This is a genomic window from Kitasatospora sp. NPDC034035 (assembly GCF_055575755.1).
In genome coordinates, this window is record NZ_JBVISA010000013.1 from 1 (window position 1) to 57671 (window position 57671).

The following is a 57671-nucleotide window of genomic DNA, read 5'->3' on the forward strand; positions in this document are numbered from 1 at the left end:
CCGATGGTACTGCAGGGGGGACCCTGTGGGAGAGTAGGACGCCGCCGAACAATCTTTCAGAAGAACCCCCATCCGGATCCCGGATGGGGGTTCTTTGCATTTCCGGGCCCATCCACGAGAGTCACGAGGGGCACAAGAGCCACGAGGGTCCGGAGGGATGGGCCAAAAAATCTTGGCCGGCGGTGTCGAGAACCCGTGGCGGGCTCCGTCCCCGGGGTGAACGCGACCACAATGGGTCGCAACAGCACCGAGGGAGAAGCACGATGGCCAAGTACCTGCTGCTCAAGCACTACCGAGGCGCCCCGGCTGCGGTGAACTGCACGCCGATGGACCAGTGGACGCAGGAGGAGATCTCCGCGCACATCCGGTACATGCAGGACTTCGCGGCCCGGCTGGAGAAGACCGGCGAGTTCGTCGACGGCCAGGCGGTCGCGGCCGAGGGGACGTGGGTCCGGTACGACGGCGAGGGCCGCCCGCCGGTCACCGACGGCCCGTTCGCGGAGACCAAGGACCTCATCGCCGGCTGGATGGTGATCGACGTCGACAGCTACGAGCGCGCCGTCGAGCTGGCCGGGGAGCTGTCGGCCGCGCCCGGGGCGGGCGGGAAGCCGATCCACGAGTGGCTGGAGCTGCGTCCGTTCCTGGCCGCGCCGCCGACCATCACGGAGTGACCTCCCGATGAACGAGGCCCTGCTTCGGAGCCTCACGCCGAGCGTGCTCGGGATCCTCGTCCGCCGCGGAGCAGACTTCGCGGCGGCCGAGGACGCCGTGCAGGAGGCGCTGGTGGAGGCGGTCCGCGTCTGGCCGGTCGACCAGCCGCGGGATCCGAAGGGCTGGCTGGTCACGGTGGCCTGGCGTAAGTTCCTCGACGCGGCCCGGTCGGACACCGCTCGCCGTCGGCGTGAGGACCTGGTCGACCAGGAGCCGGAGCCGGGGCCCGCGGCGGAGGCGGACGACACGCTCCGGCTCTACTTCCTGTGTGCCCACCCGTCGTTGACGCCGTCGTCCGCGGTCGCGCTCACCCTGCGGGCCGTGGGCGGTCTGACCACCCGCCAGATCGCCGAGGCCTATCTGGTGCCGGAGGCGACCATGGCCCAGCCGATCAGCCGGGCCAAGCGCACCGTCTCCGGTGTGCGGCTCGACCGGCCCGGTGACCTCTCCACCGTGCTGCGCGTCCTCTACCTGGTGTTCAACGAGGGCTACGCCGGGGACGTCGACCTCGCCGCCGAGGCCATCCGGCTCACCCGGCAGCTCGCGGCCGCGATCGACCACCCCGAGGTGGCGGGGCTGCTGGCCCTCATGCTGCTGCACCACGCCCGGCGGGCCGGCCGGATCGCGGCCGACGGCGCTCTGGTGCCGCTGGCCGAGCAGGACCGCGGCAGGTGGGACACCGGGTTGATCGCGGAGGGCGTCGAGATCCTGCAGGCGGCCCTCGCCCGCGACCGGCTGGGCGAGTTCCAGGCCCAGGCCGCCGTCGCGGCGCTGCACGCCGACGCGCAGACCGCCGAGGAGACGGACTGGGTGCAGATCGTCGAGTGGTACGACGAGCTCGTGCGGCTGACCGACAGCCCGGTCGTCCGGCTCAACCGCGCGGTGGCGGTCGGTGAGGCGGACGGTCCGCGCGCCGGGCTGGCGGCGCTCGCCGAGCTGGACGACTCGCTGCCCCGCCACGCCGCGGTGGCGGCGTACCTCCACGAGCGTGACGGTGACCCGGGGACGGCGGCGCGGCTGTACGTCGAGGCGGCGCACAAGGCGTCCAACCTCGCCGAGCGCGACCATCTGACGCGTCAGGCGGCCCGGCTCAACGCCGGGTTGGATGCCCGTCAGTGACGCTGAGAGTGCCGGCCGGGGCGAGCGGGTCAGAGGCGGCCGGCCGCCTTCAGCGCCAGGTAGGTGTCGGCCAGGGCCGGGGCGATCCGCGCGGGCGGGGCGTCGAGGACGGTGACGCCGTGGCGGGTGAGGCGCTCGGCGGTGGCGCGGCGGTCGGCGCGGGTCTGCTCGGCGGCCGCGGCGCCGTAGACCGCCTCGACGGTGCCGCGGCCAGCGGCGAGGAAGTCCAGCTGCGGGTCGGCGACGGAGGCGAGGACGACCTCGTGGCGCTTGGTGAGCAGCGGCAGCAGCGGGCGCAGGCCGTCCTCGACCGGGGCCGCGTCGAGGCCGGTGAGCAGGACGATCAGCGAGCGGTGCGGCGCCATCTTGAGGGCGGTGGAGACCAGCGAGCGCATGTCGGTCTCGTGCAGCGCGGGTTCCAGGCCGGCCATCGCGTTGGTGAAGGCGGGCAGCACCTCGTGGGCCGAGCTGCCGGCCACGGCGACGCGCTTGTGGGCGTCGTGGGCGAGCAGGTCGACGCGGTCCCCGGCGCGGGTGGCGAGGGCGGTCAGCAGCAGGGCCGCGTCGAGGGCGGCGTCCAGGCGGGGGGCGTCGCCGACGCGGCCGGCCGAGGTGCGGCCGGTGTCGAGGACGACGAGGATGTGCCGGTCGCGTTCGGGGCGCCAGGTGCGGACGGCGACGGTGTTGCGGCGGGCGCTGGCGCGCCAGTCGATGGAGCGGACGTCGTCGCCGGGCAGGTACTCGCGCAGGGCGTCGAACTCGGTGCCCTGGCCGCGGGTCAACACCGAGGTGCGGCCGTCGAGTTCGCGCAGGCGGGCGAGCCGGGAGGGCAGGTGCTTGCGGCTGGCGAACGGGGGGAGCGCCCGGACCGTCCAGGGGACCAGGTGCGAGCCCTGGCGGGCGGCCAGGCCGAGCGGGCCGAGCGAGCGGACCGTCACCCGGTGGGCGTGGTGGTCGCCGCGGCGGGTCGGGGTGAGCACGGTGACGGTCCGGCGCCGTTCGCCGCCCGGGATGGTCAGGGTGTGCCGGGAGGCGGCCTCGGCGGTGCCGGGGCGCCAGGCGGACGGGGCCCAGGCGTCCCGGACCAGGGCCCGGAGGAGGTGTCCGGACGGGTTGGTGACGGTCAGCTCGACCGAGGCGGGCTCGCCCAGCCGGACGGTGGTGTCGCCGCCCCGCTCGAACCGCAGGCCGCGGACGGGGGCGGCGAGCACCAGGTCGGCCACGACGGCGAGCAGGACCGCGCCGGTGACCAGCCAGATCCCGGCCGCCGACGGCAGCAGCAGGCCCACGACGAGCGCGCCGAGCGCGGCGAGCAGGGCGGTTCGCCCGGTGAGGGCCATGCGGTGCGCTCCTTCGGAGACCCGTCGTCCGCAGACCCGCGACGCCAACGGGCGACGGACAGCGGGCGACGGGAAGCGGGCGGCGGATCGGCTGGATCGGGCGGATCGGGTGGATCAGCGGGGTGCGGGCGTCTGGGCGAGGACGGCCTGGATGACGGAGTCGGCGGTGACGCCCTCCATCTCGGCCTCGGCGCGCAGCGCGACCCGGTGCCGCAGGGTGGGCAGGGCGAGCGCCTTGACGTCGTCCGGGGTGACGTAGTCGCGGCCCGCCAGCCAGGCCCAGGCCCGCGAGGCGGCGAGCAGGGCGGTGGCGCCGCGCGGGGAGACGCCGATGGACAGCGACGGGGACTGCCGGGTGGCCCGGCAGAGGTCGACGATGTAGGCGAGGACGTCGGGGGAGACGGTCAGCTTGGCGATCTGCGCGCGGGCGGCGGCGAGGTGCTCGGGCCCGGCGACCGGGCGGACGCCGGCCGCGGCGAGGTCGCGGGGGTCGAAGCCGGCGGCGTGTCGGGAGAGGACCTGGAACTCCTGGTCACGGTCGGGCAGCGGCAGGACCAGCTTGAGCAGGAAGCGGTCCAGCTGGGCCTCGGGCAGCGGGTAGGTGCCCTCGTACTCGACCGGGTTCTGGGTCGCGGCGACCATGAACGGCACCGGCAGCGCGCGCGGCTCGCCGTCCACCGTGACCTGGCGCTCCTCCATGGCCTCCAGCAGGGCGGCCTGGGTCTTCGGAGGGGTGCGGTTGATCTCGTCGGCGAGCAGCAGGTTGGTGAAGACCGGGCCGGGCTGGAAGGAGAACTCGGCGGTGCGGGCGTCGTAGACGAGCGAGCCGGTGACGTCGCCGGGCATCAGGTCGGGGGTGAACTGGATGCGCTTGGTCTCCAGGCTGAGCGCGGTGGAGAGGGTGCGGATCAGCAGGGTCTTGGCGACGCCGGGGACGCCCTCCAGCAGCACGTGGCCGCCGCACAGGAGCGCGACCACCAGCCCGGTGACGGCGGCGTCCTGGCCGACCACGGCCTTGCCGATCTCGGCGCGCAGAGCGGTCAGCGCCGCCCGCGGGTCGGTGCTGCCGGGGGTGGCGGTCGCCGTGCCGGGAACGGCGCGGAGCTGGGCGGTTGCCTGGTCGGTCACGGGTTCCGGACCTGCCTTTCGAGGGTGTCGAGGTCGTCGGCGAGCCGCAGCAGCGCGGCGTCGTCGGTCGGGGGCGGGCCGTACAGCAGGGCCCGGACGTCCCCGGCGGGCCGGTCGGGGAGCCGGTCGGCCACGGCCGCGCAGAACGCTTCGGGGTCGGGCACGCCGGCCTGGAGCGGGACGCCCAGGGCCGGGGCGAGACGGTGGGAGGCGGCGCGGCGCAGGGCCTCGGCGGCGCGGCCGCGGGCCTTGGCCCGCCGGTAGAGGCGGGCGCGGCCCTCGGTGGTCTCGGACGCGCGTACCACCACGGGCAGGTCCTCGCTGACCACCGGGCCGAGCCGGCGGCCGCGCCAGAGGGCGGCGAGTACGGCGGCGACGACGAGCTGGTAGTAGGCCCAGTGCCAGCGGCTCGGGATGAAGGCGTCGAAGCTCTTGGGGCGGGTGTCCTCGGCGAGTGGGGCGGAGTAGTCCGGCAGGTGCCAGGTGAGGCGGGGCTGCGAGCCGAGCAGGCCGAGCGCGAGGGAGGCGTCGCCGTCCTTGGCGAGCTGCTCGTTCTGCAGGAAGGCGCCGCTGCCGAGCACGATGACCTCGCCGCCGTCGACCGGGGTGGAGACCAGCGGGTAGCCGTGGCCGCGCGGGTAGCAGCCCTCGCCGCGGCTGCCGCTGGTGTAGAGCATGCCGCCCAGGTGGGCGCTGCCGGCCCGGGCGGCCTCGATGAGCGAGCAGTCCGCGGGGGCGCTGCGGACGGTGGCGTACGGCAGACCGCCGTCCTCCTCGGACAGCCGGATGCCGGGGGCGAGCGCCGAGAGGGCGGCCGGGCCCGGGGTGATCAGGACGAGCCGCCGGTGCCGGGCGGCCGCGATGGCGCGCAGCTGGGCGGGGTCGAGCAGATCGGGTTCGGGCAGCACGAGGGTGTCGGGGCCGGCCGGGCCGGCGGTCGGGTCGGTGGTGAACTCGGCCTTGAGGCCCTGGTGTTCGAGCAGCGCGACGACGGCGTGGGCGCCGTTGCGGTCGTATGAGCGGGGGTCGAGCGGCGGGTAGCGGTGGTCCTGGCCGAGGGAGGTCACGGCGACGGCGCCGATCAGCAGGGCGGTGAGGAAGGCCAGGTACCAGCGGGCCCGGCGCCACAGGCCGCGCGGGGTGGGGGCGAGGCTGGTCGGGGCGGCGCCGGAGGGCGCCTCGGCCACGGGCGGCGGCGCGGGGACGGTGGCGGTCATGCCGTTCCTCCCGAGGCCGGGGGCGAAGCCGAGGCCGGAGTAGAGGCCGGAGCCGGAGTCGGAGTCGGAGCCGAGACCGGGGCAGCCGCCGCCGGGTTCGGCGCGAGGACCGGGCGGGAGCGTTCCAGCGTCCGGTCGAGCTCGTGCAGCAGCCGGTACGCGGCCTGGTCGGCGGCGCGTTCGCCGTACGCGATGTCGTCGAAGGTCCGGGCGGCCGCGGACAGCGCGGCGGCGTGCTCGGGCAGCGCCCGGCCGGCCTCGGCGGCGGCCTCGTCGGCGGTGCGGCCGGGGCGGGAGTCGAGCAGGGTGCGCTCCTCCAGGCCCCGTACCAGGGCGCGCATCTGCTCGCGGACGGCCTCGGCCCAGCGCCCGGCGGCGGCGTGCTCGGCGGCGTCCGCCCGGTACTGCGCGGCGCTGCGCGGACCCTCGACGCCGTACACGTCGCCGATGGTGCGGGCGGCGCGTCGGGGCGCGCCAAGGCGCCACCAGAGGGCGGCGGCGATCAGCACGGCGACGATCAGGAAGAGCACCAGGCCGGTGGTGCCGTCGGTGCCGCCGCCGGAGATGCTGTCGAGCGCGCCCGATATGCGGTCCCAGAACCAGTCCGTGGCGCGTTGCAGGATCGACGGGTCGTGCTTGTGGTACTCGGCGTTGAGCAGCTCGTCCCGGGCGGCGTCGCGCGCGGGATCGCGCGGGACGGTGACCGGGGCGCCGCTCGCGGCGAGAAGCCTGTCCCCCCAGCTAGGCATGCGGCTCAGCGCCTCGCCGGCGTCTGGTCGGCCTGCTCGCCCCAGCCGGTGCCGCCGTACTCGGGCAGTCCGGCGGCGCGGGCGAGCTCGATGTCCAGGGCCTCGCGGCGGATCCGCTGGTCGACGTAGACCAGCACGCCGACGGCGGCCATGAAGGGAGTGGTGAGGGTGCCGGCGATGATCCCGGCGACGGCCATGACGGCCACCATCCAGGCGCCCTGCTGGGTCGTGTCGCCCAGACCCTGGCTGTCGAGGCTCTCGAAGCCCAGCAGTACGCCGATGAAGCGGAACGGGACGGCGATGACCACCGCGACGACCAGCGACAGCAGCTTGCTCACCAGGGTGATGCCGAAGACCCGCCACCAGGAACCGCGGACCAGGCGCCGCGAGCGCGACAGCGCGGTGACCACGCCCTGCTTCTCCAGCATCAGCGCGGGGGCGGCCAGGCCGAAGCGGACCCACAGCCAGGCGGCCACCGGCAGGGCCAGCAGGCCGACGAGGAACAGCAGTCCGGTGGTCGCGGGCTCGTTGGCGCCGCCGGCGCTGTAACCGATCAGCGGGGCGAAGCCGAGCAGGGCCACACCGGGGCCCATCAGGACGGTGAGCACGGTGAGTCCGAGCAGCTGCAGCATCCGCGGCCGGGCGTCGCGCCAGGCCTCCCCGGCGGTCGCGGAGCGGCCGAGGACGGCGCGGCTCACGACGATGGTGAGCAGCGCGGCGGCGAGCACGTCGAGCAGCAGTTGCAGCGGCAGGGCGGCCAGCAGTCGCAGGGTCTGGGTGGCGGCGCCGGTCTTGCCCTTGACGAGGAGGTCCACCAGGACGGCCCCGCCCTGGGCGACCACGGCGATGCCGAGCGAGAGGGCGAGGACCGTCCGCCACTGTCGGCGGACAGTACTGACGGCGCCGTCGAGCAACTCGCCGACTCCGAGCGGGCGCAGCGGGATGACGCCCGGCTTGGGGCTCTGCGGCGCGCCCCAGCCGTACGGGCGGTGGCCGCCGGGGGGCTGCTGCCCCCGCTGCGGCCGGCCGTACTGGTCGTACTGAGCCTGCTGGCCCTGCTGGGCCTGGTCGGTCCAGCCGGGGGTGGCCTGCGGTGGTGCCGACGGTCCGGGCACGGCGGCGGACGCGTCGACCGGGGGCCGGACGCCGTCGCGGGGTGGCTCGGACGAGCCGGGCGAGGCCCAGCCCGGAGTGTCGGTCATCACTGCTCCTCGAAGGGGCGTCGTGGGCGCGGCTCCGGACGGATCTTCCGCCCGCGCGCAGCGCCAATCGTGCCATGGGGCCGGAGCAGGCCCCATGGGGATCCGGTTGCTGATCGGCAACGGGGGGCCGCGGCGGGTCGGGCGGCGGGCCGCGGACGGTTCGGAGGTGCTCGGACGGGGGTCATTCGCCCGGTATGGCCGGAATTAGCCGGTCGGTGGAGTTGGCCGTTCTGGCGCATTGGCACTGCTGTGCGGCAGGTCACAATCCGGTAATGAGAGGATGGACGCATGAAGGGACGCGTCCTCGTCGTTGATGACGACTCCGCACTGGCCGAGATGCTCGGCATCGTGCTGCGTGGTGAGGGTTTTGAGCCGTTTTTCGTCGCGGATGGAGACAAGGCACTAGCCGCGTTCCGGGAGACCAAGCCCGACCTGGTCCTGCTCGACCTGATGCTGCCCGGCCGGGACGGCATCGACGTGTGTCGACAGATCCGGGCCGAGTCCGGCATCCCGATCGTCATGCTGACCGCGAAGACCGACACGGTCGACGTCGTGGTGGGCCTGGAGTCGGGTGCCGACGACTACGTCACCAAGCCGTTCAAGCCCAAGGAACTGGTGGCCCGGGTGCGGGCCCGACTGCGCCGTGCCGAGGAGCCGACGCCCGAGCAGCTGACCATCGGCGACCTGGTGATCGACGTGGCCGGCCACTCGGTGAAGCGGGACGGCCGGGGCATCCCGCTGACCCCGCTGGAGTTCGACTTGCTGGTCGCGCTGGCCCGCAAGCCCTGGCAGGTGTTCACCCGCGAGGTGCTGCTGGAGCAGGTCTGGGGCTACCGCCACGCGGCGGACACCCGCCTGGTCAACGTCCATGTGCAGCGCCTCCGGTCCAAGATCGAGAAGGACCCGGAGCGCCCCGAGATCGTGGTGACCGTCCGCGGCGTCGGCTACAAGGCCGGACCCAGCTGACGTGACGGACCGGGCTGACGAGACCCCGTCGGGTACCGCGACCGACGGGGCCGGGGCCGTGCGCGGGGACGTGCTGAGTTCGACCACCCGCCGCCGGCGCGGCCCGGCCGGCATGGTCGGACTGGCGAAGCGTCAGCTGCGCCGTCCCGCCCGCCGGGCGGCCGCGCTGTACCACCGGTCGATCCAGCTGCGCGTGGTCGCCGTGTCACTGCTGGCATCCATCGCGGTGGTCCTGGTGCTGGGCGTGGTCGTCGTGGCGCAGGTGCGCACCGGCCTGCTCGACACCAAGATGGACGCCGCCCGGGCGCAGGCCAGGATCGGCTTCCAGGTCGAGCAGAAGAAGATCGACGAGGCCAGGGACCAGAAACTGCGGGGCACCGCGGACCCGACCGTCGACGAGACCGGCACCTGGCTGCTGCGCCAGGTCAACGACCTGGCCGGGAGCGGGCAGACCGTCTACTCGGTGATCGCGATGGCCCCCGGCACCGGCGCCGTCGTCCCGGACACCGGCGGCTTCGCGCCGCGCTACTCGGGCGACATCCAGCCCAGCAGCATCCCGGACACCCTGCGGGCCAAGCTCGACTCCGAGCCCGGCCAGATGTTCGACCAGCCGACCCGGATCCACCGCTCGCCCGAGAGCGGCGGGAAGTCCGAGCCCGGGCTGGCCCTCGGCATGCAGTTCAGCGGCCCGGCCGGGTACAGCTACCAGATGTTCTACGTGTTCTCCTTCGGCCAGGAGACCGACACCCTCAACCTGGTCACCGGCACCCTGGCGACCGCCGGCGTGTTCGTGGTGATCCTGATGGGCGGCATCGCCTGGGTCGTGGTGCGCCAGGTGGTCACCCCGGTCCGGATGGCCGCCGGGATCTCCGAGCGGCTCGCCGACGGACGCCTGGAAGAGCGGATGAAGGTGACCGGGACGGACGACATCGCCCGCCTCGGGGAATCCTTCAACCGGATGGCCAACGCCCTGCAGGCGCAGATCCGCCAGTTGGAGGAGCTGTCCCGGGTGCAGCGGCGCTTCGTCTCGGACGTCTCGCACGAGCTGCGCACCCCGCTGACCACGGTCCGGATGGCCGCCGACCTCATCTACGACAGCCGCGAGGACCTGGACCCGATGGCGGCCCGCTCGGCGGAGCTGCTGCAGGGCCAGCTGGACCGCTTCGAGTCGCTGCTCGCGGACCTGCTGGAGATCAGCCGCTTCGACGCCGGAGCCGCGATCCTGGACGCCGAGCCGGTCGACCTGCGGGAGATCGTCGGCCGCGTGGTGGAGGCCGCCGATCCGCTGGCGCAGGCCAAGGGCAGCACCATCGTGATCCGCGGCGACGGCGAGCCGGTGCTCGCCGAGGTGGACTCCCGCCGGATCGAGCGCATCCTGCGCAACCTGGTGGTCAACGCGCTGGAGCACGGCGAGGGCCGCGACGTGGTGGTCCGGCTGGGCTCGGCGGACGGCGCGGTCGCGGTCGGCGTGCGCGACTACGGCATCGGCCTCAAGCCCGGCGAGGCGTCCCGGGTGTTCCACCGCTTCTGGCGGGCCGACCCGTCCCGGGTGCGGACCACCGGCGGCACCGGCCTCGGCCTGTCCATCGCCGTCGAGGACGCCCACCTGCACGGCGGCTGGCTCCAGGCCTGGGGCGAGCCCGGCGGGGGCTCGCACTTCCGGCTCACCCTGCCGCGCACCCGCGGCGGCGACATCTCCCGGGCGCCGTTCCGGTTGGAACCGGAGGACTCCCGCAACAACCGGGGCCTGGGCACGTACGGCACGCCGTACCGGCGGGCGATCAGCCCGGTCGGCTCGACGGCGCTGACCGCCACCGAGGAGCCCGCGGAGGCGCCGGACGGCGTCGGCGTCGGCGCCGGTCTCGGCAGCGGGCTCGGCGGGGTGCTGAACATCGGCCCCGGCCTCGGCCGGAGTCGAATGCCCGAGGGCCCGCGTTCGGACCCCTCGGACGTGCGGACGGCGGGAGCCGGTTACGGGGCGACCGGCGCCCAGGTCATGGTGGACCCGACGCCCGGACGGCCGTCGGTGGCACAGCGGACGGCGGAGCCGGACGTGACGGGTGGGACGGACGTGGAGGGGTCGCAGCGTGCGAGGGACGAGCAAGAGGACTGAGCCGCGGCTCCTCGCGGTGACCGGCGCGCTGCTCGCCCTGATGGCGAGCGGCTGCGCGGCCATGCCGGACTCCGGCGGCATCACCAGGGTGGAGCTGGGCCAGGGCTCGGCGGACAAGAACCTGCAGGCCAGGGTCTACCCGGTGGCACCCGGCAAGGGCGCCAAGCCGCACGAGCTGCTGACCGGGTTCCTGGACGCGGTGACCGCCGACGAGGGGTACGAGACCGCGCGCAAGTACCTCACCGAGAGCGCCGCCGCGGCCTGGAAGCCGGACGCCGGGATCCGGGTGCTCTCGTCCACGACCATCCCCAGCGGTCAGGACGTCACCGACGCCGACACCCTGGCCCCGGTGACCGTGACGGTGAGCGGACAGTTGGTCGCCGGCGTCGACGAGAAGCACTCCTACCTGCCGGTGGCCGGGCAGAACAACAACGTCTCCTCCGACTTCACCTTCGTCCGGGAGAAGGACGGCGAGTGGCGGATCGACAAGCTGCCGCCCGGCGTGATCATGAACGAGACCAACTTCCGGAACAGCTTCCGGCAGGTCGAGCGGTTCTTCTACACCGCGCCGGACCCGTCCGCGGTGGCCTCCGGCAACGTCGGCCAGGAGGTGCTGGTCGCCGACCCGATCTACCTGCGGCGCCGAATAGACCCGCTGACCTCGGCCGCCCAAGCGGTGGCCGACGGGCCCTCGACCTGGCTCTCGCCGGTGGTCCGGACGGCCTTCCCGAGCGGCGCCAAGGTCGACCGGGTGACCATCGACGACAGCCGGGTCGCCCACGTGCAGCTCGGCGCGGCGGACCTCGGCGAGCCGATGGCCTGCCGACGGATGGCGACCCAGCTCTTCTACACCCTCGCCGACCAGGGCAAGGGCCAGGTCGAGCGGCTGGAACTGAAGGGGCAGCGCGGCTCCTGCACCGCCAGCCGCACCGACGTGCCGGCCACCGGCCCCGGTGCCCTGGCCGGGCCGACGCCCGCGACCCAGTACTACCAGCGCGCCGACGGCGCCCTGGTGTCGACCGACGAGGGGCGCCCCGGCGACCCGGTCCACGGCGTCCTCGGCCGACCGCAGTCGAACACCAAGCCGCCGCTCGGCGCCATCGCGGTCAGCCGGGGCGGTGTCCAGGCCGCCGCGATCAGTGAGGACGGCCACCAGGTCTACTCGGTGCCGCTGGCGGACGCCGCGGTGACCCTGGGCGATCCGGTGCTCAGCTCGCCGGCGAAGTCCGGCGACAAGGAGGACGGCTTCGCCTCGCCCAGCTGGGACGGCCGCGGCGACCTCTGGGTGGTGGACCGCAACCAGCAGGGGCAGCGGGTGGTGATGGTGCGCGGCAACAAGCCGTACACCGTGCCGGTCGAGGGCCTGACCGGGCAGACCGTGCAGTCGCTGAAGATCTCCTCGGACGGTGTCCGGGTCGCCCTGGTGGTCAAGACCCCGGGTCTGGCCATCCGCTCGCTGATGTTCGGCCTGGTGGTGCACGGCGGCACCCCGCAGGCGCCGACGGTGAAGATCACCGGGCTGCGCCGGGCGGCCCCCACGCTCACCGACGTCGCCTCGGTGTCCTGGGCGGAGACCGACCAGCTGCTGGTGCTGGGCAAGGAGGCCGACCGGACCCAGCAGCTCTACTTCATCAGCACCGACGGGTCGCAGAGCACGGACACCCAGCTGCAGAGTGCCGAGAGCATGATGACCGTCGCGGCCTCCGAGTCCCGGGGGGACAGCCTGACCCAGGCGCCGCCGGTGCTCGCGATGGCCGAGGTCAAGCAGGCGGACGGCAAGCCGAGCGAGGTCAAGGCCTACCGCCTGGTCAACAACCAGTGGCGGGAGGCCCCGCTGATCGACAAGCCGCGGTCCTTCTTCTACGCGGGCTGACGCCGCGTCCGAGTGGGTTGACGCCGCGTCCGGGCGGACTGACGGGGCGGCAGCGGAGTCGGCTGCGCCCGTGGTCAGCCCGTCGGGTGCACCGAGGCGGCCGCGACCGTGGCCGCGACCGTGGCGGCGGCCCGGGCCGGCAGGCCGGCGTCGGCCAGCGCCCGGGCGGCCTCGGCGAGGCTGGCCCCGGTGGTCACCAGGTCGTCCACCAGGACGGGGTGACGGCCCGCCAGGCTCCCCAGGCCCGTTCGGGCGCGGGGCAGCACGGTGAGCGCGCCGTGCAGGTTGCGGCGCCGCTCCACCGCGTTCAGCCCGGTCTGGTCGGCGACCGGACGGGCGTGCCGCAGCAGCGGCGCGGCCCGGGCGTCCAGGCCGGCCCGGCGCAGCGAGCGGGCGGCGGCCCCGGCCAGCCGCAGCGTCGGGTCGTGGCCGCGGGCGCGGACGGCCGCACGGGTCGAGGGCATCGGCACCAGCAGCAGCGGCGCGCCACCGGCCCGCGCCCCCAGGGCGGAGCGCACCGCCCGGCCGAGGGCCTCGCCGAGCGGGCCGACCAGTCGCAGCGCGCCGCGTTCCTTGTGCGCGAGCAGCAACTGCCGGACCGGGTCGGTGTACGGGGCGGCGGCGTGCGCCCAGGGCAGCAGGGTGGGGCCGGGCAGCGCGGTGGCCAGGACGTGTCGGCAGGCCGGGCAGAGCTGCGTGCGCTCGGTGCCGCAGCCGGCGCAGTTCGCGGGGAGCAGGACGTCCAGCAGCCCGGCCAGTGCGTGGCCGAACGGTCCGCGGGCGGACGGCGGACGGGTGGGGGAGGGACGCGGCGGCACGGCTGCTCCTGACGGCGACAGGCAGGCGACAGGCACGGGGAGTGAGCAAAGGATCCGCCGTATGGGGGGTGTTGTCCAGGTATTTACCCTTACTTCACTCGTGGGGGGGTAGACAGGGTGCAGCAGCTTGACAGCCCGCTCGCAGTATCGGGTCATACCCGCCTTCCCGCCCGGGGAGGCGAAAACCCCGCGTGAGGTGTTCGATAAGGCTCCAGGGGGTTTCAACCGTCCCTGGTGGGGAGGAAGTGAGGTGAGGGCCAGTCGTTTCCCGCCGGTGGCGGGGCGCGGGGGGCCGGCAGTGGACGGGCTGGTCCAGCTGGGTCTCAGCCCGATCCGGTAGCACCCGGATCGGCGTCAGCACGAGGGATCGGAGTTCTGCGTGGACATCGTCGTCAAGGGCCGCAAGACCGAGGTGCCCAAGAGGTTCCGCGAGCACGTGGCCGAGAAGCTGGAGAAGGTCCAGAAGTTCGACGCCAAGGCGATCAGCCTCGACGTCGAGGTGTCCAAGGAGCACAACCCGCGGCAGGCCGACCGCTCCGATCGGGTGGAGATCACCCTCCGCAGCCGCGGCCCCGTCATCCGGGCCGAGGCCGCCGCCGGCGACCCGTACGCGGCGCTCGACCTGGCTTCGGCGAAGCTCGACGCGCAGCTGCGCAAGTCCGCAGACCGGCGCCGGGTGCACAAGGGCGGCGCGAACGGCCGCACCCCCATCAGCGTCGCCGAGGCGACCGCGGCCCTGGCCGCGCTGCCGGAGCCGGCGCAGGTGGCCGGGACGAACGGCGCCGTCCGCAAGACCATGATGGGATCCCTGGAAGTGGAGGGCGAAGGCCCGCTGGTGGTCCGGGAGAAGACGCACCCGGCCGCCCCGATGGCGCTCGACCAGGCGCTCTACGAGATGGAGCTGGTCGGCCACGACTTCTACCTCTTCGTGGAGAAGGACAGCGGCCTGCCCAGCGTCGTCTACCGCCGGCACGGCTACAACTACGGTGTCATCCACCTGCAGACGGACCTGCAGGCCGGGCCGGGCAGTGGCGCGGGCGGCGCGATCGGCGGGACCGACGACGAGGACTGACCGTCCGAGCAGTGATGGAGGGGTGACCCCGGTGGCCGCGGCCGCCGGGGTCACCGGCGTTTCGGGGCCGGGTGGTTCGAACCCGGTCGGGTCCCGGGCGGAGGGGTCACCCGATGCGAACTCGTCGGCGCCGGAGGGTGACCATGGCGGCTGCCGGGCGTGGAATGATTGGCGCAGGACGACTTGCGAAGGGGGAGGAGCGGATGGGGGATCACTTCGGGCTGGGGCCCGCGGCTGGGCCCGGGCTGCCGTCGGGGCCGGGGGAGGAGCCTGCGTACGCGCCGCACCGGGGTGAGCCGATCCGTGTGCTGGTGGTGGACGACCACGCGCTGTTCCGGCGGGGGCTGGAGATCGTCCTCGCGGAGGAGCCGGACATCAAGGTCGTCGGCGAGGCGGGGGACGGCGCCGAGGCCGTACTGAAGGCCGCCGACCTGCTGCCCGACATCATCCTGATGGACGTCCGGATGCCGCGCCGCAGCGGGATCGAGGCCTGTACGGCGATCAAGGACGTGGCACCCAGCACCAAGATCATCATGTTGACGATAAGCGACGAGGAAGCCGACCTCTACGAGGCGATCAAGGCGGGGGCCACCGGCTACCTGCTCAAGGAGATCTCCACCGACGAGGTCGCCACCGCGATCCGCGCGGTCGCCGACGGGCAGTCGCAGATCAGCCCGTCGATGGCATCCAAGCTGCTCACCGAGTTCAAGTCGATGATCCAGCGCCGCTCCGACGACCGGGACCTGGTGCCCGCACCCCGGCTCACCGACCGGGAGTTGGAGGTGCTCAAGCTGGTGGCGACCGGGATGAACAACCGGGAGATCGCCAAGGAGCTGTTCATCAGCGAGAACACCGTGAAGAACCACGTGCGCAACATCCTGGAGAAGCTCCAACTGCACTCCAGGATGGAGGCCGTGGTGTACGCGATGCGGGAGAAGATCCTCGAAATAGGGTGAGGGAACAGGGCGGGCCGGGCCGGACTCGCCCGTCCGGACTCGCCCGTCCCGGCCGCTTCCCCGGGTCGGACCGGGAGGGTCGGGCCTAGCCGTCCGCCAGCAGCTTCTCCAGGGGCGGGCGCAGCCGCTCGTCGTGCAGCGCTTCGACCCGTACGGTGTCGCAGCCGACCCAGGCGGCCGCCTCGCGCAGGGCCGTCGCCAGCGGCTCGAGGTGCCGGCCGTCACGTCCTCGATCGCCGTGCAGCGAGACCTGCCGGGCGACCAGGGTGCGGCCCTCGCGGGCCGGGTCGACCCGGCCGACCAGCCGGCCGCCGGCCAGCAGCGGCATCGCGAAGTAGCCGTGCACCCGCTTGTGCTTGGGGGTGTAGGCCTCCAGCCGGTGCGACATGCCGAAGATCCGTTCGGTGCGCGCGCGGTCCCAGACCAGCGAGTCGAACGGCGAGAGCAGCGTGGTGCGGTGGCGTCCGCGCGGGGTGGTGGCCAGGGCGGCCGGGTCGGCCCAGGCCGGGGCCGGGGCGCCGTCCGGGCCCCAGCCGGCCACCTCGACCGGGACGAGCCCGCAGTCGGCGAGCACCGGGTCCAACTCCTCGGCGCGCAGCCGGTGGTAGTCCAGCAGGTCGGCCCGGGTGGCCACGCCGAGCGCGGCGCCGGCCTGGGCGACCAGGGTGCGCACGCAGTCCTCGTCCGACCGCTCCTGCCCGAACAGCGCCTCCGGGATGGCCTGTTCGGCCAGCGCGTAGACGCGCTTCCAGCTCCGGCGCTCGGTGCAGACCACGTCGCCGAAGGCCAGTGCCCGCTCGACCGCGATCTTGGTGTCGGACCAGTCCCACCACTCGGCGGTCTTCTTGGCGCCGCCCAACTCCGTGGAGGTCAACGGGCCCTCGGCGCGCAGCTTGTCGAGCACCAGCCGGTAGGTCTCGGGGGTGACCTGGTGGCCCCAGAGGTGCCCGCGGTCGCGGTAGCGGCGCCGCCGGAAGGCGAACAGCGGCCACTCCTCGACCGGCAGGACACAGGCCGCGTGCGACCAGTACTCGAAGCTCGTGCCGCCGCCCCAGTACGCCGCCTCGACGGCCGGGCGGCCGACCGCACCGAGGCGGGCGTACGGCACCAGCTCGTGCGAGCGGGCGAGCACCGAGATGGTGTCCAGCTGGACGGCGCCCAGGTGCCGCAACACCCCGCGCACCCCGGCCCGGCGGTCGGGCGCGCCCAGCAGCCCCTGGGCTCGCAGGACGATCCGGCGGGCGTCGTCGGCGCTCAGGACGGTGACGGGGTTGCTGTGCGCGGCTGCGGCGGTCATGCCGGCGAGCGTAGTCCGGGGCACTGACACCGGTCCCGGGCGCGGACACCGGCCCCAGGCACGGACGCCGGCCGCGGCCCCGGTGCCCGGGGCCCGGGGCCCGGGGCCGGAAGGGGTTCAGTCCAGGTCGGCGGCCAGCAGCGAGGCGACCCAGGCGTCGTGGAAGACGCCGCGCTGCTCGGCGTACGAGCGCAGCGTGCCCTCGAAGCGGTAGCCGACCCGCTCGGCGACCGCGCGGGAGCCGTCGTTGCCGACGTAGGCCTGCCATTCCAGGCGGCGCAGGCCGAGCTCGCGCAGGCCGAAGCGGGAGACCGCGCGGGCGGCCTCGACCGTGTAGCCGCGGCCGCGGAACTCCTTCGCGGCCCACCAGCCGATCTCGGCGCAGCCCGGGTCGTTCTGGCGCAGAACGAGCCCCTGGGAGCCGACCAGGGCGCCGGACTCGCGCTCGAACACGCACCAGATCCGGTTCGCGCCGGTGTGCCAGCCGCTGGGGGCGAGATCGCGTACGAAGAACTCCGCGTCCTCGCGCCGGTACGGCGAGGGGACCACTGTCCAGCGCTGGATCTCGGCGTCCTGGCAGGCGGCGAAGACGGCGTCGATGTCCGATTCCCGCGGGGCGCGCAGCACGAGGCGCTCGGTGACGAGGGTGACCGGTTCGGTGCGGGGTTCTTCCATGAACGGATTATTTCTCCGAATAAGGAAGGCGGGCATCCGATTATGCGGCCAACTCCTCGACCCGCCGACCGTTTTGTCCCGGTGAACGGTGCTATCGGGCCATGTGCTCGCGCGGGTGACACGGGAATACCGTGCTGACGCACCTCCCGGGGCATTGGACTCCTCGCATACGATGGCCCGTGCGGTGGGGTGGACCCCCCGTGCAGTCGTCCAGTGCCAATACAGGCAAGGAGCCCGCTCAAGTGTCCGTCTTCGACAAGATCCTGCGCGCAGGCGAGGGCAAGATCCTTCGCAAGCTGCAGCGGATTGCTGCCCAGGTCAACTCCATCGAAGAGGACTTCGTCAACCTCACCGACGCCGAGCTGCGCGCACTGACCGACGAGTACAAGCAGCGGCTCGTGGACGGCGAGAGCCTGGACGACATCCTCCCCGAGGCGTTCGCCACCGTCCGTGAGGCGGCCAAGCGCGTGCTCGGCCAGCGGCACTACGACGTCCAGATCATGGGCGGCGCGGCCCTGCACCACGGGTACGTCGCCGAGATGCGCACCGGTGAGGGCAAGACCCTCGTCGGCACCCTGCCCGCGTACCTGAACGCGCTGACCGGCGAGGGCGTCCACCTGATCACCGTCAACGACTACCTCGCCGAGCGTGACTCGGAGTGGATGGGCCGGGTGCACCGCTTCCTCGGCCTCGAAGTCGGCGTGATCCTGGGCAACATGACGCCCGCGGAGCGCAAGCAGCAGTACGCGATGGACATCACGTACGGCACGAACAACGAGTTCGGCTTCGACTACCTGCGCGACAACATGGCCTGGTCGAAGGACGAACTCGTCCAGCGCGGCCACAACTTCGCGATCGTCGACGAGGTCGACTCGATCCTCATCGACGAGGCCCGCACCCCGCTGATCATCTCCGGCCCGGCCGACCAGGCGACCAAGTGGTACGCCGACTTCGCCAAGCTGGTGCAGCGCCTGAAGATCGACCGCGACTACGAGGTCGACGAGAAGAAGCGCACCGTCGGCATCCTGGAGGAGGGCGTCAGCCGGGTCGAGGACTACCTCGGCATCGACAACCTCTACGAGTCGGTGAACACCCCGCTGGTCGGCTTCCTGAACAACGCCATCAAGGCGAAGGAGCTCTACAAGGCGGACAAGGACTACGTCGTCATGAACGGCGAAGTCATGATCGTCGACGAGCACACCGGCCGCATCCTGGCCGGCCGTCGCTACAACGAGGGCATGCACCAGGCGATCGAGGCCAAGGAGGGGGTGGAGGTCCAGAACGAGAACCAGACGCTGGCCACCATCACCCTGCAGAACTTCTTCCGCCTGTACGACAAGCTCGCGGGCATGACCGGTACCGGCACGACCGAGGCCGCCGAGTTCCACCAGATCTACAAGCTCGGCGTGGTGCCGATCCCGACCAACAAGACGCCGCTGCGCATCGACCAGCCCGACCTGATCTACAAGTCGGAGCCGGCCAAGTTCGCCGCCGTGGTCGAGGACATCGCCGAGAAGCACGAGAAGGGCCAGCCGGTGCTGGTCGGCACCGTGTCGGTCGAGAAGTCCGAGTACCTGTCGCAGGAACTGCGCAAGCGCGGCATCCCGCACGAGGTGCTGAACGCCAAGCACCACGAGCGCGAGGCGCAGATCGTCGCGCAGGCCGGCCGCAAGGGCGCCGTCACCGTCGCCACCAACATGGCCGGTCGTGGCACCGACATCATGCTCGGCGGCAACTCCGACCACCTCGCGGCGGCCGAGCTGGCGCAGCGCGGGCTCACTCCGACCGAGACCCCGGAGGAGTACGAGGCCGCCTTCCCCGCCGCGCTGGAGAAGGCCAAGGCCTCCGTCAAGGCCGAGCAGGACGAGGTCAAGGAGGCCGGCGGCCTCTACGTCCTCGGCACCGAGCGGCACGAGTCCCGCCGGATCGACAACCAGCTGCGCGGCCGCTCCGGCCGTCAGGGCGACCCGGGCGAGTCCCGGTTCTACCTGTCGCTGGGCGACGACCTGATGCGCCTGTTCAAGGCCGGCATGGTCGAGCGCGTGCTCTCGATGGCCAACGTGCCCGAGGACGTGCCGATCGAGTCCAAGATGGTCACCCGCGCGATCGCCTCCGCGCAGACCCAGGTCGAGCAGCAGAACTTCGAGATCCGCAAGAACGTCCTCAAGTACGACGAGGTGCTCAACCGCCAGCGCGAGGTCATCTACGGCGAGCGCCGCCGCGTGCTGGAGGGCGAGGACCTGCAGGAGCAGGTCGGCCACTTCATGGACGACACCGTCGAGGCCTACGTCAAGGCGGCCACCGGCGAGGGCTTCGAGGACGACTGGGACCTGGAGAAGCTCTGGACCGCGCTCAAGCAGCTCTACCCGATGGCCCTGGACCTGGAGGACCTGGAGGAGGAGGCCGGCGGCTCGGCCGGCCTGACCCCCGAGTTCCTGGTCAAGGTCATCCAGGAGGACATCCAGGCGCAGTACGGCGCCCGCGAGGACCAGCTCGGCGAGGAGATCATGCGCGAGCTGGAGCGCCGGGTCGTGCTGTCGGTGCTGGACCGCCGCTGGCGCGAGCACCTCTACGAGATGGACTACCTCCAGGAGGGCATCGGCCTGCGGGCCATGGCGCAGCGTGACCCGCTGATCGAGTACCAGCGCGAGGGCTTCGACATGTTCACCGCGATGATGGAGGGCATCAAGGAGGAGTCCGTCGGCTACCTGTTCAACCTGGAGGTCCAGGTCGAGCAGCAGGTCGAGGAGGTCCCGGTCGAGGACGCCCAGGTGGTGCTCGACAAGCTGGAGAAGGACGCCGCCCGCCCGGAGATCAAGGCCAAGGGCCTGGAGGCCCCGAAGCCGCAGCGGCTGCACTACACGGCCCCCTCGGACGAGGTCGGCGGCGGTGTCATCGAGGGCGACTTCGAGGACCTCGCGCCGGAGGACGAGGGCGACGGGATGACCCGCGCCGAGCGCCGCAAGGCCGCCAAGTCGGCCAAGGGCCGCCGCCGCAAGGGCTGAGCCGCCCGTACGGCCCGCTCGGGCCGTGGACCGACACGCAGGACGCCGCGCAGGGCGCCGCTCCCGGACGGGGGCGGCGCCCTGCGCCGTTCCCCGGACCGCCGCGTGGCAGTGCACCGCCGTCATCGGGCCTCCACGGCGGTGCACTGCCACTGCCCGGCCGGGCCGCGCTGCTCCAGCCGGAAGGCGACCATGTGGTGCCGTCGGCCGAGGTCGACCCGGACACAGGCCTCGACCGCGTCGGGCGAGGGCGAGCGGTCGTGCACCGGGCCGAGCCGGGGCCGGTCGGCGGCCCCGCCGCGGCGCAGCGCGCCCGTCCGGACCAGCGAGGCGAGCTGCCCGTAGCCGTCCAGGCTGGTGTGCCGCATCAGCTGGCCGGAGGGCCGCACGCCGGTGAGCACCTCGACCAGCTGGTGGGCGAACCGGGAGGCCAGTGCGCGGGGGTCGTGACCGGGGTCGCCGGCGCAGGCGGTGCGGGGGTGCCGGGGCCGGCGCCCGGCCGGGTCGCAGCCGCCGCCGACGGTGTGCGGGCGGCGGTGCGGGCGGGCGGACAGGTGGGCGTGGTGGTGGGTGTGGTGGGCGGTCACGGTGGCTCCTCGACGGGGTGGTGCGGGTACGGACGGGTCCAGGCTGGCGGCGCCACACGCGGGGCGGCAACGCCTTTTCCGGGCGCTCGGAGCCGGGTCTCGAGTTCACCTATCCGGGTGAAGAGGCCAGCGCGGCGAAGGGCCGGCGCAGCGGTCGTACGGCGCCCGGTTGACGTGCGGGGGCGGGCCGTAGGGTCCGAAAGGGGACGCTCCGGCTGGGCGGACCGGGTGGCCGGCGCCCGGCTGCCGCATTGCGCCGTACCGGCCCGGCGCGCACCATCGGAGCCTGACCGGGAACCGCGGGGAGCGGGCAGCCGCCCCCACGACGACGGGCGGCCGGTATGACGACACGGGTAGCAGCAGCGGTGCCGGCCCCGGCGGTCGCGGGCACCACCCCGCGCGCCGGGGGCCCACCCCGGCGCGGCCTGGTGCTGGGCGGCGGCGGGATGCTCGGCGCGGCCTGGACGGTCGGCGCGCTGTGCGCAGTCGAGGAGGCCACCGGGCGGCAGCCGGGCGACGCCGACATCCTGCTCGGCACCTCGGCGGGCGCGATCCTCGCCGCGATGCTGTCCGGAGGTGTCCGCCCCGAGCAGCTGCGCGACCACCAGCGCGGCCTGCCGATCACGGACGGCCCGCTGGCCGGGGTCGCCTTCGACTACGACACCGCGGTCGGCGGCGCGCTGCCGCCCCGCCCCCGGGTCGGCATCGGCTCGCCGGGCCTGCTGCGCGACGCCGTCCGGCACCCGCGCGACTACCCGCTGCTGACCATGGTCTCGGCGATGGCGCCGCACGGCCGCGGCTCGCTGGCGCCGGTCGGCGAGCTGGTGCGCGGGCTGCTCGGCCCCGGTGGCTGGCCGGCCCCGGACGCGGACGCCCCGGACGCGGACGCCGGCGCCGGCGCGGGCGCGGGCGCGGGTACCCCGGAACGGGACTCGGGCACCCCGGACGCGGACGCCGACGCGGGTGCCGTGGTGGTGAGCTCGCCGCTGCGGGTGGCCGCCGTGGACTACCGCAGCGGCCGCCGGGTGGTCTTCGGTGATCCGGACGCCCCGGCGGTCGCGGTCGCCGACGCCGTGATGGCCTCCTGCGCGATCCCCGGCTGGTTCGCGCCGGTGCGCCTGGACGGTTCGGCGTACGTGGACGGCGGCTGCTGGTCGGCCACCAACGCCGATCTGATGCTCGGCCGCGGCCTGGACGAGGTGTACGTGGTGGCCCCGATGGCCCTGCGGCTGGACCCGCGCCCCGAGCGCCCCGAGCGGCTCGGGGGATCCGACGGGTCCGGGCCGGTCGGGCGCGGGCGCGACACCCTGGCCGCGCTGCGCGAGTGGCGTGCCCGGGACCGCCCGCGGGGTGTGCTGGCCCAGCTGGTCAGCCGCTACCGCCGTGCCGTGACCCGGCAACTGCTGCGCGAGGCCGCGCTGCTGCGGGCCGAGGGCGTCCGGGTGCGGCTGCTCGCGCCGACCCTGGCGGACCTCGCGGTGATGGGCCCGAACATGATGGACCCGGCCCGCCGCGGTGCGGTCCTGGAGAGCGCCCTGCTCAGCAGCCTGGAGGCGCTGCGGGCCGCGCGGTGATCGGCCGGACCCCGCACCGTCGGTGATCACGGGAGCCCGGCGGAGCTTATTCTTGGGGCGCTGGGGAATCCGTTCCGCTGGACGAAGCCCGCTGGACCGAACCGGAGAGTGCCACCGATGCGCGTGTACGTGCCCACCACCCTGACCGGCCTGGCGGCGGCGCACGAGGGCGGCGCCCTGGAGCAGTCCGCGGCGTACGCCGTGACGCCCGCGCTGCGCGAGTGGTACGTCAGTGACGACATCGAGGAGCTGGAGTACGCGGCGCTGAACCGGGCCGCCCAGTCCTCGCTGCGGCTGCTGGCCGCCGACCCGGAGGCCCCGCGCCGCCGGGTCGTGGTGGCGCTGGACGTGGCGGACGCGTCGGTGTGGCCGTTCCCCGGCGACGAGTACCAGGACCAGGCCTCGCTCGGCCGGGTGGTGCTGGCCGGACCGGTGCGGCTGGCCAAGGCGGCCGCGGTGCACGCGGACGTGCCCGACGACGAGGTGGTCACGGACGTCGCGGCGGCGGTGGCGGCGGTGGCCGCGGCCGATGCGGGCGACCAGGACGCCCAGTTCACCGTGGACGGCGCCGAGGACCACGACCTGCTCTGGTTCGCGACCCAGGAGATCCCCTCGCTGCTCGGGTGAGCTCCGTCCTACCGGTGTGTCGGTGCCCGGCGTTACCGTTGTCCCCCGTGCGCACTCACATCGTTTGGGACTGGAACGGCACCCTCTTCCATGACATGGAGGCGGTGCTCGGGGCGAGCAACGCCGCTTTCGCCACCATCGGCGTCGGGCCGATGAGCCTGCAGGAGTACCGCGAGCAGTACGAGATCCCGATCCCGCGCTTCTACCAGCGGCTGCTCGGCCGGGAGCCCTCCCCGGAGGAGTGGCTGAAGCTCGACGACGCCTTCCACGACCGCTACCGCGAGCTGAGCTCGTCCTGCGGGCTGACCGAGGGCGCCCGCGAGCTGGTGACCGGCTGGCAGGCGGCGGGGCACAGCCAGTCGCTGCTGTCGCTGTACGTGCACGACAAGCTGGTGCCGCTGGTCGACACCTTCGGCCTGACCGGGCACTTCCTGCGGGTGGACGGCCGCAGCGGCCCGGCCGGCGGGCAGAAGGCGGAGCACCTGGTCCGGCACCTGACCGCGCTCGGCGAGCAGGTGGACCCGGCCCGTACGGTCCTCATCGGCGACGCCGCGGACGACGCCCTGGCGGCGCTGAGCGTGGGCGCGCGGGCGGTGCTGTACACCGGTGGCTCGCACACCCGGGAGAAGCTGGAGCCGGTCGGCGTCCCGGTGGTGGACACCCTGGCCGAGGCGGTCGAGCTGGCGGGCCGGATCACCGGCTGAGCACGCCCGGGCGGGCCGCAGTGGCGGGTGCCACGTCCGCCGTCCGCGTGTCTGAGCGGGCGGATCGGGCCGTCGCTGGTCAGGCTGGACTGACAGCCGAGCAGTCAGCAGGACGGAGCCGCCATGCCCATCGACGCAGTCACCGAGGTGCCGACCCCGGTCAACGAGCCGGTGCACGCGTACGCGCCCGGCAGCCCGGAGCGGGACCGGCTGGTCCGGCGGCTGGACGAGCTGGCGGCCGAGCAGGTCCCGCTGCCGATGACCATCGGCGGCGAGCAGCGCTTCGGCGGCGGTGAGCGGATCGAGGTCGTCCAGCCGCACCACCACGCGGCCAAGCTGGGCGTGCTCGGCAACGCCACCCGGGAGGACGCCCGGGCGGCGGTGGACGCGGCGCTGGCGGCCGGGCGGCAGTGGCGCTCGCTCTCCTTCGACGACCGTGCGGCGGTCTTCCTGCGCGCCGCCGACCTGCTCTCCGGGCCCTGGCGGGAGACGCTCAACGCGGCCACCATGCTCGGCCAGTCCAAGACGGCGCAGCAGGCCGAGATCGACTCCGCCTGCGAGCTGATCGACTTCTGGCGGTTCAACGTCCACTTCGCCCGGCGGATCCTGGCCGACCAGCCGGTCTCCTCGCCCGGCGTGTGGAACCGCACCGACCACCGCCCGCTGGAAGGTTTCGTCTACGCGGTCACCCCGTTCAACTTCACCGCGATCGCCGGCAACCTGCCCACCGCGCCCGCGCTGATGGGCAACACCGTGGTCTGGAAGCCCGCGCCGACCCAGACCCTGGCCGCCCACCACCTGATGCGGCTGCTGGAGGCGGCCGGCCTGCCGCCCGGGGTGGTCAACCTGGTGACCGGCGACGGCCTGCAGGTCTCCCCGGTCGCGCTGGCCGACCCGGCGCTGGCCGGGCTGCACTTCACCGGCTCCACCGCCACCTTCCAGTCCCTGTGGCAGACCATCGGCGCCAACATCGGCGGCTACCGCACGTACCCGAGGATCGTCGGCGAGACCGGCGGCAAGGACTTCCTGCTGGCCCACCGCTCGGCCGACCCGGAGATCCTGCGGACAGCGCTGATCCGCGGCGCCTTCGAGTACCAGGGCCAGAAGTGCTCGGCGCTCTCCCGCGCCTACCTGCCGCGCAGCCTCTGGCAGAAGATCAAGGACGACTTCCTGGCCGAGGTGGACGCGCTCCCGGTGGGCGACGTGACCGACCTGTCCAACTTCATGGGCGCCCTGATCGACCGGCGCGCCTTCGAGAAGAACCGGGACGCCATCGAGCGGGCCAAGGCCGACCCGACGATCGAGCTGGCGGCCGGGGGCCAGTACGACGACGCGATCGGCTGGTTCGTCCGGCCCACCGTGCTGGTCTCCTCCGACCACCGGGGCGAGATCTTCCGCACCGAGTACTTCGGCCCGATCCTCGCCGTCCACGTCTACGAGGACTCCCGCTGGGACGACGTGCTCGGTCGGGTCGACCGCGGCGCCCCGTACGGCCTGACCGGCGCGGTGATCGCGCAGGATCGTTACGCCATCGCCCAGGCCGTCGAGGAGCTGCGCTTCACCGCCGGGAACTTCTACATCAACGACAAGCCCACCGGCGCCGTCGTCGGCCAGCAGCCCTTCGGCGGCGGCCGGGCCTCCGGCACGAACGACAAGGCCGGAGCCGCGCAGAACCTCCTGCGCTGGACCTCGGCGCGGTCGATCAAGGAGACCTTCGTCCCGCCGATCCACCACCGTTACCCGCACATGGGCTCAGAGTGAATATGAGCCTCCGGTTTGGACATGCTGTCCAGGACGGACCCGACATCCTGCAGGTTTGCGCCTACCTGTCCCTGTCCACCTTCGATTGATCCGGTTAGGCTGGCTGGCGTCGTCGGGTGGCTTCGCAGGACGAACGAACCGTCCTACCCGCTGCAAGGACGTTTCATGCGTGCCATGAGCCCCTTTCAGTCGGACGGTGCGGCAGGATTGCGAAAGACCCGTCGGTGTACATCCACACACCACCGAGTCACGCAACGGCGCGCGACAGGAGCCAAGAAGTCATGCAGACCAAGCTGGACGCAGCCAAGGCCGAACTGCTCAAGAAGGCAGCCGCAGCCGCTGAGAACAGCCAGGTGGGGGGAGCGGCGCCGGGGGAGGGTCTGAGCAACGGTGCTCTGACCGCGTACCTGCACCACTACTACCTGCACACCGCGCCCGAGGACCTGGTCGACCTCGACCCGGTCGACGTCTACGGCGCGGCCGCCTCCCACTACCGCCTGGGCCTCAAGCGCCCGCAGGGCACCGCCGAGGTGCGGGTCCACACCCCCTCGGTCGAGGAGAACGGCTGGTCCTGCGGCCACACCGTCGTCGAGGTCGTCACCGACGACATGCCCTTCCTGGTCGACTCCGTCACCAACGAGCTCTCCCGCCAGGACCGCGCGATCCACCTGGTGATCCACCCCCAGCTGCTCGTCCGCCGTGACATCACCGGCAAGCTGCTGGAGATCCTGGACGTCGACGCCTGCTCCCGCAGCCAGGCCGCCGGCACCGAGTGGCCCGCCGACGCGACCGTCGAGTCGTGGATGCACATCGAGATCGACCGCGAGACCGACCGCGACGACCTGCGCGCCATCGAGGGCAACCTGCGCCGCGTGCTCGGCGACGTCCGCGAGGTCGTCGAGGACTGGGGCAAGATGCGCGAGAGCGCGCTGCGCCTGGCCGACGAGCTGGCCGAGCAGCCCCCGGCCGGCCTGCCCGACCAGGAGGTCGGCGAGGCCTGGGAGCTGATGCGCTGGCTCGGTGACGACCACTTCACCTTCCTCGGCTACCGCGAGTACGACCTGGTCGAGCACGAGGGCGAGGAGGTCCTCAAGGCCGTCGCCGGGACCGGCCTCGGCATCCTGCGCTCCGACCCGCACAGCCACGACGACCGCCACCACGCGGTCAGCGAGGCCTTCGGCCGGCTCTCCGCACCGGTACGCGCCAAGGCCCACGAGAAGAAGCTGCTCGTCCTGACCAAGGCCAACAGCCGCGCCACCGTGCACCGCCCGGCCTACCTGGACTACGTCGGCGTGAAGAAGTTCAACGCCGCCGGCGAGCCGATCGGCGAGCGCCGCTTCCTCGGCCTGTTCTCCTCCGCCGCCTACACCGAGTCGGTCACCCGCATCCCGGTCGTGCGCCGCAAGGTCCAGGCGGTGCTGGACGAGTCCGGCTTCTCCAGCGAGAGCCACGACGGCCGCGACCTGCTGCAGATCATGGAGACCTTCCCCCGGGACGAGATCTTCCAGACCCCGGCCTCCGAACTGCTCTCCATCGCCACCAGCGTGCTCTACCTGCAGGAACGCCGTAAGCTGCGGCTCTTCCTGCGCCAGGACGAGTACGGGCGCTACTTCTCCGCGTTCATCTACCTGCCGCGCGACCGCTACACCACGCGGATCCGGCTGCTGCTCACCGACATCCTCAAGGAAGAGCTGAACGGCGCCACCATCGACTACACGGTGTACGCCACCGAGTCGGTGCTGACCCGCCTGCACTTCGTGGTCCGGGTCGCCCCGGGCACCGAGCTGCCGCGGCTCACCGACACCGACATCGAGCGGATCGAGAACCGCCTCGCCGAGGCCGCCCGGTTCTGGATGGACGGCTTCCACGACCAGCTGCACCTCGAGCTGGGCGAGGAGAAGGCCGCCGAGCTCGGCCACAAGTACGCCAACGCCTTCCCCGACGGCTACCGCGCCGACTTCCCGCCGCGCACCGCCGTCGCCGACATCAAGCAGATCGAGGCGCTGCACGGCGAGGGCGGCTTCCGCCTGAACCTGTACCAGCCGGTCGGTGCCGGCGACGACGAGCGCCGCTTCAAGATCTACCGGGTCGGCGGCCCGATCTCGCTCACCGAGGTCCTGCCGGTGCTCCAGCGCCTGGGCGTCGAGGTGCTCGACGAGCACCCGTACGCGCTGCGCCGCTCCGACGGCACCACCGCGTGGGTCTACGACTTCGGCCTGAAGCTGCGCGAGGCCACCGAGCTCACCGACGAGGCCCGCGAGCGCTTCCAGGACACCTTCGCCGCCACCTGGACCGGCAAGGCCGAGAACGACGGCTTCAACGAGCTGGTGCTGACCGCCGGGCTGACCTGGCGCCAGGCGATGATGCTCCGCGCGTACGCCAAGTACCTGCGCCAGGCGAACTCCACGTTCTCCCAGGACTACATGGAGGACGCGCTCCGCAACAACACCCACACCACCCGCCTGCTGGTCAACCTGTTCGAGGCCCGGCTGAGCCCGAGCCACCGCTCGGGCGCCCTGGAGCTGACCGAGGGCATCCTGGAGGAGCTGTCCGGCGCCCTCGACGAGGTCGCCTCGCTGGACGAGGACCGCATCCTGCGCTCCTTCCTGAACCTCATCAAGGCCACCCTGCGGACCAACTTCTTCCAGCGCGCCGGCAACGGCGAGTGGCACTCCTACGTGTCGATGAAGTTCGACCCGAAGGCCGTCCCGGACCTGCCGGCCCCGCGCCCGGCGTTCGAGATCTGGGTCTACTCGCCGCAGGTCGAGGGCGTGCACCTGCGCTTCGGCAAGGTCGCCCGCGGCGGTCTGCGCTGGTCCGACCGGCGTGAGGACTTCCGCACCGAGATCCTCGGCCTGGTCAAGGCGCAGATGGTCAAGAACACCGTCATCGTGCCGGTCGGCGCCAAGGGCGGCTTCGTCGCCAAGCAGCTGCCCGACCCGTCGGTGGACCGCGACGCCTGGCTGGCCGAGGGCATCTCCTCGTACAAGACCTTCATCTCGGCGCTGCTCGACATCACCGACAACCTGGTCGGCGGCGAGGTCGTGCACCCGGCCGACGTGGTCCGCCACGACGAGGACGACACCTACCTGGTCGTCGCCGCCGACAAGGGCACCGCGACCTTCTCCGACATCGCCAACGGCGTCGCGGAGTCGTACGGCTTCTGGCTGGGCGACGCGTTCGCCTCCGGCGGCTCGGCCGGCTACGACCACAAGGGCATGGGCATCACCGCCCGCGGCGCCTGGGAGTCGGTCAAGCGCAACTTCCGCGAGCTGGGCCACGACACCCAGACCGAGGACTTCACCGTCGTCGGCATCGGCGACATGTCCGGCGACGTCTTCGGCAACGGCATGCTGCTCAGCGAGCACATCCGCCTCATCGCCGCCTTCGACCACCGCCACATCTTCCTCGACCCGAACCCGGACGCGGCCGTCTCGTACGCCGAGCGCCGCCGCCTCTTCGACCTGCCGCGCAGCTCCTGGGACGACTACGACAAGTCGCTGATCTCGGCCGGCGGCGGGGTGCACCCCCGATCGGCGAAGTCGATCCAGCTGACCCCGCAGATCCGGACCGCCCTCGGCATCCAGGAGAGCCGCCTCACCCCCGCCGAGCTGATGAAGGCGATCCTGCAGGCGCCGGTCGACCTGTTCTGGAACGGCGGCATCGGCACCTACGTCAAGGCCTCCACCGAGACCAACGCCGAGGTCGGCGACAAGTCCAACGACTCCATCCGGGTCAACGGCGAGCAGGTCCGGGCCCGGGTCATCGGCGAGGGCGGCAACCTCGGCTGCACCCAGCTCGGCCGCATCGAGTACGCGGCCACCGGCGGCCCGGAGGGCATCGGCGGCTGGATCAACACCGACGCGATCGACAACTCGGCCGGTGTGGACACCTCGGACCACGAGGTCAACATCAAGATCCTGCTCAACCAGGTCGTCGCCGAGGGCGACATGACGGTCAAGCAGCGCAACGCCCTGCTGGCCGAGATGACCGACGAGGTCGGCCGCCTGGTGCTGCGCAACAACTACGCGCAGAACGTGGTGCTGGCCAACGCCGTCGCCCAGGCGCACAGCATGGTCAACGTCCACGCCCGGATGATCAACCGCTTCGAGGCGGCCGGCCGCCTCGACCGGGGCCTGGAGTTCCTGCCCACCGAGCGCCAGATCCGTGACCGCCAGCAGAACGGCCGCGGGCTCTCCCAGCCCGAGATGTCCGTGCTGCTCGCCTACACCAAGATCATCCTGGCCGACGAGCTGCTCGCCACCGACCTGCCCGACGACCCGTACTTCCGCACCGCGCTGCACGAGTACTTCCCCAGCGCCCTGCGGGCCCGGTTCGCCGACGCGATCGACAACCACGCGCTGCGCCGCGAGATCATCACCACGCTGATCGTCAACGACACGATCAACCGCGGTGGCTGCACCTTCGCCTTCCGCCTGAAGGAGGAGACCGGCGCGACCTACGAGGAGATCGCCCGGACGCACACCGCCGCGCGGGCCGTCTTCGACCTGGAGACGATCTGGGGCGAGATCGAGGGCCTGGACAACCAGGTCCCGGCCCGGGTGCAGACCAAGATGCGCCTGCACTCGCGCCGCCTGGTCGAGCGCGCCACCCGGTGGATGCTCAACAACCGCCGCCAGCCGCTCGACATCGCCGGCACCATCGAGTTCTTCCACGACCGGGTCGCCCAGGTCTGGGGCTCGCTGCCCAAGCCGTTGCGCGGCGAGGACCTGACCTGGTTCGAGAAGGTGTACAACGAGCTCGCCTCGGCCGGGGTGCCGGAGGAGCTGGCCACCCGGATCGCCGGCCTCTCCTCGGTCTTCCCGACCCTGGACATCACCGAGGTCGCGGACCGCTCCGGCAAGGACGTCGCCGACGTCGCCGAGCTCTACTACGACCTGGGCGACCGGCTGCAGATCTCGCACCTGCTCGACCGCATCATCGAGCTGCCCCGCACCGACCGCTGGTCGTCGATGGCCCGCGCCGCGATCCGCGAGGACCTCTTCGCGGCCCACGCGGCGCTGACCGCCGACATCCTGGTCTGCGGCCCCGAGGGCGCCACCCCGGAGGAGCGCTACACCGCCTGGGCGGAGCTCAACGGGACCCTGCTCAACCGCGCCAAGAGCACCCTCGACGACATAAGGGGTTCGGACAACTACGAACTGTCCAGCCTCTCGGTCGCGATGCGCGTCATCCGCACCCTGCTGCGCACCGGCTCGATGCGCTGACGGACAGCCGCACGGAAGGGGCCCGCGTCCACGGACGCGGGCCCCTTCCGCTGTGCGTACCCCGACTGTGCGTACTCCCGCTGCGCGCGCCCCGTTGTGCCCGTTCCGTGCGGAAACCGATTGGGGATCGTGAGCGGACCTTCGCTACGGTGATCCTCGAACGATCAAGTGGGGGGCATGCACATGGGGAAGAACCGAGCCTCGGTCCGCGCGATGGGCGTGGGCATCTCGGTGGCACTGCTGGTCGCCGGAGCGGCGGCCTGCTCGTCCGACGACAAGAAGGACACGGCCAAGGCCGGCACCGCGGCGACGGCCCAGCCGGGCGCGCCCTCGGCGGCGCCCACGACCAAGGGGCCGGAGGCCTTCGCGGCAGCCGGCTACCGCGGCCTGAAGCCGGGGATGGCCAAGGACGCGGGCCTGGCCACCGGCGCACTGGAGGCCGCGCCGGTCTCGCTGCTCGACGGCTGCACGGACTTCGTCTACAAGGGCGGCCCGGCGCCGGACCAGGCCCGGATGACCGCCGAGGCGGCCACCGAGGCCCGCTACAAGGACCTGAACACCAAGGCGGACGCGGCCACCGGCAAGACGCCCGCCCCGGCGGGCACCCTGCCGCCGAACGCCTCCGCGAAGGACGCGGCGGCCGCCGCCGCGGGCTCGGCCGCCGCGGCCAAGGACTCGGCCGCCACCGCCAAGCTGATGGCGGACGCGACGCAGGCCATCGTCGACCTGATGGTCGCCCGGGAGACCAAGGAGAAGGCGTACCTGGCCACCGGTCGGGTCTCCTTCGCCGCGGCCGGCCTGCGCGAGCTGGTCGCCCCGGCGGAGGCGAAGACGGCCGAGGGCATCGGCGCCGGCGCCACCCTGGAGGCCCTGCAGCAGGCCTACGGCGCCAAGGGCCTCCAGTTGGCCAAGAGCGGCAAGTACGTGTTCCCGGTGGAGGGTCAGCAGAGCTGGCAGTACGAGTTCACCATGGACGGCGACAAGGTCGCCGGGATGGCCGTGGTGAACCGCGACCTGAAGTGCGTCTGACCGGCTGACCGGCCGCGGAGGGCCCCGACGAACCGCCCGGTTCGTCGGGGCCCTCCGCCGTACTCCGGTGGGAACCCTGAGCCGCGTGCGGACAGGTGGGGGTGTGGAACTGTCACAGCGGGGCCGATTGAGGGACGGGGACCAGTGGGCGTTCGGGGAGTTGTTCGACGACGCGGCGGGTGATCTCTACCGGTACGCGGTGCGCGCGACCGGGGACTGGGCGGTCGCGGAGGACGTCGTCCAGCTGACGTTCCTGGAGGCCTGGCGGCTGCGGCGCACACTGCGCGAGGGCGGCGGAGCGGTACGGCCCTGGCTGTTCGGCATAGCCGCCAACGTGCTGCGCAACAGGGCCCGGGCGGCCCGGCGACACCGGGCGGCGATGGAGCGGCTGCCCGAACGCGAGGTGGTGCCGGACTTCGCCGACGAGCTGGTCGGGCGGCTCGACGACAGCGCGCAGCTCGCTGCCGCGCAGCGGGCGCTGGCCGGACTGCGGAAGGCCGAGCGCGAGGTGTTCGGGCTGTGCGTCTGGGCGGGCCTGGACTACGCGAGCGCCGCCGAGGCACTCGGGGTGCCGATCGGCACGGTGCGTTCGCGGCTCTCGCGCGCCCGCACGAAGCTGCGCGCGCTGGCCGAGGAGGAGCTCCGAAACGGGCGGGAACTCCGCCCGAAGGCCGGACAGGTACCGGGTGGCCGCGCCGACGCGGCCCGGTCGACACGGGAGACGAACCGATGAACGAGGACGAGCGTGCCGAGCTGGACCGGCTGCTGCCGACACCGGCACGGCCCGGGCTCTCCCCCGACCGCCACCGGCTGCTGAGGGGACATCTGATGAGCGAGATCCGGGAGACGAAGCCCGAACGGGCCCGACGGGGGCGGCTCGGCTGGGTGGCACTGCCCGCCCTGGCGGGCGGACTGGCGCTGGCCCTGGTGCCGGCCGGCGGGGGCGACGGTACGACGGGCGGGCCGGTGCAGGCGGGCCCGTCCGCCGTACGGTCCGCAGCGCCGTCGGCAGGGCCGCAGGATCCGGTCAGCGCGGCCCAGCTGCTGGACCGGATCGCCCAGGTCTCGGCGAGCCGGCCCGCCGCGACCGTACGGGACGACCAGTACGTCTACGTGAAGAGCCAGTGGACCGGCACCACCAGCGATCCGAAGACCGGCAAGCGGGTGCCGGCGCCGCTGCACCCCCGGGCCGTCTGGCTGTCGGTGAACGGCAGCACCGACGGGCTGATCGAGGACCGGGTCGCGTTCGGCCGCGAGGAGAACCCGCAGGGCCGGATCGGCCTCACGCCGGCGCCGGGACCGGCGAGCATCATCCGACCCACCTACCGCTACCTGACGACACTGCCGACCGACCCGCAGGAACTCCTGACGAAGGTCTACGCCGAGGGCAACGGCAAGGGCGTCGATCGGGACCAGGCCGCCTTCCGGGACATCGGAGAGCTGATCTCGGAGCAGCTGATCGCCCCCGAGACCAGCGCCGCCCTGTACCGCGCGGCCGCCCTGATCCCGGGCGTCACGATGCTGGACGACGAGGCCGACGCCCTGGGTCGGCACGGCGTCGCGGTGGCGCGGGACGACGGCCGGGCCCGCCTGGAGTGGATCTTCGACCGGAACACCTACGAGTTCCTCGGCTCCCGGGACACCCGGCTCACGGACAGCCCCCAGGAGGCGAAGGGCACCGTCCTCTACGACAGCGCCGTCCAGCAGCGCGCGGTCGTGGACAAGCCCGGCGACCTGCCGACGGGCTGATCCGTGTTCGGCCCCGCCCCGCCCTGCCGTGATCGGGGCGGGGTGGGGCGGAATGACGGGCCGAGGTGCCCTCGCCGCGGGTCAGCGCCGGGCGGCGGCGCGCTGGAGGGCGCTGGCGAGGAGGGCGAGGTCGGTGGGGCCGTTGCCGAGTTCGCGGACCGGGCGGCGGGCGGGCGGGGCGCCGAGCTGGAGCGGGTCTATCGCGACCACGGTCGGGCGCAGGGTGGCGGTGCGCGGGATGCGGCCGCTGATCCGGGCGGTCTGGAAGGCGGTGACGCCGCCGTCCGGCAGTCGCAGGTAGCCGCGGCCGGGGGTGTCCTCGGGGAGGGCGGCCGCGTCGCCGAGGTGGATCAGCAGGTCGGAGTCGGCGGGGTCGTCGGTGCGCAGGGCGATCCGCAGCAACGCGGCCTCGTCCACCTCGGTGCCGGCGCTCTCCTCCGGGCTGCCGGTGGCGACGGCGAGGTGGATGCCGAGCGGGCCGCCGCGGCGGGCGATGTCGGCGAGCGCCCGGGCGAGCGGCCGACCGGCCGGGGAGGTGGGGGAGAGCAGGGCGTCGTAGTCGTCCACGACGACGACCAGGCGGGCGGGGACGGGCGTCGCGGGGACGGGCGCGGCGGGGGCGGCGCCGGGCCGGGGGCCCTCCGCGCTGCGCGGCGCGATGATCCGGGGCGTCGAGGCGGACGCGGCTCCGACGGTGGCGGGCACCGGCACCTGCGGGTGGTTCACGGCCTGCGACCGGTCGTCCAGGCCGTGGCGGTCGTCCAGGATGCGCGCGGCGTGCCAGGAGGCGAAGTCCAGCCCGTCGAACAGCCGCTCCCGCAGGGCGAGTTCGTCCTCCAGGGCCTCGGCCGCGAGCAGCCCGGCGCGCGGGTCGTCGGCGGCGTTGACCAGGCCGGTGACGTGCGGCAGCTCGGTGCAGCCGTCCAGGCCGTCCTCGGAGGCCCGGCCCTCGATGATGGTGACGGCCAGCCGTTCGGGGCGTTCGGAGACGGCGAGCGAGGCGACCAGGGTGCGCAGCAGCTCGGTCTTGCCGGAGCCGTGGGCGCCGCCGATCAGCAGGTGCGGGCCGCCGGGGTCGGGGGAGGGGAGGGCGAGCTCGGGGTCGGCCAGGTCGAGGGTGCACAGTTCGTCCCGGGTGGTGCCGAGCAGTGCGGTGGCGGCGCCGATGCCGCCGGCGTGCGCGGCCCAGCGGGCGGACAGCTTGGCCGGGGTGACGGTGTCGAGCTGCAGCAGGTCGAGCAGGCGCAGCGCGTCGGGCAGCGGGCCGCGGGCGGCCGGGGCGGCTTCGCGCAGCGGGGCGAGGAGGCGGGCCAGTCGCTCGGCCCAGGCGTCGGAAACGGCGTCCAGCGAGATCTCGTGCAGGGTTTCGCGGCCGCGGGCGACCGGGCGGTCGAGCGAGAGCTGGGTGCCGACCTCGCCGGTGATCAGGGCGGTGGCGCCGAGGCCCCGGGGGAGCAGCTCGGGCTGTTCGGCGAGGCAGATCGGGAAGATGCCGACGGCCGGGCCCTGGCGCAGCAGCAGGTCGAGTGCCTGCCGGGCGGTCTCGGTGGCCGGGCGGCCGTCCACCACGACCACGGTGGCGGGGTGGCCGCCGAGGCCGCTGGGGCCGCTGAGCCGGGTGGTGAGTTCGGTCAGCCGGGCGGTGGCCTGTTCGTCGTCGAGGCCGAGCAGCAGGCGGCAGTCCTGGCCGTCGGCGGGGCGCAGGTGGGGCAGCCACAGGGCCCAGGCCCAGGTGTCGGCGCGTTCTTCGGGGGTGCGGGTGGGGTCGGCGTCGACCACGGCGAGGCTCAGGCCGGTCGGCGGGTGCAGTGCGGCGAGCTGGGCGACGACGGCGCGGGTGAGCGCGTCCAGACGCTCGCGCGGGCCGCAGAGGCCGAGACTGCCGGCGGTCTGCAGGTCGAGGGTGACCGGGACGGCGGACAGGGTGGTGCCGGGCGTGGTGCCGGGGCCGCCGGGGCGGTCGGCGGTGCCCAGGCGCAGGGTGAGCGCGTCGGGGTGGCCGGGGCCGCGCTCCCACAGCCGGGGGCCGGGGCCGACGGCGCTGAGCAGCAGGGCGGCGAGGTCGGGCCAGCGTTCGCGCTGGGCGGCGGTCTGGCGCAGCCGTACGGCGGCGTGGTGGCGTTCGGCGCTTTCCTGGCCGGGCGGTTCGGCGGTTCGGCCGGGCAGCAGGGAGAACAGGCCGCGGCCGCGGCCCGGGGCGGGCTCGGGGGCGGCGGGCGGCTCGACCACCGGCGGCGCGGGCCGGGCCGGGCCGGGCGCGGCGAGCCGGAGGTGGCCGTGGCCGTCGGGCAGGGCGGTGCGGGCGGCCCCGGCGGTGTCGGCCGGGTGGGGGGCGGTCACCTGCAGGGTCGACTCGCCGATCCGCAGGAGGGCGCCGGGCTCCAGCGGGACGGCGGCCTCGGGCGGGCTGGGCGGGACGAGCCGGCCGTCCAGGGTGGTGCCGTTGGTGGAGCCGAGGTCGCGGGCGGAGACCCGGCCGTCCTCGGCGAGGTGCAGGGCGAGGTGCAGCCGGGAGACGTCCGGGTCGTCGAGCGGGACGTCGGCCTCGCCGGAGCGGCCGATCCGGATCTCCCGGCCGTGCAGCCGGTGCACGCCGCCGGCGTCCGGCCCACCGACCACGCGCAGTTCGGCGACGGCGGGGGTGTCGTCGGGGTCGTCGGCGGTCGGGTCGGGCTCGTTGAGGCTGAGGACGGCTCCGTCGAGCAGCGGGGGGTGGCCGAGCAGGGTGTGCTCGTCCACCCGGTGCGCGCCGGCGTACAGGTGCACATGGGTGGCGGCCCGCGGTCCGCGCACGCCCACGGCGCCCGCGAGGGCGCCCGCGATGGCGCCGAGCGCGGTGCCGACGGGCGCGGTGACCAGCACGTCCACGTAGGGGATGGCGGAGCCGGCGGCGGCCGGGCCGCTGCGCGGTCGGAGGACGGTCAGCCGGATCTGCATCTCGCCCGCGGGTCCCTTCTGCTGAGGTGAAGCCTGGTACCCCGGCGCCGTCGTGGACGCACCGGGCGGCCGCGGCGACCCCTTTGGGCCACACGAGTGGCGAGTGTCCATCCTGCCATCCGGCACGGACGGTCCGCGCACGGTACCGGATTTGACGATCTTGCGATCATCGCCATGGTGGAGGCGACGGTGAGTCAGGTCAACCACCGCCCTCAGGGCCCCCTGAGCAGGCCGCCGACCCACTCCGGGTACTCCCCTAGGGGATGTCCCCCAACCCTCCTCGGATGGCCTGCCGGTCACCTCAAAAACCCGAACGGACACCGTTAGAGTGGCCGCAGACACGGGCCCGGCAGGCTCACCGCACCGGCGGAGGAGCGCCCCGCGCGGGCGGCACGGCGAGGAGTGCGACAGGTGCGGCCAGTCGGCAGCAAGTATCTGCTGGATGAGACCCTCGGACGGGGTGCGACCGGCACCGTCTGGCGCGGCGTGGTGCGCGAGGACGTCCAGGTGCCGGGCAGCGAGCCCGGGCAGCGGGTCGCGATCAAGGTGCTGCGCGAGGAGCTGGCCGCCGACCCGGACGTCGTGATGCGCTTCCTGCGCGAGCGCTCGCTGCTGCTGCGGCTGACCCACCCCAACATCGTCCGGGTCCGTGACCTGGTCGTCGAGGGCGAGCTGCTGGCCCTGGTGATGGATCTGGTGGAGGGCCCCGACCTGGCCCGCTACCTGCGCGCCAACGGCCCGTTCAGCCCGATCGCGGGCGCCCTGCTGATGGCCCAGGTGGCGGACGCGCTGGCGGCCAGCCACGCGGACGGGATCGTCCACCGCGACCTCAAGCCGGCCAACGTCCTGCTCGCCTCCACCGTGGTGGACGGCACCGAGCGGATGCACCCGCTGCTCACCGACTTCGGCATCGCCCGCCTCGCCGACTCCCCGGGCGTCACCCGCACCCACGAGTTCGTCGGCACCCCCGCGTACGTCGCGCCGGAGTCCGCCGAGGGCCGCCCGCAGACCTCCGCGGTGGACGTGTACGGCGCCGGGATCATGCTGTACGAGCTGGTCACCGGCCGCCAGCCGTTCCAGGGCGATAGCGCGCTCGCCGTCCTCCAGGCCCATCTGGCGCAGGAGCCGCAGCGGCCCAGCACCATGCCCGAGCCGCTCTGGACGGTGATCGAGCGCTGCCTGCGCAAGGACCCGGCCCAGCGGCCCGGCGCCACCGCGCTGGCCCGCGCCCTGCGGGTGGTCGCGGCCGGCGTCGGCGTGCACGCCTCCCCGGCGGCGGTGGACGAGGCGCTGGCGGTCGCCGCCCTGCTGCAGCCCGACCCGCGGCCCACCGCGGTCCCCGGCGGCGTCTCGGCCACCGGCCCGGGGGCGGCCGGGACCGAGGACCGCACCCAGGTGCTGCCCCCGACGGCCCCGGGCGGGCAGTACGACCCGGCCGCGGCGACCCGGGTGATGGGCACCCAGCCGCCGCCCGCGCCCCCGTACGGCACCCCGGACCGCACCCAGGTGATGCCGCCCACCGCCGTGCCGCCGCCCCCGCCCACCGCGCCCCCCGGGCCGAAGGAGGAGGCGCCGCACCCGTGGCAGACCCAGCTGCGCGCGGCGCGGGACCGCAACCAGCAGACCCAGGTCGGCTACTTCGGCCCGGAGGACTACGAGGAGTACGGCGAGCCGCAGGTCGCTCCGCCGCCCTACCAGGCCGGACAGCCGCCCTACGGCGGGCAGGCCGGGCAGGGCGCCCCGGGCGGACGCCCCGGCTACCAGCAGGCCCCGCCGCCGCCCGGGTACGCGCAGCGCCCGCCGGTGGCCCCGCCGCCCTACCAGGCCGGACCGGGAGGGCAGGGCGGTCAGGGCGGCCGCGGTCCCCAGGGCGGTCGGCCCGGCGGCCGTCCGCAGCCGCCCGGCGGCTACCGGCAGGCCCCGGCCGGGCACGGCCGGTCGCAGGGCGGCTACCCGCCGCCGCCCGCGCCCACCCCGGTGCCGCGCCGGGCCGAGCCGCCCGCGCCGCAGTACCGGGAGGCCCCGCCGCGCCGCGAGGAGCCGCCGCGCGAGTCCGCCCGCCGCGAGCCCGCGCCGGCCCGCGAGCGGCGCCCGCGCAGCCGCAACCGGATGTACATCCCGGGGCTCGGCTGCCTCAAGGGCTGCCTGATGGTGCTGCTGGTGCTGGCCGTGGCCGCGGTGGCGCTGTGGAACTTCACGCCGCTGCCGCACTACTGGGACAACGTCGTGGGCTGGTACGACTCGGCGCGGGACTGGGTGAACAGCGTCTTCGGCAAGTAGCGCCGTCACGCCCCGGATCGGGCCGGTCCGGACTCCGGTCCGGACTCTGGACCGGCTCCGGACAGCGAGATTGACGCTTTGTCGACAATTGACGAGATTTCTCGGCCGAGACTCCCGCTCCGGACCCCTCAGGCGGCCCCGCGGGGCCGCCGGGCGCGTAGGTTGGTCGCTGTTGTCCCGCCCCACCGAGCGCACCGGACCCCCCGGAGCGCTCCCGCGCCGCCCACGGAGCAGCATTGGCACGCAAGATCGGCAGCCGGTACACCGTCCACCAGGTGATCGGCCGGGGTTCGGCCGGGACTGTCTGGCTCGGTGAGGGGCCCGACGGCCCGGTGGCGGTCAAGCTGCTGCGCGAGGACCTCGCCTCCGACCAGGTGCTGGTCGGCCGCTTCGTCCAGGAGCGCACCGCGCTGACCAGCCTCGACCACCCCCGGGTGGTCGGCGTGCGCGACATGGTCGTGGACGGCAGCGACCTCGCCCTGGTGATGGAGCTGGTCCAGGGCACCGACCTGCGCTCCCGGCTGGAGCGGGACGGCGCGCTGCCGCCGCAGACCGCCGCCTCGATCATCGCGGACGTCGCCGACGGCCTGGCCGCCGCGCACGCGGCCGGGATCGTCCATCGCGACGTCAAGCCGGAGAACGTCCTGCTCGACCTCGCCGCCGCCCCCGGCCCCGGCGGTGCCCCGCGCGCCAAGCTGACCGACTTCGGGGTGGCCCGCCTGGTCGACGCCCCGCGCCGCACCCGGGCCACCCGGATCATCGGCACCCCCGACTACCTCGCCCCCGAGATCATCGAGGGCCTGGAGCCGCGCGCCGCCGTCGACATCTACGCCCTCGCCACCGTCCTGTACGAGCTGCTGGCCGGCTCCACCCCGTTCGGCGGCGGCCACACCGGCGCGGTGCTGCGCCGGCACGTCACCGAGCAGGTGCCGCCGATCCCCGGCCTGCCGGACGGGCTGTGGCGGATCATCTCCGAGTGCCTGGCCAAGGCACCCGCCTCCCGGCTGCGCGCCGCCGAGCTGGCCGCCCGGCTGCGCGAGCAGCTGCCGTCGCTGGCCGGTCTGCCGGTGCTCGCCGTGCCCACCCAGGGTCGCGCCCCGGCCGAGGAGCAGCTGACCCCCGGCGAGGCGGTCTACGCCGAGGTCGACGCCGGCCCCGGCCTCCACAAGCGCCGTCGCGGCCCGGCCGTCCCGCTGGTGCCCGGCGTCGCCCCGGACTCCACCCGGGACACCCACACCAGCCTGCGTCGCCCGTCCGCCGAGGAACTGGCCGCGTACGCCGCCGAGTCCCGCGCCCAGCGCACCGCCCCGGGCCACCGCCGGGACCGCCAGGCCCTGCTGCGCCGCCGCCGGCTGCTGGCCGTCCTGCTGGCCACCGTGCTGCTGCTGGCGGGCGCCGCCGCGGCCTGGACGGCCTTCGCGGCCACCGCCCCGGACCGCGGCCACCCGGCCCGTCCGGCCGTGCACGGCACCGCCCCGCGGGCGCCGTAGCCCCGGTGGGAAACGGGGGTGTCGTCATGACCACCCCCGGAACCATTACCCTGGGGGCGTGGCAGCCGTCGATCCTTCCGAAGAGCTCAAGAACCTCGATACGACCATGGGGTCGATCGAGGCCGTCCTCGACCTGGACAAGATCCGGGCCGACATCGCGGTCCTGGAGGAGGAGGCAGCCGCCCCCACCCTGTGGGACGACGTCGCGAATGCGCAGAAGGTGACCAGCCGGCTCTCCTTCCTCCAGGGTGAACTGCGCCGGGTCGAGGGCCTGCGCAGCCGCATCGACGATCTGGGTGTGCTGTTCGAGCTGGCCGAGGCCGAGGACGACGCGGACACCCGTGTCGAGGCCGAGGCCGAGCTGGTCTCCCTCCAGAAGGCCGTCGAGGAGCTGGAGGTCCGCACCCTCCTGTCCGGCGAGTACGACGCCCGCGAGGCGCTGATCAACATCCGTGCCGAGGCCGGTGGCGTGGACGCCGCCGACTTCGCCGAGCAGCTGATGCGCATGTACCTGCGCTGGGCCGAGCGGCACGGGTACCAGACCGAGGTGTACGACACCTCGTACGCCGAAGAGGCCGGCATCAAGTCCGCGACCTTCACCGTGAAGGCGCCCTACGCCTACGGCACCCTCTCGGTCGAGCAGGGCACCCACCGCCTGGTCCGCATCTCGCCGTTCGACAACCAGGGTCGCCGGCAGACCTCCTTCGCCGGTGTCGAGGTCCTCCCGGTCGTCGAGCAGTCCGACCACGTCGACATCGACGAGGGCGAGCTGCGCGTGGACGTCTACCGCGCCTCCGGCCCCGGCGGCCAGGGCGTCAACACCACCGACTCGGCGGTGCGCATCACGCACCTCCCGACCGGCATCGTGGTCTCCTGCCAGAACGAGCGCAGCCAGATCCAGAACAAGGCGTCCGCGATGAACGTCCTCCAGGCCAAGCTGCTGGAGCGGCGCCGCCAGGAGGAGAAGGCGGCGATGGACGCGCTCAAGGACAGCGGCAGCTCCTGGGGCAACCAGATGCGCTCCTACGTCCTGCACCCGTACCAGATGGTCAAGGACGTCCGGACCGCGTACGAGGCCGGCAACCCGCAGGCCGTGCTGGACGGCGACATCGACGGCTTCATCGAGGCCGGGATCCGCTGGCGCAAGCAGCGCGAGACCAGCGCCGAGTAAGACCAGCGCCGAACAGCAGAGCAAGACGTACGAAGGGCCCCGACCGTAGCGGTCGGGGCCCTTCGTACGTCCGGTTGGTACGTCCGGAAAGACTCAGGCCAGTGCCTGCCGGGCGATCAGTGCCACCGCGAGCAGCCCGGCCAGGAGGGCCAGCAGCACGGCGGGGGAGAGCGCGGCGAACGGCCCCTGCTGCTCCTGCAGCCGGGCCCGGTTGGCGCGGCACACCGGGCACCGCCCGTCGCTGACGCGGCCGTTGCAGTTGGCGCACACCAGATGGTCGCAGGTCATGCGATCTCCTCCTCGCTGCTACAGCCAACGCACCGGACGGGGCTTTGGTTCCACTTCTTGCCCTGTACGGGGGAGCGGCCGAACGCGGTCGCCGTCTCCCACTCTGCCAGGTTCCGGCGGTTCCGGCTTCCGGGCTGTGACATGCCTCGCATAATTCGGGGCATAACCGGACATTGTCTCCCGGCTTCCGGGCGCTGTCACGGGCTGCCCCTGCGGGCCGGCTGCCGGTTCGCGTATGGTCCCAGACCGGGAGCGGCCCTCTGCGCTCCTTTCGCCCGCCCCCGGACCGGGCGACCGGGGCGGATCGACCGAGGACTGGTGCCGCCTAGGATGGCCTCCGTGATGCAGCCGTGATCAGATTCGACAACGTCTCCAAGACCTATCCCAAGCAGAACCGTCCCGCCCTGGACAACGTCTCGCTGGAGATCGAGAAGGGTGAGTTCGTCTTCCTGGTCGGTTCGTCCGGCTCGGGCAAGTCCACCTTCCTGCGCCTGTGCCTGCGCGAGGAGCGTCCCAGTACGGGCGCGGTGCACGTGCTGGGCAAGGACCTCGGCAAGCTGTCCAACTGGAAGGTGCCGCACATGCGCCGCCAGCTGGGCACCGTCTTCCAGGACTTCCGTCTGCTCCCCAACAAGACGGTCGCGCAGAACGTCGCCTTCGCCCTCGAGGTGATCGGCAAGCCCAAGAGCGCCATCAACAAGGTGGTGCCCGAGGTGCTGGAGCTGGTCGGCCTGGGCGGCAAGGAGGACCGCATGCCGGGCGAGCTGTCCGGTGGTGAGCAGCAGCGCGTGGCGATCGCCCGCGCCTTCGTGAACCGTCCGATGCTGCTGATCGCGGACGAGCCCACCGGCAACCTCGACCCGCAGAACTCGGTCGGCATCATGAAGCTGCTCGACCGCATCAACCGCACCGGCACCACGGTGCTGATGGCCACCCACGACCAGGCGATCGTCGACCAGATGCGCAAGCGCGTCATCGAGCTCGACAAGGGGCTGCTCGTCCGCGACCAGGCTCGCGGCGTCTACGGATACCAGCACTGACCCCCCAGCGCTGACCCCGTAGGGCCGCCGGCCCGAATCGCCCGACCCGGAGCAGTACCGACCCTGGAGTTGTTTCCCGCATGCGTGCCCAGTTCGTCCTGTCGGAGATCGGTGTGGGTCTCCGACGCAACCTGACGATGACCATCGCGGTCGTCGTCAGTGTCGCGCTCTCCCTCGCCCTCGCCGGTTCCTCGCTCCTGGTCCGCGACCAGGTGAACTCCATGAAGGGGTACTGGTACGACAAGGTCGAGGTGAGCATCTACTTCTGTACCAAGGCGGACGCCCGCAACTCGCCCCAGTGCGACAAGGGCGCGGCCACCGACCAGCAGGTCCAGGACATCAAGGACCAGCTGGACAAGATGACCTCGGTCGTCCAGACCTCCACCTACGAGAGCTCCCCCGACGCGTACAAGCACTGGAAGGAGATGAACCCGGAGAACCCGCTCATCCCCGTCCTGGGCCCGGACGCCATGCCGCAGTCCTGGCGGGTCAAGCTGAACGACCCGACCAAGTACGACGTGATCCAGAGCGCCTTCGCCGGCAAACCCGGCGTGAAGTCGGTCGAGGACCAGCGGAAGATCCTGGAGAACCTGTTCGGCCTGCTCAACGGCCTGCAGACGGCGGCCTTCGTGATCATGGTGCTGATGCTCTTCGTCGCCCTCCTGCTGATCGTCAACACCGTCCGGGTGTCGGCGTACAGCAGGCGGCGCGAAACCGGCATCATGCGCCTGGTCGGTGCCTCCAACTTCTACGTCCAGATGCCCTTCATCGCCGAGGCCGCGTTCTCCGCGCTGCTCGGCGCGGCGATGGCCTCCGGACTGCTGATCGGCGGGCACTTCTTCGTCCAGAACTGGCTGGCCGACCGGGTGCAGTTCATCCACTTCATCGGCCTCGGCTCGGTGCTCGCGGTGATACCGCTGCTGATCGTGGTGGGTATGGGCATGGCCGGTGTGGCGGCGTTCTTCACGCTGCGCAAGTACCTCAAGGTCTGATCCCCGGACGCCTCGGCGGCCCCGGACGGCACTGCGCCGTCCGGGGCCGCCGCCGTTCCGCGCTCCCTCGTTCCGGCCCGTCGCGCGCGACGCGGTGTCTACACTCCGATGCCATGCTGCAAACTCCGCGCAGGGCACATCAGGTGGCCGCCCTCAGCCTGGTGTTCGGCGCCGTCCTGCTGGTCGGTGCCGCCACCGGAGCCTGGGGCGACCCGAGCGGCCTGCCGCCCCGCCCGTCCGCCGACGCCGTCCGGGCCGCGGGCGGCGGGCTCCCGGCGGACCCGGCCGGCACCGCGCTGTCCGAGCAGCAGGCCGAGCACCTGCTCGGGGCCAACGGCGACCGCTGGGGCGCGTACTACAGCGCGCGGGAGTACGCCGAGTTCAGCCAGGGCCTGGACGGCCGGTACCTGGGCGTCGGCCTCTCGGTCGGCCGCGGCGAGGACGGCGTCACCGAGGTCTCCCAGGTCGCGCCCGACGGCCCGGCCGCCGCGGCCGGGATCGCGCCCGGCGACCGGCTGCTGAGCGTCGGCCCGGACCAGGCCGACCACCTGCCGGTCACCGAGGTGGTCGCGCGGCTGCGCGGCCGGGGCGACGAGCGCAGGGCCGGCTCCGAGGTCACCCTGGAGGTCCGGCGCGGCGAGGGCGCGGTGCGCGAACTGCGGCTGCGGCGCGCGCTGCTGGACAGCGAGCAGGTCGCCGCGGAGCGTCTGGACAAAGGCGTCCTGCGGATCACCGTACGGGCCTTCACCAGCGGCGTGGCCGATCGGGTGCGCGCCGCGCTGCGGGCCCCGCACACCGGCGTGGTGCTCGATCTGCGCGGCAACTCCGGCGGGTTGGTCGACGAGGCGGCCGACACCGCCGGGATCTTCCTGGACGGCGGCCCGGTCGGCTCCTACCAGGAGCGCGGCGAGACCCGGGAGTTGACCGCCCCGCGCGGCGGCGACCAGCGCACCCCGCTGGTGGTGCTGGTGGACGGCGGCACGATGAGCGCCGCCGAACTGCTCGCCGGCGCCCTGCAGGACCGCAGCCGCGCCGTGGTGGTGGGCACACGGACCTTCGGCAAGGGCACCGTGCAGCAGCCCAGCCGGCTCGCCGACGGCGCGGTGCTGGAGATGACCGTCGGCCGCTACTTCACCCCGGCCGGCCGCTCCCCGGACGGCACCGGCCTCGCCCCCGACGTCCCGGCGACCACCGGCGAGGACGCCGACGCGCTCGCCCTGCGCGTCCTCGCGGGGCTCGGCACCCGCGCCTAAAGCAGCTGCCCGATCCGGCCCCGAAGTGCGAGAATGACCGCGTTATGGCAAAGGAAACCGGACACAAGCTGATCGCGCAGAACAAGAAGGCGCGACACGAGTACATGATCCTCGACACCTACGAGTGCGGCCTCGTGCTCACCGGCACCGAGGTCAAGTCGCTGCGCGAGGGGCGGGCCAACCTCGTCGACGGCTACGCCTACATCCAGAACCACGAGGCCTGGATCGACAACGTCTTCATCCCCGAGTACACCCAGGGGACGTGGACCAACCACGCGGCCCGGCGCAAGCGCAAGCTGCTGCTGCACAAGCTGGAGATCCGCAAGATCGAGACCAAGGTCCGCGACGCGGGCCACACCCTGATCCCGCTCTCGCTGTACTTCAAGGACGGCAGGGTCAAGCTGGAGCTCGCGCTCGCCGTCGGCAAGAAGCTGTACGACAAGCGCCAGACGCTGCGCGAGAAGCAGGACACCCGCGAGACGGCCCGCGCCGTGGCGGCCGCCCGGCGACGCCAGGGTTAGGACGCCAGGGTTGGGACGCCAGGGTTAATCCGCTGGACCCTCGCCCGTCGCCTCGCGTACTATGGCGCAAGCAACACGGACGGTCATCGTCCGAGCTGTTTCTCAAAAAAACATGGGGATGATCGGTTTCGACAGGGGATGTTGAAACAGGGGAAGCGAGCCGAGGAACGCGGCAATGATCTCGTAAACCACGTGTCGCAAAAAAATAATCGCCAACTCTAAGCGCGATTCCCAGCAGTTCGCTCTCGCTGCCTAATTAAGCACCGATAGCGCTTGGGTGTCAGACCGGGGAGTTCCCGACCCGGACCCTGGCATAATCTAGGGAACTCAACCGTCCGCCCGGGCTGCGAGGGTGGATGGGAAATCAAACAGCAGCTGGGCCTGTTGGCGGCTTGTCCGTGTGACTGCCAGGGCCGAGAAAAGCACAGCGGACTGCGCTCGGAGAAGCCCTGAATTAACTCCACTGGACCCGGGTTCGATTCCCGGCATCTCCACCACCCCATGTTCATACCGAAGGCCGCCCACCGCTCCGCGGTGGGCGGCCTTCGAATTTTGTACGTTCCGGAGCAGCGCGGCCCGGGGGTCGCGGCGTAGGATCATCCGTCCGCTCGTTTTCCGGAGCCGGATTCCGTCGCTACCACCGAGGCCATGCAGAGCAACACGGACACCACCCCCACCGCCGATCACGAGACCGTCCGCGCTCGCGAGATCGCCGGTGAGCAGCAGCACCTCGACACCGTCTACCACCGGTTGGAGGAGAAGCTCGCCGAAGCCGAGTACATCCTGGAGGACGCCGCCAAGCGGGTCCAGGTCGGCACCCCCGGCGCGCTCGCCGAGCGCGACGCCCAGGTCTACCGGGCCGGCGCGCACCTCCAGCGGCTCAACAACGAGTTCGAGGACTTCCTCTTCGGCCGGATCGACCTCCAGCGGGCGGACGCCCCGGAGGAGCACGGCATTCCTTCGAACACCCCGCTCGACCCGGCCGACCCGGCCGTCGCCGAGACCCTCCACATCGGCCGCCTGGGCGTCCTGGACGCCGAGTACGGCCCGCTGGTGATCGACTGGCGCGCGCCCGCCGCCGCCCCGTTCTACCGCTCCACCCCGGTCGAGCCCGGCCGGGTCATCCGCCGCAGGGTGATCCGCTCCAAGGGCCGCAAGGTGATCGGCGTCGAGGACGACCTGCTGCGCCCCGACCTCACCCCGACCCTGGACGGCGAGGAACTGGCCGTGGTCGGCGACGGCGCGCTGATGGCCTCGCTGGGCCGCGCCCGCAGCCACTCGATGCGCGACATCGTCTCCTCGATCCAGAAGGAGCAGGACGAGGTGATCCGCGCCGCCGCCGCGGGCGCCACCCTGGTCACCGGCGGCCCGGGCACCGGCAAGACCGCCGTCGCCCTGCACCGCGCCGCGTACCTGCTCTACCAGGACCGCCGCCGCTACGCCGGGGGCATCCTGGTGGTCTCGCCGACCCCGCTGCTGGTCTCGTACACCGAGGGCGTGCTGCCCGCGCTCGGCGAGGAGGGCCAGGTCGCCATCCGGGCCGTCGGCTCGCTGGTGGACGGCATCGAGGCGGGCACCTACGACACCCCCGAGGTGGCCCGGATCAAGGGTTCGGCCCGGATGACGCAGCTGCTGCGCCGGGCCGCCCGCGGGGCGCTGGAGCTGGGCGCGCCGCAGGAGCTGAAGGTGGTCGCCCGCGGCGAGGTGCTGAAGCTGGACGCGGGCCGGCTGCGGGCCGTCCGCGGCAACGTGGTGGGCTCCGGCGGCACCCCGCTGAACCTGCTGCGCCCGCGCGCCCGCCGGCTGCTCCTGGACGCCCTGTGGCAGGAGGTCGTCAAGCACCTACCGAAGCCCACTGACCACTACGGCCGGGAGCAGCGCCAGGAGGAGAAGGAGAGCTTCGACGAGTACGTCTCGGACGAGGCGCCGTTCCTGGACTTCCTGGACGCCTGGTGGCCCGCCCTGACCCCGCGCCGGGTGCTGGCCACGCTCAAGCAGCACCGCCACACCAACCGGATCGCCCGCCGCGCCGTCACCCCGGACGAGGCGCGGCTGCTGGCCGCCTCCTGGCGCCACCTGTCCCCGGCGGGCGAGGGCGCGCTGTCCGCGCACGACGTCGCGCTGGTGGACGAGCTCCAGGTGCTGCTCGGCGAGCCGGCCCGGCCGAAGGTCCGCGAGGTGAACGCGATGGACCTGCTGACCGGCCTGGAGGAGGTCACCACCTTCGCCGACCGCAGCACCCGTCAGCGCGAGCGCCAGCCGGTGGAGCGCACGGAGTACGCCCACATCATCGTGGACGAGGCCCAGGACCTCACCCCGATGCAGTGGCGGATGATCGGCCGCCGGGCCCGGATGGCCACCTGGACGATCGTCGGCGACCCGGCGCAGTCCTCCTGGCCGTTCCCGCAGGAGGCCCAGGCCGCGCTGGACGAGGTGCTGGCCGGCAAGCCCCGGCGCCGCTTCACGCTGACCGTGAACTACCGCAACCCGGCCGAGATCGCCGAGGTCGCGGCCAAGGTGCTGGCGCTGGCGGCGCCGGGCACGCCCTCGCCGAGCGCGGTGCGCCACGTCGGCGTGGAGCCGCGCTTCGCGGCCGTCACCGACCCCTCGCCGGAGGCCTTCGGCAAGGCCGCCCGGGCGGAGCTGGAGCAGCTGCTGGCCGAGGTGGGCGGCACCGTGGCGATCGTGGTGCCGATGGACCGCCGGGCCGAGGCGGCCGGGTGGGCCGAGGGCCTGGGCGAGCGCGCGGTGGTGCTGGGCAGCCTGGAGGCCAAGGGCCTGGAGTACGACGCGACCGTGGTGGCGGACCCGACCGGCATCGCGGGCGAGTCGGAGGCCGGCCTGCGGGTGCTGTACGTCGCGCTGACCCGGGCGACCCAGCGGCTGACCGTGCTGTCCGGCCCGGACGACCTGCCGGACGCGGCCGGCGTGCCCGCGCTGCTGCACGGCTGACGGACCGTACGGGACCCGCGGGAACCACACGGGACCCGCAGGACCCGCAGGACCTACGGAAGAAGGCCCCTCACCGGCTGGTGAGGGGCCTTCAGACGTTTAGTACACCGACCCGCCATGCTCGCCTCGCGGCAAGTGGTCCCTCGAAGGGACGAAGGTTGGGCCCGGGGGCTTGGATCGAGCCGGTGCCTGTCCAATGTAACGCATCGGCCCGGAGAGGCAAGGAGTAGGCGCGGGGAGGTCGCGGGGAGGTCGGCGGAAGCCGGCCGGGATTGTCGGATCCGCACACTCAATGAACGTTATTTCTGGCTACCCCTTGGAAGGTGCGACGATCGAGGTCTAGCATGCGCAGGCGATGCCTTCAACAAAATGTTGAGCCTGCGGGACAGACGGAAGAAGGAAGCGTCGATGGCGACGGTGCCCAGTGTCTCCAACTCGATCACGGTACGGCTGGAGGTCCCGGCCCGGGGCAACGCCGTCAGTGCGATCACCACGGCCGTGGAGTCCTCCGGCGGGTCGGTGACCGGTCTCGACGTCACCGCCTCCGGCCTGGAGGCGCTGCGGATCGACGTCACGGTGGCGGCCTCCTCGGTCGCGCACGGCGAGGAGATCGTCGAGAAGCTGCGGGCGATCGACGGCGTGGCGATCGGCAAGGTCTCGGACCGCACCTTCCTGATGCACCTCGGCGGCAAGATCGAGATGTCGTCCAAGCTGCCGATCCGCAACCGTGACGACCTCAGCATGATCTACACCCCGGGTGTCGCCCGGGTCTGCATGGCGATCGCGGAGAACCCCGAGGACGCCCGTCGCCTCACCATCAAGCGCAACAGCGTCGCCGTGGTCACCGACGGCTCGGCGGTGCTGGGCCTGGGCAACATCGGCCCGGAGGCCGCGCTGCCGGTCATGGAGGGCAAGGCGGCTCTCTTCAAGCGCTTCGCCGGTATCGACGCCTGGCCGATCTGCCTGGACACCCAGGACACCGACGAGATCGTCGCCATCGTCAAGGCGATCGCCCCGGGCTTCGCGGGGATCAACCTGGAGGACATCTCCGCGCCGCGCTGCTTCGAGATCGAGGCCCGGCTGCGCGAGGCCCTGGACATCCCGGTCTTCCACGACGACCAGCACGGCACCGCGATCGTGGTGCTGGCCGCCCTCACCAACGCGCTGAAGGTGGTCGGCAAGGAGATCGCCGACATCCGCGTGGTGATGTCGGGCGCGGGCGCCGCCGGCACCGCGATCCTCAAGCTGCTGATGGCGGCCGGCGTCGAGCACGCCACCGTGGCGGACGTGCGCGGCGTGGTCCACCAGGGCCGCGAGGACCTCAACGAGAGCCTGCGCTGGATCGCCGAGCACACCAACCGCTCGGGCCGCACCGGCACCCTCAAGGAGGCCGTGGCGGGCGCGGACGTCTTCATCGGCGTCTCGGCCCCGAACGTGCTGGACGGCGACGACCTGGCCACCATGGCCGAGGACGCGATCGTCTTCGCCCTGGCCAACCCGGACCCGGAGGTCGAGCCGGCCGTCGCCCGGCAGACCGCCGCCGTGGTCGCCACCGGCCGCAGCGACTTCCCGAACCAGATCAACAACGTGCTGGTCTTCCCGGGTGTCTTCCGCGGCCTGCTGGACGCCCAGAGCCGCACGGTCAACACCGAGATGATGATCGCCGCCGCCCGGGCGCTGGCCACCACCGTCGCCGACGACGAGCTGAACGCGAACTACATCATCCCGAGCGTCTTCCACAAGGACGTCGCCAAGACCGTCGCCGCCGCCGTGCGCGATGCGGCCCTGGCGGACGCCGTGGAGGCCCCCGTGCCGGCCCGTCCGACCCCAGGCATCGTCGGCACCCTGGACACCTCCGCCTTCCCCACCGTCAAGCTCTGACGGCCCGACCGGCGGACGTGCCGCTGGTCGCTCAAATGTGCGAATAGCGGTCATACCCGCCCAGCCCGCCCCGAACCCTTGCGACACAAGGGCGAGGGGCGTGTTTGGGCTTGTCAGTCCTAGGGCGTACGGTAGCCCTGCACGGGGCAGGCGTGTCCGACAAGTACGGAACGTCCCCCTGGTCTTCCGGCGAGTCGTCCCGACCGCCGTCCGCGCCCGGTCCGCCGGAGCCGACGGAGCGTCACACCTCCAACGGGCGGGCGTTGTTCGGGTGCCTCGGTCGGGGCCCGATTGGCTTTCTCGGGGCCGGTCGGGGCAGGATTCGTATCCAGGCAGGCGGGCGGGCCTTCGAAGGCACGGGCGCGCGGCATCGGGTACGGACCCGGCCTGCGACCACGCATTGCCTGCATGAGCACAGTGTGCGGACCTGCGGCCTATCCGGGTGCCCCCCGGTGGGAGCACCGATGGGCCCCCGCACACCGCAAGCGAACAGACCACAGGAGTACACATGAACCGCAGTGAGCTGGTGGCCGCGCTGTCCGAGCGCGCAGAGGTGACTCGCAAGGACGCCGACGCCGTTCTGGCCGCCTTCGCCGAGATCGTCGGCGAGGTCGTCGCCAAGGGCGACGAGAAGGTCACCATCCCCGGTTTCCTGACCTTCGAGCGCACCCACCGCGCTGCCCGCACCGCCCGCAACCCGCAGACCGGCGAGCCGATCCAGATCGCCGCGGGCTACAGCGCCAAGGTGAGCGCCGGCTCCAAGCTGAAGGAAGCCGCCAAGGGCGCTGCCTGAGCCACCCCTTGAACGGCCGGAGGCCGGGCTCCCCCCGTGGGGGGAGCCCGGCCTCTCGCCGTATGTCGGGCCGGTGATCAGGCGTCGACCAGCTGCTCGCTGGGCAGCTCGACGTGGGCGCCCAGGTCGCGCAGCTTCTCCATGAAGTTCTCGTAGCCGCGGTTGATCAGGTCGATGCCGTGCACGGTCGAGGTGCCCTCGGCCGCCAGCGCCGCGATCAGGTACGAGAAGCCGCCGCGCAGGTCCGGGATGACCAGCTCGGAGCCCATCAGCTTGGACGGGCCGGAGACGACCGCGGAGTGCAGGAAGTTGCGGGCGCCGAAGCGGCACGGGGTGCCGCCCAGGCACTCGCGGTAGAGCTGGATGTGCGCGCCCATCTGGTTCAGCGCGCCGGTGAAGCCGAGCCGCGACTCGTACACCGTCTCGTGGACGATGGACAGGCCGGTGGCCTGGGTCAGCGCGACGACCAGCGGCTGCTGCCAGTCGGTCTGGAAGCCCGGGTGCACGTCGGTCTCCAGGGCGATCGCCTTGAGCTCGCCGCCCGGGTGCCAGAAGCGGATGCCCTCGTCGTCCACCTCGAAGGCGCCGCCGACCTTCCGGAAGGTGTTGAGGAAGGTCATCATCTCCAGCTGGCGGGCGCCGCGGACGTAGATGTCGCCCTTGGTGGCGAGCGCCGCGCAGGCCCAGGAGGCGGACTCCAGGCGGTCCGGGAGGGCGCGGTGGTTGTAGCCGTTCAGCTCGTCCACACCGGTGATCAGGATGGTCCGGTCGGTGCCCAGCGTGATGATCGCGCCCATCTTCTGCAGGACGCAGATCAGGTCGACGATCTCCGGCTCGATGGCCGCGTTGCGCAGCTCGGTGACGCCCTCGGCGAGCACCGCGGTGAGCAGCACCTGCTCGGTCGCGCCGACCGAGGGGTAGGGCAGCTCGATCTTGGTGCCGCGCAGGCGCTGCTGGGCGACCAGGTAGGTGCCCTGCGGGTGCTTCTCGATGGTGGCGCCGAACTGGCGCAGCACCTCGAAGTGGAAGTCGACCGGGCGGCCGCCGATGTCGCAGCCGCCCAGGCCCGGGATGAAGGCGTGGCCGAGGCGGTGCAGCAGCGGGCCGCAGAACAGGATCGGGATCCGCGAGGAGCCGGCGTGTGCGTCGATGTCGGCCACATTGGCGCTCTCGACGTGCGAGGGGTCGAGGATCAGCTCGCCGTCCTCGTCGCCGGCGCGCACCGTCACGCCGTGCAGCTGCAGCAGGCCGCGAACCACCTTGACGTCGCGGATGTCCGGGACGTTGCGCAGTCTGCTGGGGCCCTGGCCGAGGAGGGCGGCGACCATGGCCTTGGGGACCAGGTTCTTCGCTCCGCGGACGCGGATCTCGCCTTCGAGCGGGTTTCCGCCGTGGACCAGCAGGACGTCGTCGGTCATCGTTCTCGCAATCCGGGGTGCCAGAGGAGTGGGGAAGGGCTCCGGTAGAGAGCCGGTGGTGGACCGGTCGTACGGGCGCGTTCGGGCCCCCGGCGAAACCGAGTCGGCACCGTATAGGCGTCCACCAGACGTAGATGGTAGTGGGCGTGCCGTTGGTTCCCGTGAGCCTCTCCCCGTGATGGTGCTCTCTCCGGGGGTAAGGGGCCCGCCGATGCGGCCGTACGGGTGTTGGTCCGGCGTGGCGTGGTTTCGGGCGTTGCGGTGTCCGACCGGTGCCGTTCTGCGGGATCATGTGAGGCATGACGGCGGCCCATTCGCACGGAGGCCGGTCCCACACCGGCCGTCTGCTCGTCGCGACGCCCCTGCTCACCGACCCGAACTTCGCGCGGGCGGTGGTGCTCCTCCTCGACCACGACGCCGAGGGGGCGCTCGGTGTGGTCCTCAACCGGCCGACGCCGGTCGAGGTGGGCAGTGTGCTGGACGGCTGGGGCAGACTCGTCGGCCAGCCGGCCGTGGTGTTCCAGGGCGGACCGGTGGCGCTGGACTCGGCGCTCGGCCTCGCGGTGGCGCCGGGGGAGCCCGGCACCGGCCAGCCGCTGGGCTGGCGGCGGGTGCACGGCGCGATCGGCCTGGTGGACCTGGAGGCGCCGCCCGAGGTGCTGGCCGGTGAGCTGGGCAGCCTGCGGATCTTCGCCGGGTACGCCGGCTGGTCGCCGGGGCAGCTGGAGGCGGAGCTGGAGAGCGGCGCCTGGTACCTGGTGGACTGCGAGCCGGGGGACGTCTCCAGCCCCGAGCCGGAGCGGCTGTGGCGCTCGGTGCTGCGCCGCCAGCGCGGTCCGCTCGCCCTGCTGGCGACCTACCCGGACGACCCGACGATGAACTGAGCCGCGGGCCCGCCGCGCGACACTGGCCCGGTTTCCCGGGGCGCCCATAGACTTGGCACCCATGAGCACTCTTGAGCCCGAGCGCGGCCTCGGCACCGGCACCCTGGTCGAGCCCGTCCCACAGGTGTCCCACGGCGACGGCGACCACGAGCGTTTCGCGCACTACGTCCAGAAGGACAAGATCATGGAGAGCGCGCTCTCCGGGTCTCCCGTGGTGGCGCTCTGCGGCAAGGTGTGGGTGCCCGGGCGCGACCCGAAGAAGTACCCGGTTTGCCCGATGTGCAAGGAGATCTACGACGGCATCGGCAAGCCGCAGGGCGGCGACGGCGACAACAACAACAAGTAGCCCGCCGGTGCGCGGCGCCGTTTTGCATGGCACCGCGTTTCCGAGGTGGTCTATGCCAATCGTCCGGGGCGTGGGCAGGATGTCGGAATGGACCTCATTCCCGCTCCTTCGAGCGCCGTTCGCCGCCCGGACGAGGACTTCCCGCTCGACGCCGCCACCACGCTGACCGCACCGCCCGCGCTGGCCGACGCCGAGCGCTGGCTGCGCGGCACGCTGTCCGCCGCCACCGGGCTGCCGTTCGGCCCGGGCCGGCCGGGCGCGGGCATCGAACTGGTCCGGGACGGCACGCTCGCCGCCGAGGCGTACCGGATCACGGTGCGCCCCGGCCACGCGCTGCTCGCCGCGGGCGGCCCGGCGGGCGCGCTGTGGGCGGCGCAGACCCTGCGGCAGCTGCTCGGGCCGGACGCCTTCCGGCGGTCGCCGCTGCGCCGTGAGGGCTGGGTGCTGCCCGGCGCCGACATCGAGGACGCCCCCCGGTTCGGCTGGCGCGGCGCGCTGCTCGACGTTGCCCGGCACTTCCTGCCCAAGTCGGACGTGCTGCGCTTCGTCGACCTGCTGGCCGCGCACAAACTCAACGTGCTGCACCTGCACCTGACCGACGACCAGGGCTGGCGGGTGGAGATCAGGCGCTACCCGAGGCTGACCGAGCACGGCGCCTGGCGGGAGCGTTCGATGGTCGGCTACCGGTCCGCCGGGCGCCGCGACGACCGCCCGCACGGCGGCTACTACACCCAGGACGACCTGCGCGAGATCGTCGCGTACGCGGCCGCCCGCGGGGTGACCGTCGTCCCGGAGATCGACCTGCCCGGCCACACCCAGGCCGCCGTCGCCGCCTACCCCGAGTTGGGCAACACCGACGTGGTGGACACCGCCGCGCTCGGCGTCTGGACGGACTGGGGGGTGAGCCACCACGTGCTCAACGCCTCCGAGGAGACCCTGCGCTTCTTCGAGGGGGTGCTGGAGGAGGTCCTGGAGCTCTTCCCGTCCGAGTTCGTGCACCTCGGCGGCGACGAGTGCCCCAAGGAGCAGTGGAAGGACAGCGCCGCCGCCCAGGCCCGGATCCGCGAGCTGGGCCTGGCCAACGAGGACGAGCTGCAGAGCCACCTCATCCGGCACTTCGACCGCTGGCTGGCCGAGCGCGGCCGCCGGCTGATCGGCTGGGACGAGATCCTGGAGGGCGGGCTCGCCATTGCCACCACGCCGAAGGGGGGAGCGCCGGCGGGTGGGGGCACCTCCCGGCCGCCAGGCTGGGGGAGACCGTCGGCGCCGCGTGCCGAGCGCCCGGAGGTGTGGGGGCGGTCCCGTGCCGCCGTCGCCTCCTGGCGCGGCTTCGGCGGCGGGATCGCCGCCGCGGAGGCCGGGCACGACGTGGTGATGTGCCCCGAGCAGCACGTCTACTTCGACCACCGGCAGGCGGACGGGCCGGACGAGCCGATCCCGGTCGGCTTTGTGCGCACGCTGGAGGACGTCTACCGCTTCGAGCCGGTGCCCGCGCAGCTGGACGAGGCCGCGGCGCGGCACGTGATCGGCACCCAGGCCAACCTGTGGAGCGAGTTCATGGACAGCGCCCGGGACATCGACTACCGGGCCTTCCCCCGGTTGGTCGCCTTCGCCGAGGTCGCCTGGTCCGAGCTGCCCGCCGGGCCGGCCGAGCGCGACTTCGCCGGCTTCGAGCGGCGGCTGGCGACGCACCTGAAGGTGCTGGACGCGCTCGGCGTCGAGTACCGCCCGGCCGACGGGCCGCTGCCCTGGCAGCGCCGCCCCGGCGTGGCCGGCCGGCCGATCGCGGGCCCGCCGCCGGTGCGGTGATCGCCTTCCGGGAACTTCTGAGTGGTCGTCGGACGTCAAGAACTGATGAACATCTGCCCTGGCCCGGCCAGGGACGGGGCAGATACCGCCCGGTATCCGTCCCAATCGGGCAGTCCCGTTCACCGGCCCCGAAGTGATCATCGAGCATTGTGTGCCAGAGTTGCCCAACCCGGCCCGATCGCCCGTACCCTACGGGCCAGGCCGGGCTGCTGACGCGGACACCACGGCCCAAGGCCGCGGGCGGCAGGCGATCGATGAGCAAGTGGAGCACGGTGGGACCCAGGTGAACCGGACGATCATGCTGCCGGCCTCGCTCGACGAGGCCGTCGACGCGCTGGCCGCCGCCCCGGCCGCGGTACCGGTGGCCGGAGCCACCGACCTCATGGAAGCCGTCAACGCAGGACGGCTGCGCCCCGCCGCCCTGGTCGGACTCGGCCGGATCACCGAACTGCGCGGCTGGCGCTACGAGGACGGCGGCACCGCCGTCCTCGGCGCCGGACTCACCCACGCCCGGATGGACCGCCCCGACTTCGCCGCGCTCATCCCCGCGCTCGCCGACGCCGCCCGCACCGCCGGCCCGCCGCAGGTCCGCAACGTCGGCACCCTCGGCGGCAACATCGTCACCGCCGCCCCGGCCGGCGACACCCTCCCGGTGCTCGCCGCACTGGAGGCCACCGTCACCCTCGCCCGGGCCGGCGCCAGCCGCGAGGTGCCGGTCAGTCACCTGCTCACCGGCCTCGACCCGGTGCGCCCCGGCGAACTGCTCACCTGGGTGCGCGTCCCGCTGCTGCACGCCCCGCAGGTCTTCCTCAAGGCCACCGGCCGCAGCGGCCCGGCCCGCGCCACCGCCTCGGTCGCCCTCGTCCTCGACCCGGCCCGGCGCTCGGTGCGCTGCGCCGTCGGCGCCGTCGCCCCGGTGCCGCTGCGCCCGCTGGAAGCCGAGGCCTGGGTGGCCGGCTGCATCGACTGGGACGGCAGCCGGGAGATCGACCCGGCCGCGAACGCCGCCTTCGGCGAGTACGTGGCCACCGCCTGCGTCCCCGACAACTACGGCGCCGAGGGCGCCTGGGAGGCCGTGACCGAGGGGCCGACCGCAGCGGCCGTTCGGCTGCGGCGTACCGTAGCGGTGCTGGCCCGACGGGCACTGGGAAGGGCGCTGAAGTGACCACAGACCCCATCGAGACCCTCGACGCCGACCCGCTCGGCCTCTCCCCGCAGGTCAGCCGCGAGCTGCGCCCGTGCGCCTCCTACACGCTGCGGGTCAACGGTTTCGAACGGCCCGTCACCGACGCCTGGATCGGCGAGAGCCTGCTCTACGTGCTGCGCGAGCGGCTCGGCCTGGCCGGCGCCAAGGACGGCTGCGAACAGGGCGAGTGCGGGGCCTGCTCGGTGCAGGTGGACGGCCAGCTGGTGGCCGGCTGCCTGGTGCCCGCCGCGCTGGCCGCCGACAGCGAGATCAACACCGTCGAGGGCCTGTCCGCCGCCGGCGGCGCGAGCGACGTCCAGCAGGCGCTGGCCGCCTCCGGCGCCGTGCAGTGCGGCTACTGCACGCCCGGCATGGCGATGGCGGTGCACGACCTGCTCCAGCGCAACCACCGGCCCACCGAGGTCGAGGCCCGGCAGGCGCTCTGCGGCAACCTCTGCCGCTGCACCGGCTACAAGGGCGTACTGGCCGCCGTCCAGACCGTCGCGGAGGCCCGCGCGGCGGTGGCCGAGGAGGCGGAGGAGGCCGCCGCTCCCGCTCCGGAGGCCGACGACCGGTCCGCCGAGGCGGCTGTGGCCGTCGAACCCGAGCCGGCCGTCGAGCTGCCGGTCTACACCGACGCCGACGCCTGGATCGAGCACGTCCCGCAGCAGCACGTCCCCCACCAGCAGGTCGAGCCGCAGCACGTCGAGCCGCAGCACGTCGAGCAGCAGCACGTCGAGCCGCAGCACCTCGAACCGCAGCACCTCGAACCGCAGCACGTCGAGGCCCACCCGGCCGCGCCGCAGCCCGTCGAGCAGCAGCCCGTCGAGCAGGCCCACGCCCCGACGCCGTACGGCGACCCGTCGGGCGGCTACGACACCGGCGTGTACGACACCGGCCTGGCCCCGCTCCAGGGCGGCATCCCCGCCC

General features: G+C 73.2%; 42 protein-coding genes, 1 other RNA gene and 1 pseudogene. 32 read left to right on the forward strand and 12 right to left on the reverse strand.

Features of this window, described 5'->3' with window-relative positions; all coding sequences use genetic code 11:
* Positions 1-263: 263 nt before the first annotated feature.
* Entirely contained in the window at positions 264-671 is a 408-nt protein-coding gene (locus ACZ52J_RS19615) for a YciI family protein (protein ID WP_360496693.1), read from the forward strand.
* A 7-nt stretch (positions 672-678) separates the two neighbouring features.
* Positions 679-1830, forward strand: a complete 1152-nt coding sequence (locus tag ACZ52J_RS19620; protein WP_465620301.1) for an RNA polymerase sigma factor — start codon at positions 679-681, stop codon at positions 1828-1830.
* Between the two features lie 29 nt (positions 1831-1859).
* Here ACZ52J_RS19620 and ACZ52J_RS19625 read toward each other — a convergent pair whose 3' ends face one another.
* The 5 genes from ACZ52J_RS19625 to ACZ52J_RS19645 all read right to left on the reverse strand — a co-directional run bounded on the left by ACZ52J_RS19625 (position 1860) and on the right by ACZ52J_RS19645 (position 7466).
* Positions 1860-3170 carry a DUF58 domain-containing protein gene (locus tag ACZ52J_RS19625; protein ID WP_465620303.1) on the reverse strand — a complete coding sequence of 437 codons (1311 nt, stop codon included), beginning with the start codon at positions 3168-3170 and terminating at the stop codon, positions 1860-1862.
* A gap of 114 nt (positions 3171-3284) precedes the next feature.
* Positions 3285-4298: an AAA family ATPase gene (locus ACZ52J_RS19630; RefSeq protein ID WP_465620305.1), complete on the reverse strand. Its 1014-nt coding sequence runs from the start codon at positions 4296-4298 to the stop codon at positions 3285-3287.
* Positions 4295-5515 carry a DUF4350 domain-containing protein gene (locus tag ACZ52J_RS19635; protein WP_465620306.1) on the reverse strand — a complete coding sequence of 407 codons (1221 nt, stop codon included), beginning with the start codon at positions 5513-5515 and terminating at the stop codon, positions 4295-4297. The genes ACZ52J_RS19630 and ACZ52J_RS19635 overlap by 4 nt, the downstream gene beginning before the upstream one ends.
* The gene (locus tag ACZ52J_RS19640; protein ID WP_465620308.1) at positions 5512-6264 is read right to left on the reverse strand and encodes a DUF4129 domain-containing protein; all 753 of its coding nucleotides are present in this window, start codon (positions 6262-6264) and stop codon (positions 5512-5514) included. The genes ACZ52J_RS19635 and ACZ52J_RS19640 overlap by 4 nt, the downstream gene beginning before the upstream one ends.
* A gap of 5 nt (positions 6265-6269) precedes the next feature.
* Positions 6270-7466, reverse strand: a complete 1197-nt coding sequence (locus ACZ52J_RS19645; protein WP_465620310.1) for a DUF7847 domain-containing protein — start codon at positions 7464-7466, stop codon at positions 6270-6272.
* Between the two features lie 288 nt (positions 7467-7754).
* Between ACZ52J_RS19645 and mtrA the strand changes: the two genes are divergently transcribed.
* The 3 genes from mtrA (at position 7755) to ACZ52J_RS19660 (ending at position 12418) form a co-directional block, all read left to right on the forward strand.
* The gene (gene mtrA / locus ACZ52J_RS19650) at positions 7755-8432 is read left to right on the forward strand and encodes an MtrAB system response regulator MtrA (RefSeq protein ID WP_030061806.1); all 678 of its coding nucleotides are present in this window, start codon (positions 7755-7757) and stop codon (positions 8430-8432) included.
* Between the two features lie 112 nt (positions 8433-8544).
* Positions 8545-10545, forward strand: coding sequence for an MtrAB system histidine kinase MtrB (gene mtrB / locus ACZ52J_RS19655; protein WP_360497224.1), 2001 nt, complete (start codon positions 8545-8547; stop codon positions 10543-10545).
* Positions 10520-12418 (forward strand): LpqB family beta-propeller domain-containing protein, encoded by a 1899-nt coding sequence (locus tag ACZ52J_RS19660; protein WP_465620312.1) that lies wholly within the window; start codon positions 10520-10522, stop codon positions 12416-12418. Before mtrB ends, ACZ52J_RS19660 begins: the two co-directional genes overlap by 26 nt.
* A 74-nt stretch (positions 12419-12492) precedes the next feature.
* Here ACZ52J_RS19660 and ACZ52J_RS19665 read toward each other — a convergent pair whose 3' ends face one another.
* Positions 12493-13236 carry a ComF family protein gene (locus ACZ52J_RS19665; RefSeq protein WP_465620314.1) on the reverse strand — a complete coding sequence of 248 codons (744 nt, stop codon included), beginning with the start codon at positions 13234-13236 and terminating at the stop codon, positions 12493-12495.
* Between the two features lie 379 nt (positions 13237-13615).
* On the opposite strand from ACZ52J_RS19665, the gene hpf reads away from it, so the two are divergent.
* Together hpf and ACZ52J_RS19675 are read left to right on the forward strand one after the other, a co-directional pair.
* A complete protein-coding gene (gene hpf / locus ACZ52J_RS19670; RefSeq protein WP_465620316.1) occupies positions 13616-14308 on the forward strand; it encodes a ribosome hibernation-promoting factor, HPF/YfiA family in 693 nt (230 codons plus the stop codon).
* A 203-nt stretch (positions 14309-14511) separates the two neighbouring features.
* On the forward strand, positions 14512-15264 hold the full coding sequence (locus ACZ52J_RS19675; protein WP_360496717.1) for a response regulator transcription factor: 753 nt from the start codon (positions 14512-14514) through the stop codon (positions 15262-15264).
* Positions 15265-15349: 85 nt separating this feature from the next.
* Here the strand turns inward: ACZ52J_RS19675 and ACZ52J_RS19680 are convergent, their stop codons facing one another.
* Positions 15350-16561: a winged helix-turn-helix domain-containing protein gene (locus tag ACZ52J_RS19680; RefSeq protein WP_465620318.1), complete on the reverse strand. Its 1212-nt coding sequence runs from the start codon at positions 16559-16561 to the stop codon at positions 15350-15352.
* Between the two features lie 117 nt (positions 16562-16678).
* A complete protein-coding gene (locus tag ACZ52J_RS19685; RefSeq protein WP_360496723.1) occupies positions 16679-17236 on the reverse strand; it encodes a GNAT family N-acetyltransferase in 558 nt (185 codons plus the stop codon).
* Between the two features lie 242 nt (positions 17237-17478).
* Here ACZ52J_RS19685 and secA point away from each other — a divergent pair, with 242 nt between their 5' ends.
* Positions 17479-20241, forward strand: coding sequence for a preprotein translocase subunit SecA (gene secA, locus ACZ52J_RS19690; RefSeq protein WP_465620319.1), 2763 nt, complete (start codon positions 17479-17481; stop codon positions 20239-20241).
* A gap of 122 nt (positions 20242-20363) precedes the next feature.
* Here the strand turns inward: secA and ACZ52J_RS19695 are convergent, their stop codons facing one another.
* The gene (locus ACZ52J_RS19695; protein WP_360496729.1) at positions 20364-20828 is read right to left on the reverse strand and encodes an Rv3235 family protein; all 465 of its coding nucleotides are present in this window, start codon (positions 20826-20828) and stop codon (positions 20364-20366) included.
* Between the two features lie 341 nt (positions 20829-21169).
* On the opposite strand from ACZ52J_RS19695, the gene ACZ52J_RS19700 reads away from it, so the two are divergent.
* The 8 genes from ACZ52J_RS19700 to ACZ52J_RS19735 all read left to right on the forward strand — a co-directional run bounded on the left by ACZ52J_RS19700 (position 21170) and on the right by ACZ52J_RS19735 (position 33500).
* Complete coding sequence (locus ACZ52J_RS19700; RefSeq protein ID WP_465620321.1) at positions 21170-22402, forward strand: patatin-like phospholipase family protein; 1233 nt, start codon at positions 21170-21172, stop codon at positions 22400-22402.
* A gap of 117 nt (positions 22403-22519) precedes the next feature.
* Positions 22520-23029, forward strand: a complete 510-nt coding sequence (locus ACZ52J_RS19705; protein WP_360496735.1) for a DUF6912 family protein — start codon at positions 22520-22522, stop codon at positions 23027-23029.
* Between the two features lie 47 nt (positions 23030-23076).
* Positions 23077-23733, forward strand: a complete 657-nt coding sequence (locus ACZ52J_RS19710; RefSeq protein ID WP_465620324.1) for an HAD family hydrolase — start codon at positions 23077-23079, stop codon at positions 23731-23733.
* Between the two features lie 129 nt (positions 23734-23862).
* Positions 23863-25494, forward strand: a complete 1632-nt coding sequence (gene pruA / locus ACZ52J_RS19715) for an L-glutamate gamma-semialdehyde dehydrogenase (RefSeq protein WP_360497230.1) — start codon at positions 23863-23865, stop codon at positions 25492-25494.
* Positions 25495-25775: 281 nt separating this feature from the next.
* Positions 25776-30722, forward strand: coding sequence for an NAD-glutamate dehydrogenase (locus ACZ52J_RS19720; protein WP_465620326.1), 4947 nt, complete (start codon positions 25776-25778; stop codon positions 30720-30722).
* A gap of 183 nt (positions 30723-30905) precedes the next feature.
* The gene (locus ACZ52J_RS19725; protein WP_465620328.1) at positions 30906-31751 is read left to right on the forward strand and encodes a hypothetical protein; all 846 of its coding nucleotides are present in this window, start codon (positions 30906-30908) and stop codon (positions 31749-31751) included.
* A gap of 103 nt (positions 31752-31854) precedes the next feature.
* Positions 31855-32484 (forward strand): RNA polymerase sigma factor, encoded by a 630-nt coding sequence (locus tag ACZ52J_RS19730; RefSeq protein WP_465620330.1) that lies wholly within the window; start codon positions 31855-31857, stop codon positions 32482-32484.
* The gene (locus tag ACZ52J_RS19735) at positions 32481-33500 is read left to right on the forward strand and encodes a CU044_5270 family protein (protein ID WP_465620332.1); all 1020 of its coding nucleotides are present in this window, start codon (positions 32481-32483) and stop codon (positions 33498-33500) included. The genes ACZ52J_RS19730 and ACZ52J_RS19735 overlap by 4 nt, the downstream gene beginning before the upstream one ends.
* An 81-nt stretch (positions 33501-33581) precedes the next feature.
* Here the strand turns inward: ACZ52J_RS19735 and ACZ52J_RS19740 are convergent, their stop codons facing one another.
* A complete protein-coding gene (locus tag ACZ52J_RS19740; RefSeq protein WP_465620334.1) occupies positions 33582-36437 on the reverse strand; it encodes an FtsK/SpoIIIE domain-containing protein in 2856 nt (951 codons plus the stop codon).
* 411 nt (positions 36438-36848) lie between these two features.
* Here ACZ52J_RS19740 and ACZ52J_RS19745 point away from each other — a divergent pair, with 411 nt between their 5' ends.
* From ACZ52J_RS19745 to prfB, 3 genes are all read left to right on the forward strand, one after another.
* Entirely contained in the window at positions 36849-38717 is a 1869-nt protein-coding gene (locus ACZ52J_RS19745; RefSeq protein WP_465620335.1) for a serine/threonine-protein kinase, read from the forward strand.
* Positions 38718-38953: 236 nt separating this feature from the next.
* Positions 38954-40207, forward strand: a complete 1254-nt coding sequence (locus ACZ52J_RS19750) for a serine/threonine-protein kinase (protein ID WP_360496759.1) — start codon at positions 38954-38956, stop codon at positions 40205-40207.
* A gap of 58 nt (positions 40208-40265) precedes the next feature.
* Positions 40266-41378, forward strand: a complete 1113-nt coding sequence (gene prfB / locus ACZ52J_RS19755) for a peptide chain release factor 2 (protein ID WP_360496762.1) — start codon at positions 40266-40268, stop codon at positions 41376-41378.
* A gap of 93 nt (positions 41379-41471) precedes the next feature.
* Here the strand turns inward: prfB and ACZ52J_RS19760 are convergent, their stop codons facing one another.
* Positions 41472-41666, reverse strand: coding sequence for a hypothetical protein (locus ACZ52J_RS19760; RefSeq protein WP_465620338.1), 195 nt, complete (start codon positions 41664-41666; stop codon positions 41472-41474).
* A gap of 350 nt (positions 41667-42016) precedes the next feature.
* Between ACZ52J_RS19760 and ftsE the strand changes: the two genes are divergently transcribed.
* The 8 genes from ftsE to ACZ52J_RS19800 all read left to right on the forward strand — a co-directional run bounded on the left by ftsE (position 42017) and on the right by ACZ52J_RS19800 (position 51098).
* The gene (gene ftsE / locus ACZ52J_RS19765) at positions 42017-42706 is read left to right on the forward strand and encodes a cell division ATP-binding protein FtsE (protein WP_030059730.1); all 690 of its coding nucleotides are present in this window, start codon (positions 42017-42019) and stop codon (positions 42704-42706) included.
* Positions 42707-42786: 80 nt separating this feature from the next.
* Positions 42787-43698: a permease-like cell division protein FtsX gene (gene ftsX / locus ACZ52J_RS19770; RefSeq protein WP_360496768.1), complete on the forward strand. Its 912-nt coding sequence runs from the start codon at positions 42787-42789 to the stop codon at positions 43696-43698.
* A gap of 113 nt (positions 43699-43811) precedes the next feature.
* Positions 43812-44951: a S41 family peptidase gene (locus ACZ52J_RS19775; RefSeq protein ID WP_465620340.1), complete on the forward strand. Its 1140-nt coding sequence runs from the start codon at positions 43812-43814 to the stop codon at positions 44949-44951.
* A 44-nt stretch (positions 44952-44995) separates the two neighbouring features.
* Complete coding sequence (gene smpB / locus ACZ52J_RS19780; RefSeq protein ID WP_350521768.1) at positions 44996-45472, forward strand: SsrA-binding protein SmpB; 477 nt, start codon at positions 44996-44998, stop codon at positions 45470-45472.
* A gap of 114 nt (positions 45473-45586) precedes the next feature.
* Positions 45587-45969, forward strand: a transfer-messenger RNA (tmRNA) gene (gene ssrA, locus ACZ52J_RS19785).
* 151 nt (positions 45970-46120) lie between these two features.
* Positions 46121-48424 carry a HelD family protein gene (locus ACZ52J_RS19790; RefSeq protein WP_465620342.1) on the forward strand — a complete coding sequence of 768 codons (2304 nt, stop codon included), beginning with the start codon at positions 46121-46123 and terminating at the stop codon, positions 48422-48424.
* Between the two features lie 408 nt (positions 48425-48832).
* Positions 48833-50305: an NAD-dependent malic enzyme gene (locus tag ACZ52J_RS19795; RefSeq protein ID WP_360496777.1), complete on the forward strand. Its 1473-nt coding sequence runs from the start codon at positions 48833-48835 to the stop codon at positions 50303-50305.
* A gap of 508 nt (positions 50306-50813) precedes the next feature.
* Complete coding sequence (locus ACZ52J_RS19800) at positions 50814-51098, forward strand: HU family DNA-binding protein (RefSeq protein WP_030242980.1); 285 nt, start codon at positions 50814-50816, stop codon at positions 51096-51098.
* Between the two features lie 77 nt (positions 51099-51175).
* On the opposite strand, the gene murA is transcribed toward ACZ52J_RS19800, so the two are convergent.
* Positions 51176-52516: a UDP-N-acetylglucosamine 1-carboxyvinyltransferase gene (gene murA, locus ACZ52J_RS19805; RefSeq protein WP_360496780.1), complete on the reverse strand. Its 1341-nt coding sequence runs from the start codon at positions 52514-52516 to the stop codon at positions 51176-51178.
* A gap of 299 nt (positions 52517-52815) precedes the next feature.
* Here murA and ACZ52J_RS19810 point away from each other — a divergent pair, with 299 nt between their 5' ends.
* From ACZ52J_RS19810 to ACZ52J_RS19830, 5 genes and pseudogenes are all read left to right on the forward strand, one after another.
* Positions 52816-53400, forward strand: a complete 585-nt coding sequence (locus ACZ52J_RS19810) for a YqgE/AlgH family protein (RefSeq protein ID WP_360496783.1) — start codon at positions 52816-52818, stop codon at positions 53398-53400.
* Between the two features lie 61 nt (positions 53401-53461).
* On the forward strand, positions 53462-53746 hold the full coding sequence (locus ACZ52J_RS19815; protein ID WP_188304149.1) for a DUF3039 domain-containing protein: 285 nt from the start codon (positions 53462-53464) through the stop codon (positions 53744-53746).
* An 87-nt stretch (positions 53747-53833) separates the two neighbouring features.
* Entirely contained in the window at positions 53834-55555 is a 1722-nt protein-coding gene (locus tag ACZ52J_RS19820; RefSeq protein WP_465620345.1) for a beta-N-acetylhexosaminidase, read from the forward strand.
* 298 nt (positions 55556-55853) lie between these two features.
* Entirely contained in the window at positions 55854-56720 is an 867-nt protein-coding gene (locus ACZ52J_RS19825; protein WP_360497233.1) for an FAD binding domain-containing protein, read from the forward strand.
* 71 nt (positions 56721-56791) lie between these two features.
* A pseudogene (locus ACZ52J_RS19830) lies at positions 56792-57310 on the forward strand ((2Fe-2S)-binding protein); the annotation flags it as partial.
* Positions 57311-57671: the final 361 nt, after the last annotated feature.

Excerpts from the sequence above, each read along its gene's own strand:
- ACZ52J_RS19615 (WP_360496693.1), top strand. The coding sequence starts at position 264 with ATGGCCAAGTACCTGCTGCTCAAGCACTACCGAGGCGCCCCGGCTGCG.
- ACZ52J_RS19620 (WP_465620301.1), top strand. The coding sequence starts at position 679 with ATGAACGAGGCCCTGCTTCGGAGCCTCACGCCGAGCGTGCTCGGGATC.
- ACZ52J_RS19625 (WP_465620303.1), bottom strand. The coding sequence starts at position 3,170 with ATGGCCCTCACCGGGCGAACCGCCCTGCTCGCCGCGCTCGGCGCGCTC.
- ACZ52J_RS19635 (WP_465620306.1), bottom strand. The coding sequence starts at position 5,515 with ATGACCGCCACCGTCCCCGCGCCGCCGCCCGTGGCCGAGGCGCCCTCC.
- ACZ52J_RS19640 (WP_465620308.1), bottom strand. The coding sequence starts at position 6,264 with ATGCCTAGCTGGGGGGACAGGCTTCTCGCCGCGAGCGGCGCCCCGGTC.
- ACZ52J_RS19645 (WP_465620310.1), bottom strand. The coding sequence starts at position 7,466 with ATGACCGACACTCCGGGCTGGGCCTCGCCCGGCTCGTCCGAGCCACCC.
- mtrA (WP_030061806.1), top strand. The coding sequence starts at position 7,755 with ATGAAGGGACGCGTCCTCGTCGTTGATGACGACTCCGCACTGGCCGAG.
- mtrB (WP_360497224.1), top strand. The coding sequence starts at position 8,545 with ATGGTCGGACTGGCGAAGCGTCAGCTGCGCCGTCCCGCCCGCCGGGCG.
- ACZ52J_RS19675 (WP_360496717.1), top strand. The coding sequence starts at position 14,512 with ATGGGGGATCACTTCGGGCTGGGGCCCGCGGCTGGGCCCGGGCTGCCG.
- ACZ52J_RS19680 (WP_465620318.1), bottom strand. The coding sequence starts at position 16,561 with ATGACCGCCGCAGCCGCGCACAGCAACCCCGTCACCGTCCTGAGCGCC.
- ACZ52J_RS19685 (WP_360496723.1), bottom strand. The coding sequence starts at position 17,236 with ATGGAAGAACCCCGCACCGAACCGGTCACCCTCGTCACCGAGCGCCTC.
- ACZ52J_RS19700 (WP_465620321.1), top strand. The coding sequence starts at position 21,170 with ATGACGACACGGGTAGCAGCAGCGGTGCCGGCCCCGGCGGTCGCGGGC.
- ACZ52J_RS19705 (WP_360496735.1), top strand. The coding sequence starts at position 22,520 with ATGCGCGTGTACGTGCCCACCACCCTGACCGGCCTGGCGGCGGCGCAC.
- ACZ52J_RS19720 (WP_465620326.1), top strand. The coding sequence starts at position 25,776 with ATGCAGACCAAGCTGGACGCAGCCAAGGCCGAACTGCTCAAGAAGGCA.
- ACZ52J_RS19725 (WP_465620328.1), top strand. The coding sequence starts at position 30,906 with ATGGGGAAGAACCGAGCCTCGGTCCGCGCGATGGGCGTGGGCATCTCG.
- ACZ52J_RS19735 (WP_465620332.1), top strand. The coding sequence starts at position 32,481 with ATGAACGAGGACGAGCGTGCCGAGCTGGACCGGCTGCTGCCGACACCG.
- ACZ52J_RS19740 (WP_465620334.1), bottom strand. The coding sequence starts at position 36,437 with ATGCAGATCCGGCTGACCGTCCTCCGACCGCGCAGCGGCCCGGCCGCC.
- ACZ52J_RS19760 (WP_465620338.1), bottom strand. The coding sequence starts at position 41,666 with ATGACCTGCGACCATCTGGTGTGCGCCAACTGCAACGGCCGCGTCAGC.
- ftsX (WP_360496768.1), top strand. The coding sequence starts at position 42,787 with ATGCGTGCCCAGTTCGTCCTGTCGGAGATCGGTGTGGGTCTCCGACGC.
- ACZ52J_RS19775 (WP_465620340.1), top strand. The coding sequence starts at position 43,812 with ATGCTGCAAACTCCGCGCAGGGCACATCAGGTGGCCGCCCTCAGCCTG.
- smpB (WP_350521768.1), top strand. The coding sequence starts at position 44,996 with ATGGCAAAGGAAACCGGACACAAGCTGATCGCGCAGAACAAGAAGGCG.
- ACZ52J_RS19790 (WP_465620342.1), top strand. The coding sequence starts at position 46,121 with ATGCAGAGCAACACGGACACCACCCCCACCGCCGATCACGAGACCGTC.
- ACZ52J_RS19795 (WP_360496777.1), top strand. The coding sequence starts at position 48,833 with ATGGCGACGGTGCCCAGTGTCTCCAACTCGATCACGGTACGGCTGGAG.
- ACZ52J_RS19800 (WP_030242980.1), top strand. The coding sequence starts at position 50,814 with ATGAACCGCAGTGAGCTGGTGGCCGCGCTGTCCGAGCGCGCAGAGGTG.
- murA (WP_360496780.1), bottom strand. The coding sequence starts at position 52,516 with ATGACCGACGACGTCCTGCTGGTCCACGGCGGAAACCCGCTCGAAGGC.
- ACZ52J_RS19810 (WP_360496783.1), top strand. The coding sequence starts at position 52,816 with ATGACGGCGGCCCATTCGCACGGAGGCCGGTCCCACACCGGCCGTCTG.
- ACZ52J_RS19815 (WP_188304149.1), top strand. The coding sequence starts at position 53,462 with ATGAGCACTCTTGAGCCCGAGCGCGGCCTCGGCACCGGCACCCTGGTC.
- ACZ52J_RS19820 (WP_465620345.1), top strand. The coding sequence starts at position 53,834 with ATGGACCTCATTCCCGCTCCTTCGAGCGCCGTTCGCCGCCCGGACGAG.
- ACZ52J_RS19825 (WP_360497233.1), top strand. The coding sequence starts at position 55,854 with ATGCTGCCGGCCTCGCTCGACGAGGCCGTCGACGCGCTGGCCGCCGCC.